The organism is Rhodoblastus sp. 17X3 (assembly GCF_030056575.1).
Taxonomy (GTDB): Bacteria; Pseudomonadota; Alphaproteobacteria; order Rhizobiales; family Beijerinckiaceae; genus Rhodoblastus.
In genome coordinates, this window is the sequence record NZ_JASHHX010000012.1 from 56743 (window position 1) to 111725 (window position 54983).

Genomic DNA, 54983 nt, shown 5'->3' on the forward strand with positions numbered 1-54983 from the left:
GGCTTCCGCAAGGCCGCCATTGTGTCGGGCGTCCTGTTGGCCATTGGCAATTACATCATGCGGCGAATGGTCAATTTCAAATTTTGAGGCGGTGTCATGCCCGATGACCTTCAAATCTGGTTGATGCTCGGCAGCGCCTTCCTGGCTGCAGCGACGGTGGCTGCGCTCGCCGGAAACGCCATCCTCACGCGTCGGCGTTTGCGCGCCCGACTCGCCGACACTACGTTGGGCGATGGCGACGCCGGAATGATCGGAGGTGGCGTTTTTCGCGAATGGAAGTCCAAACTTTCGTCGGTCGAGGACCGGTTTGTCGGATTCGACGACGCTGATCTTCGTTCCAAGGCGCGCATGGAGATTGTCCGCGCCGGTTTTTTTTCACCGGACGCGGCGAAGGCCTTCATCATAATACGCGCCGCACTGGCGATCTTGCTGCCGATCGTGGGTGCGGTCCTCATTGCGCCTTTAATTGGGAATATGACCGCCGGAAAACAATTTTTCCTCGCCTTATTCATGGCGTTTTTGGGTTATTTCGGTCCGGACTCTTATATCAAGCGACGTCAAAGGCTGTTGGTCGAAGAATATCGAAATGTGTTTCCGGATTTTCTGGATCTATTGGTCGTATGCATGGACGCGGGTTCCAGCTTGAATGCGGCTCTGGAGCGTGTTGGCCGCGACATCGCCTTCCAATCAAAGGCGCTTGCCACAAATGTCCAGCTCCTGGTCAGCGAGATGCGGTCTGGCCGTTCTCTTGTGGACGCGTTGGACTCATTCTCTCTCCGTCTCGGCCTCGACGAGGCGGCTTCGCTCAGCACGCTTATCAAGCAGTCAGCTGAGCTTGGTTCCGACATCGGCGACGCATTGCGAACCTATTCGGATGAAATGCGTGAAAAGCGGCTTTCGCGCGCGGAAGAGAGGGCAAATGCGCTGCCGGTGAAAATGGTGGTGCCGATGGGCTTTTTCATTTTTCCCGTCATTTTGATCACGGTTCTAACCCCGGTGATCATCAAAATCGCCGCGGCCCTCTACGTGTTACGGCATGGACATTGACATGTCGGCAGACGAGGACGCGAGGAAGTTAATGGGCTTGTCTCGATCCATTGGGGGATGAACTGAGAGACAATGCGCGAAATGCAAAGAAAAAAAAGGATCTACGCGACGCACTGACAGGCGCGGCAGCCTTGCTTACACCGGCCCTGATGTTTCTGGCGTTATATATTGGCGCCACGCGGAAGCCGAATATTTCACCCGACAGGTCCCACGAATTCGCGTCCGCAGTTGCGAGCCCTCAATCGAGTTCGCCAACTCCCGCAAAGCCAGCGATTGAACTTTCTGCGAGGGGAGGGGCGGCGGCGGTCGAAGCAATCAACCCGCAAGCCGACCTCCGGCCTGGTTGCGCCCCTGCTGATCCGGCGCTCGGATTGGCGATCGTCAATCGCGAAGACGTTGCTGTCTTCGCCAATCCGGGCCGGATTCCCGTGGAAACCTGGGATAAAAAACCGTTATTGCTTGATCCTCGATATGAATTCCACATCCTCGAACAAGCGGGCGACTGGGTTCGTGTCCGAATCCAACCGCCGGCTTGGCCGCCCAACGGTGTCGAACGCAGCGGCTGGATCGAACGCAAATTCATTCAACAGGTTTCAACTCTGGATGAGAAGCGCTGCCTGTTCGTCGATGTGAGTGGCTGGTCCGTAACGACGCAATTGGTCAAGGATTCGATTCACGAGGTTGCCCTGAGGATTCTGCGGGAAGACCATCGATGTGCACGCCTAAGCCGTGGCGGCTACATCGGCCAAGGGCAGAGGTTTTTCCTGACCTGCTATCCTAACGACGGTGGCCGACCTTACCATTATTGGTTCTCGATTGCGGACGATCTCACGAAGCGAAATTTCATGACTCCCGCGCTAATGAGCCCCAAGATTGCGGAGGAGCGCTGCAACACGGCGCTCCGAAAAGCAATTGCGCGTCGTGCGAAAATTGCCGGAGGCCCAGCTGACGTTCTGAACATTGCTTCGAGGAAAGTCGCGACCCGCAACGGCGTTCATTATGTCACGTTGAATTTCACAACCATTGGCCCGAACCGAGGTCCAGAAGACGCCTATTGCCTCGCGCCACCGAGCGGCGACATGGAGGTCACTCTGAATGAACAGAATTAAATCGACGCCATTCTGGCTCTCGTTGTCTGTGGCAGTTTGAGTCTGTCGACAATTGATACTCTGCTTGAGGCCGGCTGGGACATGGCATTCCCGATCCGCAGGGCGACTTCATCAAGATCGGCGACGCGCGAAACGCCAAGCTCGGCAAACTCCTGGACGCCGGCGTCGCCAAATTCACTTACACCTATGATTTTGGCGACGACTGGCGCCACACGATCCTCGTCGAGGCCGTCGGTCCGGCAGACCCGGCGCTCGACTATCCGTGCTTTATCGACGGCGCCAACCGCGCGCCGCCCGAAGATGTTGGCGGCGAACCAGGCTTCGACCACTTCCTCGGTGTCATGGCCGATCCCAACCACCCCGAACACGCCGAAGCATGCGAGTGGAATGGCGACGTCTTCAATCCGAATGACATCTCGGAAGGCGAGATCATTGTCCGCGTGGGCAAACTCGCTAAGCGCCGAGCCCTTGGGAAGGCCGCTTACGCCAGATCAAAAGGCAAGGTCAGCTAAAAAAGCGACCGGACGCTTACGCTTTTTTGGTTAGGACATATAGTTAGGTCGATCCCAAAACCCCACGCGACTCGAATGAGGTTTCGGACGGGCAGCGCGAAATCCGGCCCCCTCACTTGGACGCCTGAACGTCGATCTCGTCGATGCGCGTCCTACGTCCGAATGCTTATCTGCTATGGCGCAAACGACCATTCGTTGTTTCTACGTCAAGGCCACGGATGCTGCGGACGGAGGAAGTCAACGAAGGCGCGCAGCGGGGCCGGCATATGGCGACGGCCTGGATAGTAGAGGAACGGTCCTGAGAAACGTTGCCACCAAGGTTTGAGAACGGGCTCCAATGCGCCGTTATCGAGATAAGGACGCAGCCAATCCTCGAACAGATGAACTACGCCGCCGCCGGCGACCGCCATATCGACAGCAAGGGAGGTCGCGGCCCCTATTCGGAAGATCAGCGGACCGGTCGGATCCACCTTCACGACCTCCCCGTCGCGTTCGAACTCCCAGATGGGCGTCGCGCCACTTGCGAACCGACCTCGCAAGCATGCGTGGTCGAGCAACTCGCGCGGATGATCGGGACGCCCGCGCTGCGCGAGATAGGCCGGAGACGCGGCGGTTGCGAAGCGCTGCTCGCGCGGGCCGATGGGAATTGCGACCATGTCCTGCTCAAGCCGCTCTTCATAGCGAATCCCTGCGTCGCAACCGGCCGCCAGCATGTCGACCAGGTCATCGTCGGCGATCACTTCAAGGCGGATGTCGGGGTAGGCGGCGAGGAAGGGTGGAACGATGTGGGGCAGGATGAGGCGCGTCGTAACGACCGGCACGTTCAGTCTGAGCGTGCCTGCCGGTCTATCGCGAAAGCCATTGACGACGTCGAGCGCCGCCTCGACCTCTCCCAGGGCCGGGCCGAGCCGGTCAAGCAGACGGGCGCCGGCTTCCGTTGTCGCGACGCTGCGCGTGGTGCGGTTGAGCAGACGGACGCCAAGCCTGTTTTCGAGCCTGCGCACGGCTTCGCTGAGGCTGGATGCGCTGCTGCCGCTCGCCCGCGCCGCGTCGCGAAATCCGCCCGTACGCGCCACCGTCACGAAAGCCGTCAGATCACCAAGGTCCGCCGCCATTATTCGCTTTTCCGAACAGCCTGTTCTGATAATTTACTATTATCGTACATTCAGATTTTGTCTACATACAGTGCCGACCAGTGGCGAGGAGGCGGCATGATCGATGTCGCTTTTATCACAGGCGCCGCTTCAGGCATCTGGAAAGCAGCCACGCTTGCGCGCCCCGCGACGCCGGCGTGCGGCCTTCCCGGGACGCCGGCAAAATCCCCGTCTGAACGCGACGCCAGCGAACTCTGCGTACACTCGAAACGATCATGAAACACCCCGCGATGTTTTCTCATCTTGAACGACCGCATTTTCCGCCGCCGAGCCTGCGGCAGATCATCGCCGACCTCGACTTTGCCTATGTAGCCCACGGCTTTATCGGCTGGCTTTTCGCGGCCACGGCGCCGGTGGCCATCATTCTCGCCGTCGGCTCGAAGGGCGGCCTGTCGGAAGCGGAATTGGCGTCCTGGGTCTTCGCCGTCTTTTTCGTCAACGGCGTCATCACGATTTTCTTTTCCTGGCTCTATCGCCAGCCGATGGCCTTTTTCTGGACCATTCCCGGGACAGTTCTGGTTGGGCCAGCCTTGCAGCACCTGACATTTCCGCAAGTGCTCGGCGCCTTTTACGCCACCGGCCTCATCACTGTGGCCTTGGGCGCGACCGATTGGGTCGGGCGCGCCATGAAGCTCATACCCATGCCCGTCGTCATGGGTATGGTGGCCGGGGTATTCTTGCGCTTTGGGCTGGATCTCATCCGCGCCTTGCACTCCGATGTCGCCATCGCCGGGCCGATGGCGCTGGCCTGGCTCGGGCTCTCCGCTTCGCCACGCCTGTCGCGCGCGCTGCCGCCGATCCTCGGCGCGCTCATGGTCGGCGCTATGGCGATCCTGCTGCTGGGTCGCCTCGACCCCTCGTCGCTCGGCCCGCTGCAACTGGCGCATCCAATAATCCAGACGCCGCAATTGTCATGGGCCGCGATGGTGGAACTGACCGTGCCGCTGGCCATCACGGTATTGGTGGTGCAAAACGGGCAGGGCTACGCGGTCTTGCGCAACGCCGGCCATGAACCGCCGGTCGACTCCACCACGGTCGCCTGCGGCGTCGGCTCCCTGCTGTCGGCCCTGGCTGGCGGCGTCTCAACCTGCCTCGCCGGACCGACGAACGCCATTCTGGTTTCGTCTGGAATAGCGAAACGCCAATATACGGCGGGTATCGCGGTCGGCGTGTTTTCCGTGGTCTTCGGCCTGATGGCGCCCAGCTTCACGCGGCTGATGCTCAATGCGCCGAAAGCCTTCGTCATGACCCTGGCCGGCCTCGCCATGTTGCGCGTGCTGCAATCGGCCTTCATCGGTGCCTTCAGGGAACGTTTTGCGCTTGGCGGCTTGGTCGCCTTTCTCGTGACTACGGCGGATCTTGGCCTGTTCAATATTGGCGCTGCCTTTTGGGGGCTTGTGGCAGGATTCTTTGTCTCGCGCCTGCTGGAACCCGAGGATTTTCGCGCGACGACCTGACGCCAAGGCGCCTTGGCGAATGATCCTCGGCGATTGCGCCCGCCGGCGCGGCGCCGGTCGCGGAATGGGAAGCCCCATGTCTTCAGACAGGGGCATGGCGCCGCCGTTTTCCCCGCGCTCGTTCAATCGAATCTTTCCCTGGCGGGCGTTTCGATCGCCCGACGTAGCGCGCGTCGCCTCCACGTCGTTCTCGCTCAATAACCCGCCGAGCGGGGTCCCGGCAGCCCGCTCTTGAACCGCCGCGCCAGCGTCTGTGTGGCCTGGACGAGCAGAAGCGCATCGACGCCGACCGCGACGAATTGCGCGCCCTGGGCCAGATAGGCCGAGGCGACGGTTTCGTCCGTCGCGAGCAGGCCGGGGGCCTTACCGCACGCAAGAATCAATTTTATTGCCCGTTCCATGGCCGCGACAACTTCTGGATGTTGCGGTTGGCCGATGTGACCGAGCGAGGCCGACAAATCGGCGGCGCCGAGAAAAACGCCGTCGACGCCGTCGATCGTGGCGATGGCCTCAAGATTTTCCAGTCCTGTGCGCGTTTCGACCTGCAAGAGCAGGCAGACTTCGTCATTGGCCCGATCGAGGTAATCAGGCGTCCGCCCCCATCGCGCCGCTCGAGCGATGCCCGCGCCTACGCCGCGAAAACCCTGGGGCGGATAGCGCGTCGCGCGCACCAGCATTTCCGCCTGCTCCGGCGTATCGACCATGGGAATGAGGAGAGAGTGCGCGCCGATGTCGAGCATCTGCTTGATCAGCACGGGATCGCCGGTTGGCGGGCGAACCACGGCATGCGTCGGATAGGGCGCGACGGATTGCAATTGCGCCAGCATGGTCCGCAGATCGAGAGGCGAATGCTCTCCGTCGAGCAGGAGCCAGTCAAAGCCTGATCCCGCGCAGATTTCCGCGCTATAGGAGTCGGCCATGGCGAGCCACAGGCCGATTTGCCGATCGCCCTGCTTCAGCGCGGCCTTGAAAGGATTAGCGAGAATTTCGGCTGTCATTGTTTTTTCCTGGAAGCGGAACGACAATCATCCCATCACCGTATTGCGGCGCAAGAAATATCGTTTTTTTTAATTTTGTCGATATATTATTCTTGCCGCCCTTGCGAAACGGTGGAGGCCCGCCTGGGGACACCCGCCCGGAGAGGCGGCCTCACGGCGTTTCGCTCTCCTGCATGATGCTGCGGCTTTTCAGTCGATAGACCATTTGCGGCCGGGTAATGCCCAACAGGCGCGCCGCCGCGGCCACATTGCCCCGCGCCTTCTTCATCGCCCTTTTCAACAATATCGTTTCAAATTGGTCGATCGACACCGGCTCGGCTTCGCCGCCCTCATCATGGAGCAGGTTGTCGATCCGTGCGAAAATTCGCTCGTCTTCGCCAACGGCGGCGTTTCTGCGCGTTTGTTCCGCCGCGTCGGCGCTGACGATCCTGCCTTGCTCGTCGATCTCGAAACGCCGGTCGTCGTAACGCTCGCCGCTGGTGAAGAGTTGCGGCGTATCAATCGGTCCATCGTCGGCCGCGAGGATCACTCCGCGCTCGACGACATTTTCTAGCTCGCGAATATTACCGGGCCAACGATAGGACAGCATGGCGTCGACCGCGCGACGGGTGAAGCCGTTGATCCGCCGCTGGTGCCGGGCGTTGAATTTGGCGAGGAAATGGGTCATCAGCGGTGAAATATCCTCGTGGCGCTCGCGCAAGGGTGCGATGAGGATCGGAAAGACATTGAGGCGGAAGAACAGGTCCTCGCGAAACCGGCCCTGCCGCACCTCCTCGCGCAGGTCGACATTGGTCGCAGCCGCAACGCGCACATCGATGCTGCGTGTCTGGGTGTCGCCGAGCCTCTCCAGTTCGCCTTCCTGCAGGACGCGCAAAAGTTTGCCTTGCGCGCCAAGCGTCAGGGTCCCCACTTCATCGAGGAACAATGTTCCGCCGTCGGCCCGCTCGAAACGCCCGAGCCGGCTTTGCGTCGCGCCGGTATAGGCGCCTCGCTCGGCGCCGAAAAGCTCCGATTCGACCAGATGTTCCGGAATGGCCGCGCAATTCAGCGCTACGAAGGGCTTCTCCCGGCGTGCGCTCAACCGGTGGAGGGTGCGGGCGAAAACTTCCTTGCCGACCCCGCTCTCGCCAAGAAACAATACCGTCGCCTGGGTCGGCGCGACCCGCCGTAGCATGTGCAAGGCCGAGTTGAAGCTCGGAGACACGCCAATCGGGTTTTCCGCCTTCCCGCCCGCATCCTCGCCCCCCTGGTCGGGCGGCAGGATGGGCGCGACGAGACGCGCCGCCTCCCGGGATCCTTCCTCCGGTGTCGCCGCCACGCCTGACAGGCCCGGCATGGTCAGGCGCAGGTCGGTCTCCGCCTCGGGACCCCATTCCTCGACCGGCTTGCCGATGATGCGGCAGGCGCTGTGGCCCATGGAAAGGCATTCCACCTCGCGATAGAGGATCGGACGTCCCATGAATTCCGTCGAAAAGCCGGAGGCATAGCCAGTCTGCATCCAGCACGCTGGCTCGGCGCCGACGAGGAAGTGGCGGATATGCTCTTCGTCCTCCACCGGATTGGTCCAGAGGAATTCGCCATAATGCTCGCCGCGTTCGACGTCGAATTCGAGCTTCACGACCTGCGACAGTCCAATGCCTTCGAGGCAATGCATCTGCGGGCCGACGACGAACATGTTCTTCATCGATGTGGACGAGCGCACCTTGCGCGCCATTTGCGCATCATGCACGCCGGCGCGATAGCCCATGCGGGTGAGCAGCCCGCGCGCCGCGTCGAGGCCGAAGGTTTCAATCATCTCGCTTCGCAATGCGCCGAGCGATTTGGCGTGAACCAACAGCATGCGCTGGTCGTCCAGCCAGATCCGTCCATCCTGCATCGAAAAACGCAGCCGGCCCGTCAGGTCGGCCAGGTCGGGCAAGATAGGGGGATCGTTCATTTCCGGCGCCGCGAGCGAAGCCTCAGCCTGCGGCGCGATCACGGAGCCCCGCGGCGGCGTCATTCAGGCCTCCGCGAATCCGGTCGCACTGTCGCGATCATCGCTATTTCCACCCAAAGTCGTTTTTTTGTTGAGCGAAGGCTAACACGTAATCCGGCGGGCGGTAAGCGGCTTGCGGGTCTGCGGCTCCAACCGACGAAATGATTCATAGGGCGAAGCGGTGGCGCCGCGCCAATCGACGATTTGACGCATTTTTCGCGTCTCCTGCGCCGACGTTCAGGCAAAGGCGAAATTCGCCACCGACGCAAGCTTCGACGGCTGCATATCTCCATTATGGGGCCATCGCGGAGTTTCCCGTTATAAATCAACGACCCTTTAAAACAGGGCGCTGTTTCCACCTCATCGCCCGAAATGAAAATAATCGATATTTTCAGCTATTGTCGATCGACTGGCATGGTCCCTGCTCCTATCTGCCGCAACAGCTGCAAAGCGACGATTTGATCGACAGCAGCCGGCGCTGCAAATGGCGCCTCGCATGGGAGAGCAAAGATGACGACTCGCAGTCCATCCTGATCGTTCGACGCGCCGGCTCCGGCCGGCCCGACCGCTCAAATCGCAACATGATCTACGCGTCCATCGCAACGGAGGCCTCTCGGCTTTTCCGGTCGATGAAGTCACGCCCGCGCCAAAAAAACCGTCACGCGGCAGCGCAAGCAACGAGGAGGACACTCAATGACTATTCATGAAAATAGTGTGCAGAAACTCAACGGCATGCTCAAGGACGATCCGGCGACGCTTGATTATCGCATCGATCGCTCGGTTTTCACTGACGAGCAACTGTTCGAACTTGAAATGAAATATATTTTCGAGGGCAATTGGATCTATCTCGCGCATGAGAGCCAGATCCCCAATCCCAACGATTATTTCAGCACTTACATGGGCCGCCAGCCGGTGATGATCACCCGCGACAAGACGGGCCAGCTCAACGCCTTCCTGAACACCTGCACCCATCGCGGCGCGACGCTGTGCCGGCACAAGAAGGGCAACAAGTCCAGCTTCACCTGCCCCTTCCACGGCTGGACCTTTTCCAATAACGGCAAGCTGCTGAAGGTGAAGGACCAGAGCAAGGACGCTGGCTATCCGCCGGATTTCAACGCCGAGGGCAAGCTCAACCTGAACAAGGTCGCGCGGTTTGAAAACTATCGCGGCTTCCTGTTCGGCAGCCTCAATCCCGACGTGCCCTCGCTCGCCGACTTCCTCGGCGAGGCGGCGAAAATCATCGACATGATCGTCGATCAGGCCCCGGATGGCATCGAGGTCGTGCGCGGCGTCGGCGTCTATACATTCGACGCCAACTGGAAGCTTCAGGCCGAAAACGGCGCCGACGGCTATCACGTCACCGCCGTGCACTGGAATTATGCCGCCACCCAGGGGCGCCGCTCAACCGAGGGCAAGGTTGACACCATTCGAGCCATGAGCGCCGGCGGGTGGGCGCGCGAGGGCGGCGGTTCCTATTCGTTCAAGAACGGCCATATGCTGCTGTGGACCAACTGGGCCAATCCGGAGGACAGGCCGCTCTGGTCCATGCGCGATGAATTCGTCCAGAAATTTGGCGAGGCGTGGGCCGACTGGATGCTGCGCAAGTCGCGCAATCTCTGCCTCTATCCCAATGCCTATCTGATGGATCAGTTCTCGTCGCAGATCCGCGTCATCCGCCCGATCTCCGTCAACAAGAGCGAGACGACCATATATTGCATCGCGCCCAAGGGCGAAGCGCCGGAAGCGCGCGAACGCCGCCTGCGCCAGTACGAGGATTTCTTCAACGCCACCGGCATGGCCACGCCGGACGATCTGGAGGAATTCCGCGCCTGCCAGAACGGTTTCAACGCCCGCGCGGTGCGCTGGAGCGACATGACGCGCGGCGCAACCCATTGGGTGCCGGGCCCCGACGAAAACGCCAAGGTCATCGGCCTCCATCCCGAGCTATCCGGCGTGAAGACCGAGGACGAGGGCCTCTATGTGATTCAGCACAAATATTGGCTGCAGACCATGGAAAAGGCCTTGCGCAGCGAACAAGAAGAACGGAGCGGAAAATGAGCCTGTCCTACGAAGAAACCGTCGCCTTCCTTTACGCGGAGGCGCGCGCCCAGGCGGAAGGACGCTGGGCCGACTGGCTCGACTTCTACGCCGATGACGTGAACTTCCACGTCCCGGCCTGGGATGACGATGACGAGTTGACGACCGATCCGACCAAGGAAGTGTCGCTGATCTATTATCCGAACCGAAACGGGTTGGAGGATCGCGTCTTCCGCATTGAGACCGAGCGTTCCAGCGCCACCATTCCGGACACGCGTTATAATCGCGCCATCACCAATATCGAGGTTACGGCGCGTACGGGAAATGCGGTGGAGGTCTGCTTCTTCTGGACCACCCACGCCTTCCGTTACAATATCGTGGACGTCTATTTCGGCACGGCTACTTATTTAATCGACACCAGCGGCCCGAAGCCGAAGATCAAGAAGAAATATGTCGTTCTGAAGAACGACTATGTTCACCACGTCCTCGACGTCTATTTCATCTGAACGAACAGGGCGGGCGGCGCCTCCCAACACCCCCCCACGGCCATTGCGGCGATCTTCAAGCTCGTCGCAATGGCCCGCAAGCTCCGCAAATGTCCCGTGTTCCTGGCCGTCGCGCAACGACCGAAAGCAAACAAACAAGATCAGGAAGGAGATCGCCGAGATGGCTTACAATATCGCTCTGCAATTCGAGGACGGCGTGACGCGGATCGTGTCCTGCGAAGCCAATGAACTCGTCTCCGACGCCGCCTTTCGCGCGAGAATCAACATTCCGCTCGATTGCCGCGACGGCGCCTGCGGCACGTGTAAAGGCCATTGCGAAAGCGGCGACTATACGCTGGGTGACTATATCGAGGACGCATTGACCGAGGACGAGGCTGCTACGGGCTATGTCCTGACCTGCCAGATGCGGCCGCTGTCCGACTGCGTCGTCAAAATCCCGGTCGACTCGAGCGCGTGCAAGATCGAAATCGCCGCGCATGAGGCCAGTATTTCACGCATCGGACGCGACTCCCCCACGACGGTGACCTTTTCGCTACAGGCCGAGCAGCCCGTCGCCTTCCTGCCGGGACAATATGTCAATCTCCAGGTTCCCGGCCGTTCGGACACGCGCGCCTATTCCTTCAGCTCCGCGCCCAACCAGAGCGAACTGTCCTTCCTGATCCGCGACGTCCCCGACGGCCTGATGAGCCGTTTCATGCGCGAAACAGCGGCTGCCGGCGATCGGATGACCTTTATCGGTCCCTACGGCAGTTTCTACCTGCGCAAGCCCGAGCGGCCAATCCTGATGCTGGCCGGCGGCACGGGCCTCGCGCCTTTCCTGTCGATGTTGCTCTGGCTGAAGGACAATCCGACGTCGCAGCCAATCCGGCTCGCCTATGGCGTCAACTGCAACGCCGATCTCGTCGAACTCGAAGCGCTCGACGAGCTGAAAAAGGCGCTGCCGGATTTCTCCTATTTCACCGTGGTTGTCGACAAGGAAAGCGGCCATGAAAAACTCGGCTATGTCACCAATCACCTGACCGCCGCGGACCTCAATGGCGGCGACGTCGATATTTATGTCTGCGGTCCGCCGCCCATGGTCGAAGGCGTGCGTCACTGGTGCGAGGGACTCGGCGTGACGCCGAAGAACTTCCTTTTCGAGAAATTCTCCGCGACCCATGAGGCGGCGAAGTGAGCGCGGGGCAACGGGCGCCGCGTTTCCTCGGCAAGATCGTGATCGTCACCGGCGCGGCGCAGGGAATTGGCAAGGGCGTGGCGGAATCTGTCGCGGCCGAAGGCGGCAAGGTCGTCCTCGTCGACCGCTCGCCGCTGGTTCAGGAGACGGCGGCGGAAATCGTCGCCGCGGGCGGCGAGGCCAGCGCCTTTGAGACGGACCTCGAAACCTTCGCGGGCGCCGAAGCCATGGTTGACGAGACGCTCAGACGGCACCTGCGGGTCGACGTGCTCATTAATAATGTCGGTGGAACCATCTGGACCAAGCCTTACGAGCATTACGCCGAGGAGCAGATCGCGAGCGAAATCCGTCGCTCGCTCTTCCCGACGCTTTGGGCTTGCCGCGCCGCTCTGCCGGCCATGATCGAACAAAGGGCCGGCGTGATCGTCAATGTATCGTCCATCGCCACGCGCAGCATTTTCCGCATTCCCTATGCGGCGGCCAAGGGAGGCGTGAACGCACTCACCGCGTCGCTCGCCATGGAGCAAGCCGCGAATGGAATCCGCGTCAACGCGACGGCTCCGGGCGGGACCGAAGCGCCGTCGCGGAAGATCCCGCGCAACTTCGCCCAGCCGTCCGACGACGAAAAGGCCTGGTATCAGGCCATTGTCGATCAGACCAAGGAGTCAAGTCTCATGCGTCGCTACGGAACGATCGCCGAGCAGGTCGCGCCCATCCTATTCTTGGCCTCCGAAGAGTCATCCTACATCACGGGCTCCGTCTTGCCGGTGGGCGGCGGCGATCAAGGCTGACCGCATTCCAGCGACACGAAAGCGACCATCGAGCCGACGTGGAAAAGCAAACCGGCAACGGCTCGAAGGAAACGAAATGCAGGAAGCGGGGCTCGGGCTCGATGGCGGCGGAACGCGGCTCCCGTCGCCGCCATCGCGAAAGAACGCCGCCTGACTGCAATCGCGAACAGAATGAATAACCAACCGAAGGGGAAGTCTATGGCGCTCAAAGGAGTTTTACGGCCGGGTCACGTCGCGTTGCGCGTGCTCGACCTGGAAGCTGCGCTCAAGCATTACCGGGACGTGCTTGGCCTCGACGTGACGGCGCGCGACGAAAAGACCAAGCGCGTCTTTCTCAAGGCCTGGGACGAGCACGACCACCACAGCGTGGTTTTACGCGAGGCCGACCAGTCCGGCATGGACTATATGGGCTGGAAAGTGGATTCGTCGGCGACGCTGAAACAACTTGCCGCCGACATCGAGAAATCGGGCCTGTGCTCGGATATGAAGTGGATTCCAGCCGGCGAACATCCCCATACTGGCGAACGCTTCCGCTTCACCGTCCCGACCGGCCACGCGATGGAGCTCTTTGCCGAAAAAGACGATGTCGGCAATGACTGCGGCACGGACGGAGCAAACGTCAATCCCGATCCCTGGCCCGATGGTCTGCACGGCATTTCGCCGTCGCGGTTCGATCATTGCCTGCTTTACGGCGACGATCTCGATGGCGTGGTCAAGCTTTTCACGGAAGTGATGGGTTTTGGCGTGGCCGAGAAAGTGATGGCTGGCCCGGACAATGATTTCATGATCGGCGTCTTCCTGACCTGTTCGAACAAGGCGCATGACGTCGCCTTCATCCGCCAACCGGCGAAAGGCAAGTTTCACCACGCCTCGTTTCACTTGGACAGTTGGGAGCAGGTCTTGCGCGCCGGCGACATTCTCTCGCGCACGAAAACCTCGATCGACATCGGCCCGACCCGCCACGGCATCACCCGCGGTCAGACCATCTATTTCTTCGATCCGTCGGGCAATCGCAACGAGGTGTTTTCCGGCGGTTACATTTGGTATCCGGACAAACCGACCATCACCTGGACCGAAAACGAGCTTGGCGCCGCGATCTTTTATCACGACCGCAAGCTCAACGAGGCCTTCCTGTCGGTCGTCACCTGAGACCGGCGCGACTCTGCTCGCATTTGCCCTGGCGCCGCAACCTGCGCCGGGGTCCGAACATCACAGAGCGGCCGCAAAAGGCGCCGCGAATTTTATCGGCATCCAAAAAACATCGATAGGCGCGCAGGCGAACAACGCCAGCGGTCGCGCCATGCGACGAGACGGGGACGCGACATGACTGACATCCTGAATTTCATCAACGGCGAATACGTCAAAAACGCCAGCGGCAAGACCTACGAGAAGCGTAACCCCGTCGATAATTCATTGATCGGCATGGTGCATGAAGCCGGCAAGCCGGAAGTTGATGCAGCTGTGGCTGCAGCCAGGGCGGCGCTCAAAGGGCCGTGGGGCAAGCTGTCGGTCGTCGAGCGCTGCAACATGCTTGACGCCGTCGTCGACGAGATCAACCGTCGCTTCGACGACTTTCTCCAGGCTGAAATCGCCGACACCGGCAAGCCGGCGCGTCTCGCCTCGCATGTCGACATTCCACGCGGCGCCGCCAACTTCAAAATCTTCACCGACACGATCAAGAACGCCTCGACCGAATCCTTCGAGATGCGCACGCCCGACGGCAAGGCGGCGCGTAGCTTCGGCGTGCGCACGCCGCGGGGCGTCATCGCCATCATCTGTCCGTGGAACCTGCCGCTGCTGCTGATGACCTGGAAATGTGGACCGGCGCTTGCCTGTGGCAATACGGTCGTCGTCAAGCCGTCGGAAGCCACGCCGTCGACGGCGACGCTGCTTGGCGAAGTCATGAACAAGGTCGGCATGCCGAAGGGCGTATATAACGTCGTCAACGGCTTCGGAGTCGATTCCGCAGGCTCCTTCCTCACCGCGCATCCGGACGTCAACGGCATCACGTTCACCGGCGAGACGAAGACGGGAACCGCGATCATGAAGGCGGGCGCCGACGGCATACGTCCCGTTTCGCTCGAACTCGGCGGCAAGAACGCCGCGCTGGTCTTCGCCGATTGCGACTTTCAGGTCGCCATCGACACGGTGACGCGCTCCGTATTCGAGAATTGCGGACAGGTGTGCCTCGGCACCGAGCGCGTCTATGTGCAGCGACCGATCTTCGAAAAGTTCGTCTCAGCGCTGAAGGAGAAGGCCGAGACAATGACGCCGGGACGCCCCTTCGATCCCGCGACAAGAATTGGCCCGCTGGTGAGCAAGATCCACCAGAAGAAGGTGCTCGGCATGTACCGGAAGGCCAGGGACGAAGGCGCGACCATCGTCACCGGCGGCGGCGTCCCCGATATGCCCGACGATCTCAAGGACGGCTGCTGGGTTCAGCCGACGATCTGGACCGGGCTGCCGGAAACCGCGACCGTCGTGACCGAGGAAATCTTCGGGCCGTGCTGCCACATCCAGCCGTTCGACACGGAGGAGGAAGTGGTGAACATGGCCAATAACAACCGCTATGGCCTCGCCACCGCCGTCTTTACGCAGGACGTCAGTCGCGCCATGCGTCTCAGCACAGAGATCGAGGTTGGCCTGTGCTGGATCAATTCATGGTTCCTGCGCGACCTCCGCACGCCATTCGGGGGCTCGAAGCAATCGGGCATCGGCCGCGAGGGCGGCCTGCATTCGCTCGAATTCTACACCGAGCTACGCAATGTGATGGTCAAGTACTGATCCCGCGCGCCGGCCGCGCACAACACGCAGCTGGCTGTTGATCGGTCGCAACGGACAAAGAGACTGAGCATGGACAAGACCAAGATCGAACGCTACGGCGACGAACTCTATCAGGCGCTCATCGATCGAAAGGCGGTTGATCCGCTCACCGATCGGGAAAAGGCGATCACGATCGAGGACGCCTACCGAATCCAGTTGCGCATGATCCAGCGCCGCGTGGACGCTGGTGAGACGGTGATCGGCAAAAAGATCGGCGTGACGTCGAAAATCGTCATGGAAATGTTGAAGGTCAATCAGCCCGACTTTGGCCAGATCACCTCCGGAATGGTCTTCAACGAAGGCGATGCCCTCCGCGCCGACTCGATGATTGCGCCGAAAGCCGAGGCGGAAGTCGCCTTCGTGCTCAAGGCCGATCTGATCGGCCCCGGCATTACCGCCGCCGATGTGTTGCGGGCCACGGATTTCGTGATGCCCTGTTTCGAGATCGTCGACTCGCGCATCAAGGACTGGAAAATCAAGATTCAGGATACGGTTGCAGATAACGCCTCCTGCGGCGTTCTGACGCTCGGCGGCGTGCGCAAGAGCCCGCGCAATATCGATCTGGCCCTCGCCGGCATGGTGCTCGAAAAGAATGGAGAGATCATCTCGACAGCGACAGGCGCCGCGGTCCAGGGCTCGCCGGTCAATTCGGTCGCCTGGCTCGCCAATACGCTCGGCCGCCTCGGCATTCCACTGAAAGCGGGCGAAGTGATCCTGTCGGGATCGCAATCGCCGCTGGTCCCGGTCAAAGCCGGCGACAGTTTCGTTTGTTCCGTCGGCGGGCTCGGCTCCTGCTCCGTCCGTTTCATCTGATTCCGTAAGGGAAAAATATCGTCATGACCCTCGACACAAAAGCTATCCTCGCGCTCGCCGAGTATCTGGAAAACGCCGAACTCAAGGCGCAGGACGTAACGATGATCACTGCGGATCATCCCGGCATGGATTGGGATGACGCTTATGCCATTCAGGACGAAATCCGCCGCCGCAAAGAGGCGCGAGGCAACAAGACCGTTGGCCTGAAAGCGGGCCTTACGTCTTTCGCCAAGATGAAGCAGATGGGCGTCGAGACGCCAGTGTTTGGTTTTGTCTCCGACTATATGGCGCGCCCTGACGGCGGCGAGATCAAGCATGCCGAGCTGATTCATCCCAAGGTTGAAGCCGAGATCTGCATCGTCACCAAGGCGGCGCTGAAAGGCCCCGGCTGCAACATCGCGGCCGTCATGGCGGCGACCGATTTCGTCGTTCCCGCGGTTGAAGTGATCGACTCTCGCTACCGTGATTTCAAATTCGATCTGAAGAGCGTCATCGCCGACAACACCTCGGCTTCACGCTTCGTCATCGGCGGGCGTCCGCGCAATCTCGACGAACTCGACCTGCGCACGCTTGGCGTCGTGCTGGAGATCAACGGCGAGATCAAGTCAATGGCTGCCGGCGCGGCTGTACTCGGTCATCCGCTCGCAGCCGTGGCGATGATGGCCAATCACCTTGCCGCACGCGGTCAAGAGATCCCCGCTGGCGCCTTCATCATGACCGGCGGCGTCACTGAGGCCTTCCTCGTCAATCCGGGCGATAACGTGTCCGTGCGCTTTCAGGATCTCGGCACTGTGTCGATGCGCTTCGTCTGAACAAGCGCGCCTTCGGAATTTGGTTCGCAGGCGAAAAACGCGCGTGAATCGTGGAACAACGGGAAACATCAATGTCGCATTCCTACTTCGCGCAAGCTGAGTTCGCCCCGCCCTTGGAAGCCAATGCGATCTCGCAGCGGCTGATGCAAATGTTGCAGTCCATTGGCGGCGCGCGAACGCGTCTGCTGCTGGCTTCGGACGAGGCATTGATCTTTCTCGCGCTCGGCCAAATGGGGCTGTCGGTTTGCAAATTCGGCGTCGCGATCCAGCCGGTCGCTGGTGTAGCCATTGCCGAATTGCTGAAAATTCCAAAGGAAACGGTCCGACGCAAGGTTGCGCGTCTGGTTCAACTCGATCTCGTCACGGCGACGCCGCGCGGCCACGTGATCAAAAATTTCGATGAGTGGCGCCAACTTGCGGAGGCGGTGATCAGCTGACGTCTAGGCGGCCAACGCAGGCTCCGCAAAGCAAAACTTTGCTTCAAAAGGCCTTCGCCGAATTTTTCGCTAGATTCCTCAATCAGCGCTATTGGCGGCAATAATGTAACACAATAATTTAAAAATGTAATATCGCCCCAATATGGGACCGTAGACCCATTAAAAAAATTTACATTCTTGTAGAATAAGTACTTATTCAATTTGACGTGAAACAAATCAGAATATTGCGCGCTGCCATGTTGCTGTCGCGTAGTAGCTTATTGCCAAAGCAGCGTCGAAAAAAAAGCAAAGCGGAAGCATAGATAAAACTTAACCGCTCATGCCGATTGAAAATTACGTGGAGGATAGGATGAAATTGAGGAAGCCGCTCATTGCCGTGGCGGTTATCGCCGCGCCGTTTTTTACCGTGCATGGCGCCGCTCGCGCTGACGACATAACGAAGCTTCGGCAGCAAGCCGCCGACTTGAAGAAGCACAACAAGTCGCTGGAAAAGCGATTGGATCAATTGGAGCGCCAGAGCGCGGCCAAACGGGCGGCGCAAGTCCCGGCGTCCGATTCCTTTCTTGCCTCGGCGACCAAGGGGCCGGTCGAAGCAATTGCCGGCGACGGTCCGATCACCTGGCATGGGATTACCCTGTTCGGCACGATCGACGCCGGCGCGGGCTGGCAGAGCCATGGCCTGCCGGCAAACCCGAATATCTATGCGGCGGCCACGCTGATTGGGCCGAACAATAACCGCGCCTATTTTGGTCCTGTGCCGAACGGCCTGCAGCAAAGCGTGATCGGGCTCAAAGGCGAGGAGGAAATCCTCCCCGGCCTCGCCGGCGTGTTCTACGCCGGCGCCGGTATTGTGCCGACGTCCGGGCAATTGGCGAACGCGCCCGGCTCGCTCATCAACCAAAATGGTTTGAGCCGCTATGTTTACTCAAATTACGCCGACGGTTCGCGCGGGGGACAGGCTTTCAACGACGGGCTTTACGCCGGTCTATCGTCCAAGACTTTTGGCACGCTGACTTTCGGTCGCCATCGCAACTTCGGCGGGGATACGATGATCGCCTATGATCCGGCTGGCGGATCTTATGCATTCTCGGTGATCGGCATTTCGGGCGCCGCCGCGGGCGGCGGCGACACCGAGAATGTTCGCTGGGACAACTCACTGAAATACAAGGTCTCTTACGGTCCGGTTCACTTTGGCGCCATGTATAAATTCGCCGATGGATCGGGCGGAAGCAATGTCGGCAACGCCAATACGCCCACCATCCTCTATACTCCCCATAACGACGCTTACCAGTTCATTCTGGGCGGCGACTATCAGGGCTTGTCGGTGGACGCCATTGCTGGCCACTATAACCAGGCCATCAGCGCGCGCATTCTGTCCGCAGCCCAGCTCGCGGGCACAAGCACCTTCATCAGCACTGAGAATGCCGTTAAGACCACAACGGGCAACATTAACGCCAATACTCTGGCCGGGGTGGTTACCGACAACACAAACTTGTTGATTGCGGCGAAATACACCTGGAACCAGTTCAAATTCTTCGGCGGCTATGAACACGTGCTCATGCAGAACCCGCATGATTCTCTCGGCATCGGAGCGCAGGTTCAGGGCGGATACGCTCTGAGCTCGGTCAACAATCACTCGGTAGGTTCCGACAAGAGTGTCAATTACTTTTGGACGGGCGTGAAATATGCCTATAACCCCAACCTGGATCTCACGGTGTCGTACTATCACGTCCTGCAAAACGCCTATGTTGGCCCGGCGCCCGGCTCCGCAAAAGTCGTCGCCGCGTGCAGCAACACCTCCGCGGCCAATTGTTCGGGCACACTCGACGCGGCTTCATTCTATGGCGACTACCACTTCAACAAGCACTTCGACGTTTATGCGGGTGTGTTTTGGTCGAGCGTGAGCAATGGCCTCGCAAGCGGCTATCTGTATCACGTCGAATGGGCGCCCTCGTTCGGCGCGCGTTACACGTTCTGACTTTAGGTTCCCGCCGCTTATTGTCCGATGGACAGGGCAATAAGCGCGCTCCTAGTTCAATAGCGGTGGGGCCAGAGTCGAGAAGTGGCTCCCCGCTGTCCAGAATCGGATTGCGAAGGCGAGATCGTCGGCGATGGTCGAGGGCTGGCCGACCGCCACCGTCGCCGTCATGCCCGCCGCCAGCATGAGGTTCGGCGGCGGTGCGTCGATAGTGATGTGCACGGGAATGCGCCGCGCCAGGCGCACTCAAATAAATAGGGACTCACATTGGCCAGCGCCGCGTTCGAACCTTCCGCGTTGTGATTTGCGACGCCACGGTTGACGCTCTCGACATGGCCTGTGAATCGTTTGTCGGGATAATCTATCAGGACGAATTGAGCCGCGTCTCCGGACCTGACTCCGGCGCGTTGTGTCTCATCGAAAATGCCCGCCACCCAGCAGGAATCGCTATCGACGATCGCCGGGGACGTCGTCAGCGGGGGCGGGTCAATACTGCCCACCAGCTAAAGAATTACAAAATAACGGATCCCTTGATAATTTGCGTCAGCTTGGCAGTAAAAGTCGTTTCTGTGAAGATGGGGCTGATGCGTTTTTTATATGTGCGCGCTGGGCGCCGATTGCCATACGTAGGACGTTTCTGTTCGCAATCCGTAGCGGCTCTGGAAGTCGCTACCATTACAAATCTCATCGCTCCGATCAGGCTGCCCTCGAAGCTCGCATCAAGGAAATCTGCGCGACGCGTGCGATACAGCTACCTGACGAATGCATGTCGTGTTTCGCGCGAGGGAAATAATGTCGGTTCCGACGGCGCGCCGCTATGAAGCCGAGTTCAAGATCTTGTCGCGGCGGCGCGATCTTGATCCACGTCAGCGACTGGCTGATTGCGATACGCGATCATGAAGCGATCAAGAGGCGTCGTTCTCGTGACAAGAGCCAATCGTTTCTATTCTTTCGCGCTGCTTCTTCCGCTCGCTGGCTATTCGGTGGCGACGACGCAAGCCGCCGGGCCATGGCGGGCGAACGAGGGAAACACGCGCGGCTGGATGCTCATGTCGCCGGAGGAGAGAATCGCGCATCAGGCGACGATCAGATCCTTCGCTAATTACGACGATTGCCACGCTTACCAAGTCGCGCACCACCGGCTGATGCAGGAACGCGCCATGCGCCTGGGGCTGACATTGCCCGATCACGGCCGCGACGCTTGCGCGCATCTGCGCCCCTCGTCCGATTCCCGAGATTGACATTGGCGGCGGACGACATGCGCGACCTGGCCAAACTGTCGGTTCCCATTCTGGTCCTGTCCTTCGTCGCGGCGCTGGTGTTCTGGGCCTATCCCGATGGGGGCGCGCCGGCCCGACAGATCGGGATCATGCTGGGATGGGCCGGTTGCGGCATGCTTCTCGCCAGCCTCGTTCTGGTCCTGCGCGAACCGCGCCTGGCGGCGCTGCTTGGCGGGCTGGAAAATATGTATGCTTGGCATCATCGGCTCGGCATGACGGCTTATATAATGCTGCTGGCGCATCCGCTGCTGCTCGCCGGCGCCTCCCTGCCGAAGGCCCCGCGGGAGGCATGGGAGCTTCTCTCTCCCTTCAGCGAAAGCTGGCCGGTCTGGACCGGATGGCTGTCCTTGCTCCTGCTCATGTCCGGGCTTGGCGCGACCTTCGCCCCTCGCTTGCGCTATCAGATTCGCCGCCCCGTCCATGCCGCGCTGGCGGTCGCAGTGCTGGCCGGGCTCGTCCATCTCGTTTTGCTGGGGATTGACGAACCGGTCACGCCGATCCTTGTGATCAGTTCCGCGCTGCTCGCCTGGCGCTTCATTCGCGAGGACTGGGGCATTGGCGCTTCTCCCTATGTCGTCCGCTCAGTTGCGCGCGTCTCCCCCAACACAGTCGAAGTCAGCCTGGCGCCTCTCGGCGAAGCGATCGCGGCGAAGCCCGGACAATTCGCCTTGATCGCCTTTCAATCGACCCGGCGGTTCAAGGGCTGCCGCGAGTTTCACCCGTTCACCGTCAGTTCGGTCGACGGCGTTTCCGGATTTCGCATAGCGGTGAAAGCGCTTGGCGATTGCACGCGCAACATCCAGGCCGTCGAACCGGGCGTCCCTGCGCGCGTTCAGGGCGCGTTCGGCGAATTTCTCGCCGAATCCACGCCGGCGCCTCAATATTGGATCGCCGGCGGCGTCGGAATCACGCCATTCCTGTCTTTGTTGCGCGCCGGCAAGGTGGACCGCTCGACCACGTTAATCTATCTCTATCGCTCGGAAACCGATGCGCTTTTCGTCGATGAACTCGGCGCGATCGCCGCAACCCAGCCGAAATTGACGTTGCTGCTCAGGGCGACGGGCGATGGACCAATTGATCCCGAAAGCGTCCTTCCCGCAGGCAAGGAAATCGGCAAGGGCGAATTCTGGCTTTGCGGGCCGCCGCCGATGACCAAAACTTTCGCTCATTTTCTTCGCACGCGCGGCGTCACCTATCGCCGGATGCATTTCGAGAATTTCGGACCCCTGTGATGCGCAAAATCTACCTCATTTCGACGGTGGTATTCTGGATTCTGGTCGGCGGTTTTTGGCTGGCCGGACTTTCGGCGCCAAAGACCCTCGCTGAAACCGAAACCCCTGTGCAGAAAGGCTACACGCTCACGGACGTCGCGGCCCATGCCACGCCCAACAACTGTTGGATGGCCATTCATGGCAAGGTCTATGACGTGACTGCCTATCTGCCGGACCATCCGTCACGGCCCGAGATCATCGAAACTTGGTGCGGCAGGGAAGCCTCGTTAGCTTACGACACCAAGACCAAGGGCCGCCGCCATTCCGAGACGGCCGACCGCTTATTGGAGGGTTATTTCATCGGCGAACTAAAGTGATGTGCACTCACCAACCGGCGCCAAAAGCAGACAGCGTGGACGCAAATGGCGGATTTGCCTCATTGCCGGAAATTATGACCGAAACACAATTCAAATAGAAGCGGCAGATCCTCGGACAGCGCCGCACAATGCGATTAGCACGCGCAAAAATTGCGATTATGCGGTGGACCTGCGCATCATCGAAGAGTTAACGGGGCCGCCGTCTCGATCCCATAAGTTCCGCCAACGCTTGCTTTTCCCGTTCGCGTTCCTGCCTTCGCTATTCCATCTGCTCTGCGACACCAGGCGCGAGCGCCCATCGTGGCGCGTTTGCCCGCTTATCGTTCAGATCGAGCCAGCCGCCGGCGACGAGGGGCGAAACAACTTTCTTGAGATCGAACAAGTCGAGCCCCGTCAATTGCGCGACGTTTCGCGTGAAATCGGAAGGCGTGAAGTCCTTTTTTCCGCTTGTCAGAATGCCCATCAAACCCATCGACGGCGCGCAAGAACGCGCCCAATGCGTGCGGATCGGTAATCGCGGCTCGATGCTTTACTTTTGGAGTGATCAGCGCGCCCTTGAGCGCCTGCCGAAGAACCGAAGCCTCAGCAACTGAAGCGAATGCCCATCATTTGGCAAAGACTGGTCAGCGCCAAGGGGCAGACCTGCCTGCGTTGCAATGCGACCGGTCGGAACGTTCAAAGCGCGGTCGCGAAGCTGGCGGAAATGCTCAGGCCGCTGAACATCGAACCATACTTCTATTTCATCGCGTATTGAATCACGGCTTCTGTGTCGGCGCGGCGGAGAACACGAGCGTCGCCCACACGTTCCAGCCCTCAGGTCGATTCTCCGCGGCGAACTCCTTGTAGCCCTTCACGTTCAGCACACCCGCGATCTTGTCAGTGACCGGGAAGAAGTAGTTGAGCTGTGGGCCGACTCCGGCGACCCGGGATTGAAACGCGCCAAGCCTGGCGCCAGCTCCTTGGTCGCCCGTGATTTGTTGGAAGACGTAGCCGACTATGCCCACGTTGAGCTGCTTGCTGAGGAACCGCGAGGCGCCCACATCAAGGTGGGCGTCGACGCCGTTCTGATATTGCGTCGAAGGATTGATGAAATTGTAGGTCACGCCCGCGACCGCCGAAAATTCGTACCCCGTCGTGGGGTTCAAATAAGTGTAGCCGGCGCCGCCGTCGATTGCGCCATGCCCGAGGCCGACAGTGACGAGCCTGGTCGCATTATAATCGCCGACCGGGATGTCGCCTTCCCCATAAATCATGAAATTATTGACGCCTTGATTCCACTTCAACGCGGCCTGCGGGATCAGGTCCCCGAACGAGGTCACGGATTGGCTGCGCTGTCCAGATATCGCATTGCCATGAGGACCAGTCAGCGTCGCGGCTACTTGCGCCCAACTTTGACCGCCCACGCCTAACAGGCTGACGGACGCCTGCCCACCCAAGACCGGCGTCGCGAAGATATAGCTCGGTCCGGCGAACACGAGGTCGCCCCGGCCTTGAAGTCCAGCCTCAAACCGCCCGCCTTGAAGGAACGCCTTTTCACCGCTCGCGCTGACCGACGGATGATAATAGAGCGCGGTGAACGCCAATCCTGGCTGGCCCGGGACTGCGGCGAAGCTTCCGAACTGCCCAGGAATCCAAAGGCTGAGGCCAGTTTCATCGGCATGACCGGAGCATGGCGCGACGAGCGACGCCCCGAACACGGCGGCAGTCATCAATGCAATCCGCTTGATAGCTATCGCCCCCTCCCGAGTTCCTGGTTTTGCGGCGCGTCCGCTGGTGTTTCCGTTGGTTCAGCGACCAAGAATTCTGTTGCGCCCTGCATGTTTTCTCGTGATGGCGCCACTTTCGCGGGCGCCGGAGCTTCCGGCAATCATGGGGACAGTCTCTCGTCGCCGAGAGTGACTGCCCCCGTGATTCGTTAGCATTGCCGGTGCATCCAGCTTGCGCGCGGATTTTCGATCTGTCGTTTCAGTTTCATACGGCGAAGCCGCCTCTCAGATTCAATCCACCGGCTTCACTGGAGGCGGCGCCCAAGCGCCGTTTGTCGCCTCGGCCTTGGGCCAGTAAAGGCGCAGATTCATTGTGAAGGAGCCGCTCTTCGGGGCGGGCAGCCAATTGGCTTCCTTGTCCTTGCCGGGGGATTCTTGCTGTATGTAAAGGTCGAGCGAACCATCGGCGTTGAAGGCCAGCTTGTCGCGGTCGCCGATCGCATAACGGTCGATAGGATTGGCGGTGAACAGCTGGCGGTCGTCATACATGGTCAATGACCAGAAACCGCGCACTGGGGGAATCTGGTCCTTGGAGAAATGCAAGACATAGCGCCTCTCACTGTTGAAGGGCTGACCATCGGCGTCGGCGAACGCAGTTGGATACAGCGCATCCTCTATAACGTTAGCGCCATATCCTCCGTAGGCGACTCCGGCCCTGTGAAGATAGTCGGTTCCGTAAGTGCCGATGGCCGTCACATTGGTTCGCCATCCATTCACGAGTACGCCGGATTTGCTCCAGGCCTCTTTGATCTGCTTGAGCGCAATGGCCGGCGCCCCGTTCAGCGCGTCCTGGACCTCCTTCGGTGCGGACGCGAGATCGAAGCTCTTGCCGGGCTCGATGCCGATACGTTTCATCCGGCCGATGATCGGATAATCATTGGCGTGCGGCGGGTTCGCCTTCATCAGTTCGGCGAACATCGCGAAGAACGTGGCCGCGTCCATTTTGTCGATCTGGTCGGGCGGCGCGCTTCTGTCCTGTTTCGGATCAACCGCGCCTTTCGGCGGTGTGTAGGGCTTGCCGTAGGCGCTCAACGGGACGGCTTTCATTCCGTCCTGAAACCTGCGCACTGCCTCGTAGTCCACCTTGCCATTGGTCTGGGTTCGACCGATCAACAGGCCCGACCCGGTCGGGCTCCGGTATTCCGTGACGCCCGCCGGAAGTTGACCCTGCCAGTTTGGACCGACGATCGCAAAGGTTTGCGCGTCATTTCCTGTGGTGCGCGTCCCCGGAACCGTGAAGACATCGCTCCAGAAGTCGAGGAACGGCAGCAGGTAATAACGACCGCCCGACTCCGGAACGCTGATGATCAGCGGCTCCTTCGAAACGTCGTATCCGAGAGAGGAATAAAGTGTGTCCGCGTTCGGCCGAACCACGATGGTGAAGGACGGGTCCGGAAACTCCCGCATATGACCGAACTGATTGATCGGCGCGCTGGTCCCGGTCGGAACCTCGACATTCTTGCCCACACGGAATGTCACTTCCGAAAGGATGAGCGGATAGGCGTAGATATAGGTTTCCCGTGCGATCTCGCGTGCTTCGTCCGTTGACGCCGCCTGCTGCGCGGCGGCGGCCGACGCTCCGAACACCATCAGCGAGCATGCCACAAGGAAATGAATTTTCCTCATTTGTCCCTCCTTTGAGCAAAGTCGATTTGCAGCGGCGGGAGCGAAACGAACTCCTCGCCGGAAGATCGCGCCTCAGTTCACCCGCTTGAAGGGCGGCGGACTCCAGGTTCCGTCGAGGACCTGGGGCTGTGGGGAATAAATGCGCAATGTCGGTTGGAATTCGTCCTTCGGCGCGGGCAGCCAGTTCGCTTCCTTGTCCGCTCCAGGCGAGTCTGCTTGGACGTAGATGTCGAGCGAGCCGTCGGCGTTGAAATTCAGTTTATCGCGATCCCCGATGGCGAACCGGTTGATCGGGTTTGGCACCTGAAAGCCTTCCTTGTCGTACATCGTGACGGACCAGAAGGCGTTGGCTGGCGGCGTCAGGCCCTTGTCGAAATGCAGCAGGTATTTGTTAGCGCCACTGAACGGCTTGCCTTCGCCATCGATGAACGCCGTGGGATAGACTGCGTCCTCAGGAAGGTTGGCGCCGAGACCCCCCAACGCGATGAGCGCGCGCCATCGATAGGCGGTTCCGTAGGTCCCCATATGCTCTCTGCCGAAATTCCAGCCGTTCTCTGGCGCCACCATGGCTTTCATCCACACTGGCATCGCGGCAAGTGTCTCCTTTGCCGCTTTGTTGATGATATCTTTAGTCCGAGGATCGAGTCTGGCGGCGTCGAAGGGCTTGCCCGGCTCGAGCCCGAGTTGGCGGAGGCGGAACAGGATCGGATAATCGTTCGGATGCGGCGGATATTTCGCCATCAGGTCCGCGAGCCGCGTCAGCATTGCAACGCCGTCGAGATTGTTCGCCTGGATCAACGGCGGCGTGGTGTTGTCGATGGACGCATCGACAGCCATGTTCTTGGGCGGCGTGTAGCCTTTGCCCCATTGCGAGAGCGGCGTCAGTTGGTAGCCGTCCTGCACTTTGTGGACGGCCTCGTAGTCTGCCGGGCCGTTGGTCTGGGTGCGACCGAGTATCCAGATCGCCGAAGTCGGCGCCACGATTTTTACGACGCCGTCTGGCAGTGTTCCCGTCCAGCCCGGAGCGACAATGGCGTAGGCGCCGGCCTTGTTGCCGGTCGTGCGCGTGCCGACGACGGAAAAGACGTCGGTCCACATATCAAGCATTGGAAGAAGGTAGTAGCGACCCTCCGCATCCGGCACAGAAAGGATGATAGGCTCGCGTGTAAGGTCGAGCCATGCGAACGAATAGAGCGTATCGAAATTGAACCGGACGACATCCTTTTCATCGGCTTTCGGATAGGTCCGCGCGTGGGCGAACTGGTTGACGGGCGCCTTCATATTGACCGTGGCGCCATCGGGCACATTGGTCGCCTGACGCATGGTTAGGTCCATGCTTACGATTGGATAGCCATAGAGATAAGCTTCACGCGCGAGAGCGTAGGTCTGTTCGGCCGTTAGCGAGGAGGATTGCGCACTTTGAGCCTGGGCGACGTCTGAAGGACCGGCGGAGAGCCCGAATACGATCAGCATCTGTCGGCAAACTGTTTTTATGGCGGAACGCATCGTCATTGCCCTCCCATAGCCGCGGACTGCTTCTCTGCGCTTGGACGCCATTTTGTCGCGGCCCAGTTGTCGAACGCCGTTCGCCTCACGCGAGGCCACGAACAAATAAAAAAGACAGCGCAATAGGCGCTAGCTTAGTCATCGCAAAAAAACGTATTTGTCCGAAATGGGACAAAGCCGGGGCTTTTTTTCATGGGACGGATCAGTCGGGCTGAAGCCGAGAGGATCATGAGCGAGCACGGCTGGCTGCCGCTCTTGCCCGAGGCGTTCCGGACTGAAGTACTGCGGCGCTCGGCTTTGATGCGCTTCGCTCCAGGCGACACGGTGTTTCGCCTCGGCGATCCGGCGGGCGGGGTTTATGGGCTTGTGACCGGCGCGTTAGCCGTAAGCCTCGCCCCTGCCGGCGCCATGCCTCGCCTGACCCTTTTGGGCGTTCCGGGCCCTTGGACCGGCGAAGGTTGTTTTCTCACACGAAAGCCGCGGAGGTGCGAACTCCAAGCCATCGTCAAAACGACGATGTTCCATCTTCCTCTCGATGCTATGGACCAGATGGCTGCTCTGAATCCGGAGGTGGCGCGGTACGTGGCTCTCATGTTGATGATGAATGTGGAATACCTGTTTCGAGTGATCCATGACCTGCAGAAGCCAGAGGCGGACCGGCGGATCGCTTCTGTGCTTCAACGCACGACTTGGATGAAGGGCTCTCAGGCTGAAAAGGAGGCTCGGGCCGCGCTCACGGACTGATTCGATCGGAAATCGTCGCAAGGGTAGGGGCGACCTCGCCCTTTGTGGTGGTCAAAGTTCCCTACGTTGATGATTTTGACCACTACCACTCCAGCCGCAAACCCTTTCAGCCTGTTTCATTCAAGCGCGCGGCTTTTGTAACCCCGGTGAAACCCAAGGCAAAACGCGAGTCTTAGTGCGCTCAAGGCGAGGTCGTAAGTTGCTGATTTTATGTGATAAATGGTGCCAAGGGGCGGAATCGAACCACCGACACTGCGATTTTCAGCGTGGCCACGGTGTCCTGGATTCCAGAACATGTAGCAGCATGTTCAAGTGCCGAGATTACTGATTTCGCATCATTATCGATCAAGAGCACTACATCCGGCAACAGGCTCGAACTTCCCAAAAAATCGCCTCTTGTGACCCCATTGGTACCCCCAGAGAAATTTCGGTGGTATCTCAGATAGATTTTCCGGATCGGGAAAGCGGTAAGTGGCTTAACGTAATAAGCTATCGGCTCATTCCGGACCTATATGATCAGGCCGGCGACAGTCTCATGTCGACCCTTTGCCGTCGATCAGCATCGTTGCGTGGGCGGCCGCAATCTTGCACAGACCTGCCGTTCCGCCGACTCGTAACCCTGATCTATGACCGCTTAGCCTTTCACCGCGCTCCTGAAGGCAGCCGAAAGCGCAGCAAGAGCATCGCGCGGGCGGCCATCCTTAACTCTCGTGTGAAGCAGAACTGGCAAGCGCGGCAAATCGGGAAGCCCGAGCTTGGAGCCCACGTCAACGGCGCCGAAAGGCAGCATGCGCGGAGCCAGCGCAGCTACGCCGAGCCCAGCCATGACGGCCGCGGCGACGGCCCTGACGCCGCCGCCGATGAAAACTTCCGTCCAGGGGACACCTGCCGCATCAAGAAGCTGGCCGGCCATGGCGCGCACGCCGCAGGGCTCGGCCATAGTGGCGACCGGCAGGGGTTCGTGCGCGAAATGCCGCCAGCTTGGCGCTGCGAACCAGCCGAATTTTTCTTCGGTCAGAACTTCCCCGTCGCCTCGCCCGGCATGCTGGCGGACGATCACCGTGTCGAGCTCCCGCCGATCGAAGCTTTGCAGCAAATCGCCCGACGATCCAATCCGGATTTCGATCGACAGCTGTGGGTCTTGCGCGTTCATGCGCGCGATGAGCGCGGGGAGCTCCGGTCCCGCAACATGATCGCTGATGCCTATGGCGAGCCTCTGCCGGGCTCCGGCAAATAGGGCAAGCGCGCGATCGTGCGCGTCCAGAAGTTCGCGGGCGCGCTGGAGGAATGCCGAACCCCGCGCCGAAAGCTGCACGTATCGGGGCGTCCGCTCGAGGAGCCGGCAGCCGAGCCTCTCTTCGAGCCGCTTGAGCTTCAAACTGACCGCCGCTTGCGTTGTCCCCATGGCCTCGGCGGCGCGCGTAAAACTGCCAAGCTCGGCGATGAGGAGGAAAGCCCGGGCGGCATCCAGATCGAGAGGGCGTTCAATCATTTAAAATTGTTATCTCTGATATTAATATCGATAGCATACCAAAATGAAAACGCGGCGTCTAATGTCAGTCCCAGAGAATTTGGAAAGGACCCGCGATGCCGCTCGTTCACATATCGCTGCGCGCCGGAAAGCCGGAAGCCTACCGGCAGGCGATTTTCGACGGCCTCTACCGCGCGATGCGCGAAACGTTCAGTGTGCCTGAAGACGATCGGTTCATGACGATAACGGAGCATGACGCCGCAAACTTTCGCTACAGCGCGTCTTACCTCGGCATCGCCCGAAGCGACGATCTCGTGCTGATCCAGATCACCGCGAACAACACCCGGACCACGGAACAGAAGAAGACCCTGTTTCGTCGGATTGCTGAGCTGCTCGGCGAAAGCCCCGGCATCCGTCCAGAGGACGTGTTCGTGAGCCTTGTCGAGGTCGCCAAAGAGAACTGGTCCCTCGGCCACGGTCTGGCGCAATACGCCTGAGGCGGCCTGATCAAGCGTCATGGCCGCCCCCTCGCAAAGGCTCGCATGCCCGCATTGGAGGCGTCAGAAATGCTTATTCACATGCGCAATCAGATAGGGATGCTCGCTGGCCGGCTGACCGGAGCCATCGTGCGCTTGCGCCATGTCAAAGCTGCAAAGATAACCAACGAGTTCCCGGGCTCTCGTTGGTGCGATCATATCGAGCGCGAGATCAACAACCAGATCATCGACGGCCACCCGTGGGGCGGAAGCCTCTGGCGGTGACCTCGATCGGCGCGATCCGGTCGCACGAAGGGCCGCTTGACCCGACGCTGACGATCGCGGCCGAAATGAACGTCGGCGCTGGGTGAGGATCCGCCGCCCCTCATCAGGCAAGCAGCAACAACTTGCCCATGGTCGTACGATTCTCCAGCGCCCGGTGCGCCTCCGCCGCCCGCTCCAGAGGAAATGCGCCGCCGATGTTCACGTCCAAGCCGCCGGCGGCGATCAGATCGAACAAATGGCGCAGATCACGCCCAAGCGCTTGCGGCGTGAGCAGAGGCGCGAAGGCGAAGCCGGTCATCGACTGATTCTTGAAGATCATCCCGAGCAGCTCCGGCGCGCCAAGGGCGAAGCTGTGAATGTTGAGCGCGCCGTAAATGACGATGCGGCCAAGCGGCGCGAGCGCGGCGAGACTATCGGCCAGCACTTTGCCGCCGACGGATTCGTAAATCACATCCGGGCCTGCGCTCCCGGTGGCGCGGCGTAATTCATCGAGCCAATCGGCTTTTGTGTAATTCACCCCGGCGTCGGCGCCGCGCTTTTTGGCGAATTCAAGCTTTTCGTGCGAACTCGCCGCCGCGACGATGGTTTTTGCACCCGCCTTGCCGGCCATTTGCACGAGCAGCGAACCGACGCCGCCGGCCGCGGCGTTGATCAGGATGTTCTTGCCCTTCGGATCCGCCTGACGGATCAGATACAAGGCGGTCAGGCCCTGAACCTGCACGGCGGCGGCGATTTCGAAAGAAATGTCGTCCGGCAGAGGAACCGCCAGAGCCGCTGGAAGAACCGCATATTCGGCATAGGCGCCGGTGATCGAGCCGGCGGCGAATAACGGCGCCGCCACGCGCTGGCCGATCGACAGGCCTGAGACGCGGGGGCCCAGCGCAGCGATTTCGCCGGCGCCTTCCGAGCCGAGCACGGCGGGAAGCTCTGGCGTCACCACATATTTGGCCTGCCGGGCGAGGGTTTCGGCGAAATTCACGCCAATGGCCCGCAACCGCACCAGAATTTCGCCTTCGCCCGGCGTCGGCGTCGTCCGTTCGATCGATTCGAGAACGTCGGGACCGCCGAAACTTTTGATCTGGATCGCACGCATGGAGAACCTCTTCAGTCCGGTTTCATCGCGCGCAATCTAGATTTATGATGTGGCCCGGAACTACGAACTCTTTCGTGCGCTACACACCGGAAGGTGAGCATGACCGATCCCATCAAGCGCCTGCCGTCCCTACCTGCCGAGCGCGCCCTGAAAGTCATCGCCGGGCGGTGGAAGCCGATCGTTCTCTACCACCTCTATGGCGGCCCGCTGCGCCTTTCCGAATTGCAGCGCTTGATGCCGGCAGCGAGCCAGAAGGTGCTGATCCAGCAATTGCGCGAAATGGAAGAGCACGGAATCGTTCGCCGCGAGGTTTTCGCCGACGTTCCGGTCCGCGTCGAATATAGCGCCACGCCGCTCGGCGTCAGTTTTCAGCCGGTATTGCTGGCTTTGTGCGAATGGGGCCGTCACCACGCGGCTGAGCTTGACGAACTCGACCGGCTGAGCGAATGCGCCATGGGACCGACCTGGGCGAAACCGCACGACGAAGCCGCCGAATAATCTGTTTTCGTAAAAGCACGAGACCGCTTGCAGCGGAGGGCGGGTCGGCGCTTGTCATTAGTGTACTGCTTGGTACAATACAAACTAGACAGTACACGAGGATGTCCCATGTCGATCAAGCCTCCTTTCACGCGCGAAACCGCGATCCAGAAGATCCGCTTGGCGGAAGATGGCTGGAACAGCCGCGATCCGCAGCGCGTGTCGCTGGTCTATACGCCTGACAGCATCTGGCGGAACCGCGCGGAATTTCCGCGCGGCCGCGAGCAGATCGTCGAATTTCTGACCCGCAAATGGTCGCGGGAGCTGGATTATCGCCTGATCAAGGAGCTTTGGGCTTTTGGCGAGGATCGGATCGCGGTGCGTTTCGCCTATGAATGGCATGACGATTCCGGCCAATGGTTTCGCTCTTACGGCAACGAGAATTGGGAATTCGACGGCGAGGGCCTGATGCAGCGGCGCTTCGCCTCGATCAACGATCTGCCGATCAAGGAAAGCGAGCGCAAGTTCTTCTGGCCGCTGGGCCGCCGACCGGATGACCATCTGGGACTTACCGACCTCGGGCTTTAAGGCGTTTTGTCACGTGGCGCGATTGGTCCACGAAAAATCCGACGTGGTGCCGATGATCGCGGAAGTGTTTCGCGAATTTGGCTATGAGGGCGCCTCGCTCGGCCGGATCACCGAGCGCACGGGGCTGGGCAAGGGCAGCCTCTATCACTTCTTCCCCGGCGGCAAGGTGGAGATGGCGCGCGAGATTCTTGCCCATGTCGATCATTGGTTCGTCGAAAATGTCTTCCGGCCGCTGGAGCGCGACGCCCCGCGCGAAGCGATCGAGGGCATGTGGGCCGCGACAGCGGATTATTTTCATTCGGGGCGGCGAATCTGTCTTGTCGGCGCTTTTGCCCTGGATGAAACACGCGAGCCTTTCGCCTCTGAAATCAGGATTTATTTCGCGCGATGGATCAAGGCGTTGCGCGGCGCAATGGCGCGCGGTGGCGTTGATGCGCGCGAAGCGCGTCTGCTCGCCGAAGCCGCGGTCGGCGGCATTCAGGGCGCGCTGGTGCTCGCGCGCGCCATGAACGATCCGAAACTCTTTACGCGGCGGCTCGTCCACATGGCGGATGAGATCGACCGCGCCCTGTCCGCAGCCAAGAGCCCGCGCTGAGCGCCCTCAGATTCCCGCATACCATTCGTAGCCGCGATCCGGCCAGAAGCCGCCCTTGCCGCGGCCAAAGCCGTCGAGCCGCTCCACCAATTCGATTCGCATCACATATTTGGCCTGCTTGTATCCTAGCTGCCGTTCGACGCGCAGCCGCGCCGGCGCGCCATGGCCGACCGAGAGCGGCGCGCCGTTGAGGCTATGAGCGAGAATGGTCTGCGGATGAAAGGCGTCGACCAGATCGATACTTTCGTAATATTGGCCGGTTCCATCGTCTGCGCGCTCGTAGAAATCCGCGCAATGGAAGACGACGAAGCGCGCCGCCGGCAGCGGGACCGCGCGCTTGAGAATTTCCGCGAGCGGCGCCCCTTGCCATTGGCCGATGGCGCTCCAGCCTTCGACGCAATCGTGCCTGGTGATTTGCGCGCGCTGCGGCAGGGCACGGAGATCGGCGAGCGACAGGGACAAGCGATTGACCACCAGTCCATCGACGGCCAGCCGCCAGCCGGCGAAATTCTCGGCGAGCAAAGCCTCATATTCCGGCGTGTCGGGCCGGTGCGTGCCATTGACCTTGAAGTCGGGCGAAATGTCCTTCGCGGAAAATTCCCGCGCCAGCGCGTTGCGGCCGAGCAGGCGCTGCGCGCCATAGGTCAGATATTGCGCGTCGCCGATCAGTTCTTCGAAGCTCGGAACATCGGCGAGGCGGCCGGAAACGGCCAGTGCGGCGGCGCCGAGGCCGATGGCGCCCAGGCCGAGAAATTTACGGCGCGGTAGAAGAATCGGGCTCACGGGGTTTCCTCCGGAAGAATTTTGAGTTTGCCGGTTATCATCGAGCGAATTTCATTGATCGGACCGGCGAGAACGACCATGAGCAGGTGGACGACGATGAACAGGACGATGAGATTGGCGGCGATGAAATGCAGCGTGCGCGCCGATTGCCGACCGCCGAACAGATCGACGAGCCACGGAAAGATCGCGTCCATGCCGGGCGACATGGTCATGCCGGTCAACGCGACCAAGGGCAGCACGATGCCGATCAGCCCAAGATAGGCGATCTTTTGCAGCGGATTGTAATGGCGTGCGGCCTCGCCTTGCGGAAATTGCAGCTTGAAATGGTGGACAATATCCCGCAGCAGCGCCTTCGGCCGCAATTGCGCGCCGTTGGGCAGCAGGTCGCGGCGCAAATGGCCGCTGGTCAGACCGAAGAGGTAATAGGCGGCGAGATTGCAGACAAAAAGCCATGCGAAGAAAAAGTGCCAGCGCCGGGCAAGCCCCAGGTCGCGCGGACCGGGTAAGGTCGCCCAATAGGGAAAGGCGCGTTCATGCCAGTCGCCATCGGCGTCCCGGACTGCGCCAAGCACGCCGGTTGTTTCGAAACGCTTGTCGCCGAAACGGATGAATCCGTGAGGCGTGTCGGCGTCGCTTGAGGTCGCGCCGATCTCAAAAGCGGCCGGGTCGCGGTCCGATCCAGATTGCCCCCAATAAAGCGCTGGATGGGCCATGAAAATATTCAGGCCACTCATCAACAGGCCGAATATGCAGATGGCATTGACCCAATGGGTGACGCGTGTGACGAGCGCGTGCCGCGCGACGAAAATCTTCTTTCGCGTTTGGGCGGCCGCCTGAAGCGGGAGAACGTCTGTCATGATGACAACCTGACAAGAATTGGAGTTGGGGCGCCCGCGCGGCGAGACGCGCATTGGGCGCCCCGAAAGGCGCCTTACTTGTCGCCCTTCATCGCATCGCCCTTCATGGCGTCGCCTTTCATCTTGTCGGCCTTCATAGCGTCGCCTTTCATGGCGTCGCCTTTCATCTTGTCGCCCTTCATGGCGTCGGCCTTCATGGCGTCGCTTTTCATGGCGTCGCCCTTCATCGCATCCTGCGCAAAAGACGGGACGGCGAAGATCGCCGCCGAGGCGAATAGAGCGCAGGCGGCGAAGCGGGTGGCGAGGGTCTTGGTGTTCATAGTCTTCTCCTGTTTCAAACGATGCGGCGGCGCCGCGTGGGTTTCCGACATCCCGGACGAGGGACTGCGACACGACAGGTCGTCGGCGCGATCTCGATCCGCGAAGGGGCGGCGCCAATGACCGGAGCTTTGTACGCCTCGGCCATTCGATGACGGATTCACTTGCGGTCGCCCTCCGTCACCTCCCCTTACGGAGGCGATATGGAATTTGTTTCGCGGAGCGGCGCTCATTTTCGCGCGGCGGGGCGCGCCGAGCTTTCTTATAACCAATTGTTTTAACGTTATTTACTGAATTATATCGCGTTCCGCAGGCCGCGCGGCGCGCGCCAAAAAAGACTTTCCCGGAATCTGAAACAATAGGGAAAGCCCCGGTTTCCTTGAAATAATCTGATGCAGTCCCCCTGCTTCGTCGCCAGCGATGTAACGCGAACCGATCGCCGTTCGTAACGACATGCAGACGCCGCGCCGCGGCGCGAGGAGTTCTCCCATGACGACGAAACAGCACTCTTTCTCGGCGCCCATTATCGGGACGTCTGGATCCAATCCGTCTTTCACCCGACGGCAGAGCCTTGCCGCCACGCTCGCCGTCGCCGCGGCTTTCGGCCTCGGCGTCGAAGGCGTCCGCGCGGCTGAAGAATCCCTTCCGGTCGAGGGTGCGATGCCGCCGCTGGCGACTGGCGGGCTTTGGATTAATTCCGCGCCGCTGACCCGCGAAGCCTTACGCGGCAAGGTCGTGCTGGTCGATTTCTGGACCTATTCCTGCATCAATTGCCAGCGCACGCTGCCTTATGTGCGTGATTGGCACGCCAAATATCGCGATCGCGGCCTCGTGGTGATTGGCGTGCACACGCCGGAGTTCGCCTATGAGAAGGACGCGGACAATGTCCGTCGCGCCGTAGCGAAATTAGGCATTTCCTATCCGGTCGCTCTCGACAACGACTATGCCAACTGGCGCGCCTACGGGAATCAATATTGGCCGGCCTTTTATTTTGTCGACGCGCAGGGCCGGATCCGTCGTCGCCATTTCGGCGAGGGCGAATATGAGCGCAACGAAGCCGCCATTCGCCAATTGCTCGCCGAAGCCCGCCAAGGCGCCGGCGCGGGCTGAACGCGGCGTCCGGTCGCGGCGAAGCCGCACGCTGATCATAACCTTATTACGATCTTTAACAGGTTATGATCAGCCCGAAGGACTCCTGCGGCGATAAGCCGCCTGTTTGGCGCGATTGCCACACATGGCCATGCTGCACCAGCGCCGCGCCTTGCCGCGCGTCGTGTCGAGGAACAGCAGAGTGCAGCCCTCGCCCTCGCATTGTTTCGTCTGAACGAAATCGGCCGTGCAGACCAATTCGGCCATCGCGGCGGCGATGGGCTGCAGAAGAGCGGCCGGCGTCGGGTTGGCGCGCCGCTCCGCCAGCAGGAAGGGTGGAGACGCCCCGGGCGCCCGAACGATCTGGCTGTAACGCGCGTCGCGGGCGAGGACGGCGTTGAGCGGGGCCAAAACGTCGAGATCTTCAGGCTTGAGGCTTTTCCGCAGGCGCGGCGTGACAAAGTCGCGAAACCATTCGCGCAAGGCGCGGGCCTGCGCCGCCACGGCGTCGATCTCGCCTGGAGCGGCGCGCCGCCGCACCGTTTCAACATCGTCCGGCGTCACAAGACGCGCGGCTTCCATCCAGCGCAAGAAAGCCTCGCCGTCTTCGAGCCAGTCCAACACGACAGCGCCGGGTGTGGCTTTCGTATTGAGGAAATCGAGTCCGGCGGCGTCGGCGACGAAAAGGGCGGGAGGCAGCGATTGTTTCACTTTGCGAAAAACTCCTTTTCGCGGCAGGCGGCGCTTTTCTGAGCATGACCGCTCCGGACGCCGTTGACAAGTTATGCTTCTGCTCATAACCCTATTGACGTAATTTAAACGGTTATTCCATTCGTTCAAGGAGCCTCCCTATGTTCCCCGTCCGCTACCAAACCATCAATGTCGACGGCCTCGACATTTTCTACCGCGAGGCCGGAGCGGCCGAAGCCCCGGTCCTGTTGCTGCTGCATGGTTTTCCCAGCGCCTCGCACATGTTCCGCGATCTGATCCCCCTACTGGCGGAAAGATTCCGGCTCATTGCTCCTGATCTTCCGGGCTTCGGCCAATCCGCCCAGCCGCCGCGCGAGGCGTTCGCCTATACATTCGACGCCCTCGCGGATGTCATGGCCCGTTTCACCGAAAAACTCGGCGTGACGCGTTACGCCGTTTACGTGTTCGATTATGGAGCGCCGGTCGGTTTGCGCCTCGCGCTGAAAAATCCCGAGCGCGTCGCCGCCATCGTGACCCAGAACGGCAACGCCTATGTCGAGGGCGTTTCCGAGGCCTTCGCTCCGATCAAGGCCTATTGGGACGCGCCGAACGCGGACAACCGCAATGCGCTGCGGGCTTTCCTCGCGCCGCAAACCACCCTGTTTCAATACACACAAGGCGCCGCCGACCCCGCGCTGGTCTCGTCCGACGGCCGCAATCTCGACGATTTCTATCTGGCCCGTCCGGGCAATGACGAGATCCAGCTCGACCTGTTCCTCGACTATCGAAGCAATGTCGTCGCCTATGAGGCGTTCCACGCCTATTTCCGCGCGCATAAGCCGCCGCTGCTTGCAGTCTGGGGCCGCAACGATCCGTTCTTCGTGCCCGCGGGCGCCGAAGCCTTCAGGCGCGACCTGCCCGATGCGGAAATCCGCTTCTACGACGCCGGCCATTTCGCTCTGGAAACCCACGCCCGGGAAATCGCCGAGGCGATCAAGATCTTCCTCGCCAAAGTCTTCGCCTGTGAAATGGGAGCCGCGGCATGACCGAAGCGCTGCATCTGATCGCCTCGCTGCGTAGCGAGAATGTCCAGTCAATTTCGATCGTCCGCGCCTTTTATGAGCGGCTCACAACCGGCGACGTGGACGGTCTCACGGCGCTGCTGGCGCCGGACCTGGAATGGACTGAATTGGAAAGCTTTCCCTATTACAGCGGCACGTGGCGGACACCGGACGAAGTGCTCGAAAAGCTGTTGGTCCCGCTCTCGCGCGACTGGGCGGATTTTTCGGTCCGGCCATCGGAATTTATCGGGGACGCCGATCGCATTGTGACCATCGGCGCCTATGCCGGCGTCCATCGCGCCACGGGCAAGGCCATGCGCGCCGCTTTCGCGCATCTCTGGCGCGTGCGTCAGGGCAAGATCGTGCGTTTCGATATGGTCGCCGATGCGTCGCCGATCCTGAGCGCCATGGCATGAGCCCGCTCACTCACGACGCGCGGTCGGAATCGGTCGCGCTGGTCACCGGCGCAAGTCGCGGCATCGGCCGCGCCGTCGCCCGCCGTCTGGCGGAGGATTTTTCCGCGGTGGTCGCCGTCGCTCGCAGCGCCGGCGACTTGGAGGAAATCGCCGCAGCCATCGAGGCGGCCGGCGCGCGCGCTTTTCCGCTGGCGCTCGACCTGCGTCAACGGGAAGCGCCGGGGCAAGTGGTTGCCCGGACGCTCGAGAAATTCGGCCGCATCGACGCCTTGGTCAATGTCGCCGGCGCCGTGCCGCAGAAGGATCTCTTCGTTCTGACAGACGAGGAATGGGAGGACGGCCTGGCGCTGAAATTCCACGGCGCGCGGCGGCTGACCTTGTGCGCCTGGGACGCGCTGAAGGCTGCGAAAGGCGCCGTTGTGCTGACCTCCGGCGCCAGCGCGCTGGCGCCAAAGGCTTCGCTGGCGGCCGTGGCCACGATCAACGCCGCCATTTCGGCGCTGGCCAAGGCGTTCTCCGAGCGCGGGATCGAGGAGGGCGTGCAGGTCAACAGCCTGCTCCCTGGCCCGGTCATGACCGACCGCCGCCGCTCCATGCTGGCCCTCTATGGTGCGGCCCATGGGCTATCGCTGGAAGCCGCCAGTCAGCGCTTTATCGATGAGGCCAGAGTCAGCCGTTATGGCGCTCCGGAGGAAATCGCCGAACTGGTCGCTTTTCTGGTGTCGCCGGCGGCGCGCTGGATGACCGGCGTCGCCGTCCGCATGGATGGCGGCGAAGCCAAAGCCGTGTGACAAGGAGACTTGCGATGACCGAAAATCCCATTGGCGGCGGCGCGATCAGCCGTCGTCGGCTGCTCACCCGTGCCGGATCCGCTGTCGCCGTCGTAGGAATAATCAGCGACGTTGCGCCGGCGGGCGCTCGCGCGGGCCGGGCGAGCGCCGTCGCCTTCGACGCCTTCACCATTTTCGATCCGCGCGCGCCGGCTGCCGCCGTCGAGGAATGCTACCCCGGCAGGGGCAAGGAGATCTTCGCAATCTGGCGCTCCCGTCAGTTCGAATATTGCTGGCTCAGGACGCTGAACAGGGATTATGCGGACTTCCGGCACGTCACGGAGGAGGCGCTGATTTTCGCCTGCAAGTCGGCGAAGGTCGAATTGGACGCCTCGGCGCGGGCCAGACTGATGGACGCGGCGTTCGCATTCAAACCCTGGCCCGACTCAGTCGCCGCATTGAGGTCCATGCGAAATGCCGGAATCCGCCTCGCTTATTTGTCAAACCTCACTCCCGAAATACTCGCAGGGCTGAGCGAAGCGGCGGGAATCGCGGACCTGTTCGAGCATCGCCTGAGCACCGATCTGGTGAAGGCCTTCAAACCCGATCCTCGCGCATATCAGATGGCGGAGACGGCGTTTGATTTGTCGAGAGACAGAATTGTCTTCGCCGCCTTTGGCGGTTGGGACGCTGCGGGAGCAAAAGCCTTTGGCCTCACCACCTTCTGGGTGAACCGTCTCGATGCGCCGCTGGAGGAACTGGGCGTGCGGCCGGATGCGATTGGAACCGACCTCGTCGAACTGGTGAAATTTGTTGGCTAGCGTCGCGACGCCAACGACAATGTGGATGGATGATCGGCGAAGCCCGCCTTCGCCGGGAGGGGAGCGAAGGCGGGCCGAAACCGGCGGCAAGGTGCGTTTCAAGTCCTGCCGCCGGATCGTTTCGCGGTCAGGCCGCGTCGGCGTCGGCGACCGCCGGGAAGTCAATTTCCGTCTTGGCGACGTTGTTGTAGAAATTGGTCAGGACGTTCAAAGCGACATGGCCGACAATGTCGAGGATCTCGGCGTCGGAAAATCCGGCGGCGCGCACAGTCGCGAGATCCGCGTCGGCGACCTTGCCGCGGGTCTCCAGGACTTGGAGGGCGAAGCGCAACGCCACGCCCGCCTTCGGATCGGACGAGGCGCCTTTGCGGTTGAGGGCGATTTCGGCCGCATCGAGATGGGCAAGATTGAGCGCAATATAACTATGCGCGGAGAGGCAATAATCGCAGCCATTGGCCTGCGCGACAGCAATCGCGATCCGTTCGCGGGTCTTGGCGTCCAATGTCTTTCTCAGCGCGCCGGACAGGCCGGTCAGGCCCTCGAGCGCGGCGGGGCTCTGCGCGACAAGGCGGAAAAGATTGGGAACGACGCCGAACTGGTTGTGAACGGCGTCGAGCATGGGTCGCGCGGCGACGGGCGCCATTTCGGGGGTCGGAATAGTAAATCTCATCTATATCCTCTCGATCTGGCGGGACTGGCTTCGGTCGCCATGAGAGAAATGTATTATAGGTCACGAAAATGAGTAGAGCCGGAAGTATAGAATCACAATTGCGAAAGGCAAGAAAATGGACCGCGTCGAGGCCATGGGCATATTTGTCGCCGTCGTGGAGACGGGCAGTTTTTCCGGCGCCAGCCGCAAGCTCGATCTGTCCCTCGCGACCGTCAGCCGCAAGGTCGCCGATCTGGAGGATCATCTGAAAACGCGGCTGTTGACCCGCTCGACTCGCAAGATCGCGGTCACGGAGGCGGGCCAGAATTTCCTGGTCGCCAGCCGGCAGATTCTGGAGCAAATCGAGGAGGCAGAGCGCGCCGCCGCAGGCGAGTTTTCAGCGCCCCGGGGCGACTTGACGCTTACGGCGCCGGTCTGTTTCGGTCGCTTGCATGTTGGGCCGGTGATCCACGACTTTCTCGCGACTTTTCCCGAGATCAACATCAAGCTCATTCTGTCCGACCGGAATCTGCATCTCATCGACGACCACGTCGATCTGGCGATCAGGATCGGCGCGCTGCCGGACAGCGCCATGATGGCGACGCGCCTGGGCAGCGTCCGCCATATCCTTTGCGGCAGTCTCGCCTATTTCGCCGGCCGTGGCGAACCGAACACGCCCGGCGACCTTGAGGGCCACGCCTGCATCACGTTCGATGCGTTGGACTCTCCGAAAAGCTGGACGTTCTGCAACGAAGGAAAATTGCTGGAGCAGCCGGTGCGAAGCCGGTACGTCGTCGACGGCGCATGGGCGGCGATCGACGCGGCGGCGGCCAATCTGGGCGTCGCGCGCGTCCTGTCCTACCAAGCGGAAGCCGCGATCCAGTCTGGCGCGGTCAAGGAAATATTGGCGGATTACGCGCCCGATCCGCTGCCAGTCAATTTCGTCTACGCAGGCCAGGGCCTGATCCCCATCAAGACCCGCTGCTTCATCGAATATGCGGCGCCGCGCATCCGCAAGTCTCTGGCGGCTGCAAAATAGAATGAGGCTCCCGATGGGGAGCCTCATCACGCGCTGGAGATATTGCGTTCAGCGTTTTCCGCAGATTTCTCCGGTATTGACGTCGATAAGATCGTCGGCGCCGGCGAAACTGCCCAGAATCTGCGCGCCATTCGCCGGAACGCAAGTCCGGGACGGCTGGGATGTAATTTCCGAATGCGCCTGCATCGCGCGAGGATTGACGTTCTTCCCGCCGGTCTTGGCGACGGCGACTTGGGCTCCAAACAACATGAAAGCGGCTAAGCCAAGGGCGACGTTGTTGGCAATGTTGCGGCTATACCAAGAAGTGTTTTTCGTATTACGGCTGAACATATTCGTCTCCTGAGTAACGGGTACAGTTACAGGATCGCCAGATCTATTGCGGATCCTCACGGGAGAATACGAACCACCACTTGAATCGTTACAGATGAACGGCTTCTGAATTGATAATGTGAATTTCGATTTCTGAAATAATGAATCTGCGTCATGAAAAAAGTTGCGCGGGATCGGAATGCCTGTTCGATGCTGGGGCGAAAAGCTTCGACGTGGCGCGCAGATTTTCGTAATGAGCAGATGCATGACACCGCGCGGACAACCGTGAATTTCCGCTCGTGACGCAGCATTGCCGATGCCGGTGCGGCCGATGTCTATAGTAAACCGGACCTTAGGCCTGCGACCGCTCACCGCCCGGCAGGGACCTTGCCGGCGCCTTCGGCGGTGGTCCGCTCTCCGCCGATAAGGGCCGACCGCGCTACAAACCGCATGTCTTTTTTGGGTCCTTGAAATTCAAACCGGGATACCGCTGAAATTTTGACGCTTTATGCCATTTCTTCGCCGCAATTGATCGAACATGGAGTTTCATATGACGAGATCAACGCCCCTGATTTTGAGAGCGTGTCGTGTCATGCATTCGGCATGAAGAAGAACCTGAGCGTCAAGCTTCTCGACAACCTCAAACCTCGCGCGGACCGACGTTATGAGGTCCGCGACACGTCCTTGCCAGGCTTCGGCATCCGTGTTGCCGTCACGGGCGGCAAGACGTGGTTCGTCATGGGGCGTGTAAGCGATAAGCAGCTTCGCCATACGATCGGGACTTATCCGATCATTTCGCTGGCCGAGGCGCGGAACGTCGCGCGAACCATTTTGCGTGACATGCAGCTCGGGACTTATGAGAAGCCCGAGGCGAAGACGAAGCCGGCGACGCTTGGCGATGTGATGAAGGACTTCATCGACATTTACGCCAAGCCGAAGAACAGGAGTTGGAAATCGCAACAAGCCACCCTGCGGAAATTTGCATCGCTGGAAGATCGCCCAATTGCTGAAATCACCCGTGCAGACGTAGTCAAGGTCTTGGATCAGGTCGCGACCAACGGCGCGCCGACCGGAGCAAATCACGCCATGGCCGTCATCAAGAAGCTTTTCGCTTGGGCGTTGGACCGCGGCGTCATCGAAAACCATCCGATCGCGGGCATGAAGGCCCCGGCGAAGTCAAGGTCGCGCGATCGGATTTTGACCGATGACGAGATCAAAGGATTGTGGGCCGCGACTGCTGACATTGGCTTTCCGTTCGGTCCGGCCTATCAGCTTCTATTGCTGACCGGTCAGCGCCGAGGCGAAGTCACCGGCATGAAATGGTCGCAACTGGACTTTGTGCGCGCCGTCTGGACCATTCCTGCCGAAATGGCGAAGAATGGACGTGCGCATGAAGTTCCACTGTCCAGCATGGCGCTGGATATCATTAAGGCCATCCCGAAATTCGTCGGGTCCGATTATGTCTTTACGACCACAGGCAGGACGCCGATTTCCGGATTCGGGCGCACCAAGGATCGGCTCGACCTCGCGATGGGGACAGGGGCAACGAGCCGCGTCCTGATTGAGAACGAGGTCGGATGAAGGGGGCAACCGCTGGACTTTCAGCCAACAATACGAAGGGCTGGCGTCCCCCGGGATTACTCGAACACCCGACCTACGGTTTAGGATTTCGATGCTCCGTGGGGGAATGGTGCCGGGTGAGGGGATCGAACCTGCGACCTTTGGTTTACAAAACCGCTGCACTACCGCTGTGCTACGCCGCCCATACCGGCATCGAACTAGCTGCACATTCGGTACTTGGTCAGACCGCGCGGCGTCTAAGCGCTTGACCCGATTCGTCTACGCCTCACCAGTCACCGAAACCCGCTAGAAGATCCGGGATTTTCCCTGACACGCCCTCGTTCCTCATCTTAATCGTCTGATCGTCCGACAAAGGAGGGACGATCATGGCGACCACGACGAAGGCCCTGACCGGCAAGCCGATTTCCGCCGCGAAGCCCGAGGTGAGTGCTCCTAAGACCGCGGACACGGTTAGGCTCAAGGCGATCTGCGCGGAGATGAAGCTCGATCCACGCCTTGCGCGCGAAAAGCTCCGAATCGCTGCGTACGAGCCGAAAAAATTCCCCGAACTGGCGAAAGCCCATAAGCCGCGCTCGGGTTGGGAATGGGTGAAGCGTTCTCAGGCTGAAAAGGAGGCGCGAGCCGCGCTCACGGCCTGATTCGATCGGAAATCGTCGCAAGGCCGGGGGGCGACCTCGCCGTTTGTGGTGGTCAAAATTCCCTACGTTCAAAATTCCCTGCGTTGATGATTTTGACGACTACCACTCCAGGCGCAAACCCTTTCTGCCTGTTTCATTCAAGCGCGCGGCTTTTGTAACCCCGGTGAAACCCAAGGCAAAACGCGAGTCTTAGTGCGCTCAAGGCGAGGTCGTAAGTTGCTGATTTTATGGGATAAATGGTGCCCAGGGGCGGAATCGAACCACCGACACTGCGATTTTCAGTCGCATGCTCTACCAACTGAGCTACCTGGGCGCTTCGACGGCGGGCCGTCGAGGTTCGGGCCTTATAGAAAGCGATTTGCGGGTTGTCCAGCCCTCAAGTGGCGAAGAGGGGCGTCCATTTCAATTTTATGTCGTGGCGCGATCATGTCCTGGCGCGGCCCGGCGCCTGCTCAGCGCGAAGATGTGAGCCGCCGGGCGTTGGCGCGGACTTTCCGGCGCGCCGGACGCGTCGCGGCGGCGGCGACGTCCATCATATGGCCGGCCACGGCGACCGGATGGTTCTGACCCGTCATCACCCTCAGGGCCACCTTGGCGCTTTCAAGGGCTCCCGCTTCCGCTCCCTGCGAGGCGGCGCGCAGTTTTTCCGCCACCATCACATGGGTCTCACGATGGGCGCGCTTGTCTCCGAAACCGGAGGCCGCGGCGGCGATGATCGGCATGCGGGCCGAAACGGTCGCGACCGTGGCGATATAGACTTCGATCAGCTCGAACCAGGTGCGGATCAGGCGACTTTGCAAAACCAACAGATCACTCATCCCGAAAACCTTCAGTGTTGCCGAAAAGTCTTGGGCGGTCCTACCCCTGCGCGCCATTGGCAGGCGCGTCGCAATTTGTTATAGCGCGGCGAGTTGAGCGGGCGCGTTTGGCGGATTGGATACTGCGAACCCGCCGCCCAGGCAACCCATCCTGGACGAGCCAAGCTGTTGCCGATCGAACTATCATGCTTGCGTCTGTCTATGATGGCAACGCGACTTCCGACCTATCCCGTGATCCGCCGCCTTTCCGGCGCGGGCGTTCAACCGGGGCGCGAGCAATGCAAGGACCCAGATGTCAAAAGAAGAATTATTGGAATTTCCCGGCGTCGTCAGCGAGTTGCTGCCGAACGCGACTTTTCGGGTGACGCTCGAAAACGATCATGAAATCATCGCCCATACGGCGGGCAAGATGCGCAAGAACCGCATCCGCGTCCTCACCGGTGATCGCGTGCTGGTTGAAATGACGCCCTATGATCTGACCAAGGGCCGGATCACCTATCGCTTCAAATAGGCCACCCTGTTCGGAAAGCCCGTGACCTCAGAGCCGAAATTCCGTTCCGCGCGCCTGGCGCTCGCCTCCGGCTCGCCGCGCCGGCTGGCTCTGCTGCAACAGATCGGGCTTGAGCCCGACGCGCTTCTGCCCTGCGATCTCGACGAATCGCCCGGGCGCAACGAATCGCCGCGCAAGCTCGCGGCGCGCCTTGCGCTGGAAAAAGCCCGCGTCGGCGCAAAGACGGCGGCTGGCCGAGCCGAGCTGCAGGGCGCCTATGTCGTCGCCGCGGACACGGTGGTCTGCGTCGGCCGGCGCATCCTGCCGAAATGCGAAACCAGCGAGGACGCCGATCTCTTCCTGCGGCTGCTCTCGGGACGGGCGCACCGCGTCTATACCGGCGTGACGGTGATCGACCCCTCGGGGCGCGAGCGGTCGCGGCTGGTCGAGGCGCGGCTGCGGTTCAAAAGGCTGTCGGGCAAGGAGATCGCCGCCTATGTCGCCTCGCGCGAATGGCATGGCAAGGCTGGCGGCTACGCCATCCAGGGTGTCGCCGGCGGCTTTGTGGTCAAGCTGGTCGGCTCCTATACCGCTGTGGTCGGGCTGCCGCTCCACGAGACCATGGCGCTGCTCGACGGGCTGGGCTTTCCGGTCTCCGAGGCCTGGACGCAGCCCGGGGTGGTCGCCTGATGGCCGAGAAGGCGACAACGCGGGCTCCAGCCTGCTCCATGTGCGGCAAGCCGGTCGATCCGGCTTACAGGCCCTTCTGCTCCAAACGCTGCGCCAATCTCGACCTGCACCGCTGGCTGAAAGGCTCCTATGTCATCGCGGGGCAGACCGAAGCCGAGGCGGCCGACGAGCCTTTGGCCGAGCGCGACGCCTCCCAGGACGATTTCTGAGCCCGGAACAAGCCGGAAGCGGAGCCGGAAGGCTTATTTTTCGCCGCTTTCCTTTGACGCGACGGGCTTCTGCGCTTATTAGGCCTCATCGAAATTCAACTGCGGCGGCGCCCGCGCCCCATCAAACCCGGAAAGCTGCAAAATGCGCGTTTATTACGATAGCGATGCCGACATCAATCTGATCAAGGGCAAGAAGGTCGCCGTGGTCGGCTACGGCTCGCAGGGCCACGCCCATGTCCTGAACCTGCGCGATTCCGGCGTGAAGGACGTCGCGGTCGCCCTGCGCGTGGGCTCCGCTACCGCCGCCAAGGCGGAAGGCGAGGGCGTCAAGGTGATGAGCGTCGCCGATGCCGCCAAGTGGGCCGACGTCCTGATGATGCTGACGCCGGACGAACTCCAGTCCGACATTTACAGCGCCGACATTGCGAACAACATCCGTCCCGGCGCGGCGCTGCTGTTCGCCCATGGCCTCAACGTCCATTTCGGCCTGATCGAACCCCGCAAGGACATCGACGTGCTGATGGTCGCGCCCAAGGGCCCCGGCCATACCGTGCGCGGCGAATATCTCAAGGGTGGCGGCGTGCCCTGCCTGATCGCCATCCATCAGGACGCCTCGGGCAACGCCCATGACATCGGCCTGTCCTACGCCTCCGCGATCGGCGGCGGCCGCTCGGGCATCATCGAGACCACCTTCAAGGAAGAATGTGAGACCGACCTGTTCGGCGAGCAGGCCGTGCTCTGCGGCGGCCTGGTCGAACTGATCCGCGCCGGTTTCGAAACCCTGGTCGAGGCCGGCTATGCGCCGGAGATGGCCTATTTCGAATGCCTGCACGAAGTGAAGCTGATCGTCGACCTCATCTATGAAGGCGGCATCGCCAACATGAACTATTCCATCTCCAACACGGCGGAATGGGGCGAATATGTCACCGGCCCGCGCGTCATCACCGCCGAGACCAAGGCTGAGATGAAGCGGGTGCTGAACGACATCCAGACCGGCAAGTTCACGTCCGAATGGATGCAGGAATATCGCGCCGGCGCCGCCCGCTTCAAGGGCATCCGTCGCGTCAACGATTCGCATCAGATCGAGGAAGTCGGCGCCCGCCTGCGCGGCATGATGCCCTGGATCGGCAAGAACAAGCTGGTCGACAAGGCCAAGAACTGAGCCGTATCGAGAGCTGAACGAAATCTGGAGCGCGCCCGCGAGGGCGCGCTTTTTCTTTGGGGCGCTTTGGATGCAGACTCGTTCGAGCGCAGTAACATTTTGTTTTTCAGATCATTCGTCCCCATGGCCCGCTTCTGAGGCTCAAGCCTGTCGCCTAAATTGGCAATTCCGGCTTTTTCGTATATTCTACAAGCACATATGCTTTGGGGATCGTTCGCAGTCGCTGCGGGCGAGCTGAAGCGGGAGTTTTTTCAGTGAAAGGAAACCAATAGTGCGGATTTTATATTTAAGCTAAAAACGATCGTTTTTTGTATCATTATTGCGGTTGAAAATTTGTGGCGACCAATAAAATTGGCAAAATAATAAATTTAATGGAATGATATGAATCTTGAAGATTTAACTCCAGAGCAACGGCTCGCCATCGTCCGGGAAATTTACGCAAAGCGCGCGCGCGGAGACAATGAGCCTGGGCTTTTTTTCTTCCACGATAACGCGACGTATCGGCTGCTTGGCTCGCGCGCCTTGATCCCCGCCGCGGGCGTGCGGGTCGGCAAGGACGAAATTCGCCAGGCCTGGCGCGCCTTCGATATTGATTTCGAAATCGTGAATTTCGTCGTCGAGGATTTCGTCGTCGACATGCCGCGCACGTCCTACATGTCGTGGCAGATGACTTTGCGCCATCGCGGCACAGGCGTCGTGGTCGAACTCGAAGGCGTCGATCGCCTCAAGTGGCGCGACTTCAAAATCATCGACTGGACACGTTATTTCGATACTGCGCTGGTCGCCGCCCTCAGGCAGGGCGAGGAAGGCGATCCCAACGCATGATCAGCCGCCATTGCCCGTGACGTTATGAGCCGCGGGCGGCGGCGTGGGCGCTTCGCCGGCTTGACCGGGCGAATCCGGCAGGCCGTTCTCGATCTTGTCGAGAATCTTCGGCAGATCTTCCTTTTCAGGGTTGAGATCGCGCGCGTGGTTCCACTGGAATTTGGCGTCGAGCTTACGCCCGACACGCCAATAGGCGTCGCCGAGATGGTCGTTGATGACCGGATCGCCCGGCTTCAGTTCGATGGCGCGCTCCAGCAGGCGTAGCGATTCATCGAAATGGCCGAGCTTGTAATGGGCCCAGCCGAGCGAGTCGACGATATAGCCGTCCTCGGGCTGCAATTCGACAGCGCGGCGCAGCATCTTAAACGCCTCGTCGAGATGCAGGCCCTGGTCGACCCAGGAATAGCCGAGATAATTCAGGACCAGCGGCTGTTCGGGGTAAAGCTCCAGCGCCTTTTGCAGATCGGGCTCGGCCTTGTCCCAAAGCTTGGCGCGCTCGTAATCGACGCCCCGGAAATAATAGATCGCCCAGCGGCTCTTCTCTGTCGGGCTGGTCAGCGCGAGGACGTGCGTATAGGCGTCGGCCGATTCGACGAATTGCTTGTGCGTGCGCAATACGTCGGCAAGAGCGGAGAAGGCGTCGACGTTCTGCGGGTTCTCGGCGACGATTTCGCGCAGGCGCTTGATCGATTCGTCGGACTTGCCCATGGCGTCGAGCAGGAGAGCGATGCGGACATCGGTGGTGACGCGCAGCGGGCTGGCGTCCGGCACCTCGTCGTAGATTTCGATCGCCGATTCATATTGCTTGATCTTGGTATAGGCCTCGCCCAGCGTATCGAGGGCGAGCGCATTATCCGGCGCCAAAGCCAGGGCCAGGCGCAGGAAGACGATCGCGGCGATCTCATCGCCCTGCCGTCCCGCGGCGGCGCCCAGGCCATAGGCGCCGAGGCCGTAGAGGACCTCGGCCGCGCCGGCGTTGACGTTCTTGACCATCGGCTCGAGCTTCTTGCCCGTGGCGAGATCAGCGAGGGCGGCCAGCACGATGGGATTGCGCGGCTGGACCTTGGCGAAGGCGAGATAGACTTCCTTCGCTTCGTCCGTCTTGCCCTGCCGCGATAGATTGCGCGCATAAGCGTCCACCAGCCGCAGCGTGGTCTGGTCGCCCGCATAGGCGGCCTTGAGCCGGGCGCCGGCCTCCTGCGTCCGTCCGGCGACGTCGAGCATCAGTCCGGCGTGGAAATCGCGAAACACGGCGAAGCTTGGGTCGCTCATGGTGTCGACGAGCGCCAGCGCCTTCTTCGTCTCGCCGGAGCCGACATAACTCCAGGCAGTGAGCAGGATGGTCGTGAGGTCGCGCTGGGCGACGGCGACGCCGGCGTTCAGCTGGTTGCGGGCGGCGGCGAAGGATTTCGCCTTGAAGTCGCGCACGGCCAGAGTCAGGCGGGCCGAGGAATTGTGGGAATCGCGCGCCACAAGCTTCTGCGCCAGCGCGAAGGCGTCCGGCATGTCGCCATTGGCGAGCGCGGCGACGAAGGCGCGCTGAATCAGCTCGCTATTATTGGGGTCGGAGCGCAAGGACTCGCGCAGGAAGGTCGAGGCCGCCAGCGTGTCATGCTCTGCCTCGGCGACGCGCGCGGAGAGATAGTTTCCGGCTGGGCTTTCGCCGACCTCGAAGGGCGCCGATATCTCGACCGCCTGTCGCGCCTGGCTGGGGAAAGGGAGAAGGCCGAATGCGATGGCGAGGCCGAGCGCGACCTTCTTGTTCACGGAAGCGGATTTGAATTGCACGAAACCGGACTTTCCCAAACGCGCGGCGAGTCGCGCGCTTTTCGATGTTGGACCCGAGGAAGATGGCGTTTTTACGCCGTCAGGGCAAGGGCGGCTCAGCCGATTTCAATATCCAGGCCAAGATCAAGCACCGGCGCGGAATGGGTGAGGGCGCCGGAGGAAATCAGGTCAATGCCGGTTTCCGCGACCTCGCGCAATCCGCCCAGATGAATGCCGCCGGACGCCTCCGCCTTCATCCGGCCGCCGATCATCGCCACGGCCTCGCGCAATTCCGCCGGGGTCATGTTGTCGAGCAGGACAGCGTCGGCGCCTTCCGATAGAACCTCGCGCAGCTGGTCGAGCGTGTCGACTTCGATCTCGATCTTGACCAGATGGCCGACAAAGGCCTTGGCCGCACGCAGGGCGGGGGCCACGCCGCCCGCGACCGCGATGTGATTGTCCTTGATGAGGACGGCGTCGTCCAGGCCGAAGCGGTGATTGACCCCGCCGCCGCAGCGCACCGCATATTTCTCGAAGGCGCGCAGGCCGGGCGTAGTTTTCCGCGTGCAGCAGATTTTGGCCTTGGTCGCCGCGACGGCCTCGGCGTAATGGGAGGTCAGGGTCGCGATTCCGCATAGCCGGCCAAGGAAGTTCAAGGCGACGCGCTCGGCGGAAAGAATGCCCCGGGCGGACCCCTCGATCCGCGCCAGCACGGCGCCGGGCGCGAAATGATCGCCGTCCTGCGCCAGAGCCTCGAAGCGCAGGGTCGGATCGACCAGTTCGAACGCCTTGCGGGCGAGGCCGAGTCCGGCCAGCACGCCGGGCTTTTTGCGCGCGGCGATGACGGCCCTTGCCTGGGCCGAGGCCGGAATGGTGGCTTGCGAGGTGATGTCGCCGGCGCGGCCGAAATCTTCCGCGAGCGCGGCGCGCACGGCTTCTTCGACCAGATGGGGATTGAGTTCGGGCAGGTTCATGCGGCCTCGGAAGCGGCGACGGTGCGGGCGAGGCGCAGGGCCTCGTCGAGCGTGATGACGGAACGATGCGCCTGGGCGGGATCGGCCGACGGGAAATCGGTGCGGAAATGGCCGCCGCGGCTTTCGCGGCGCAGATAGGCGCTGGCGGCGACGAGAAGCGCGGCCTCGGCGCGGTTGCGCAGATCGGCGGAGCCTTCGGCCAGCGCCTTGTCGCGCAGGGCGTAAAGGGCGCGCAGGGCCTCGCGCAGGCCGACAGCGTCGCGCAGCACGCCGACATGGCGGGACATGATGCGGCGCACTTCCGTCACGCTCTCCGCGTCGGCTCGCGCGGGCGTTTCGGCCGGCGTTACGGGCTGTGGGGCCTTGGGGGCAGGCAGGCCGGGCAGGGTCTCGGCGATGTCGCGCGCGACGCGGTCGGCGAAGACGACCGCCTCCAGCAGGGAGTTGGAGGCGAGGCGATTGGCGCCATGCAGGCCGGTCGAGGCGACCTCGCCCGCGGCCCACAGGCCGGGCAGGGAAGTCCGGCCCTTCGCGTCGGTCCAGATCCCGCCCATGTGATAATGTTCCGCCGGGGCGATCGGGATCGGCTGGCGGGCGGGATCGACGCCGGCTGAGCGGCAGGTCGCCGCGACATTGGGGAATTTTTCCGCGAAGGCGGCGCCGACCGCTTCCGTCGCGTCGAGAAAGGCGCCGCGCCCGGCGGCGATTTCGGCGAAAACGCCGCGCGCCACGACGTCGCGCGGGGCAAGCTCGGCGTCCTTGTGCAAGGCGGGCATGAAGCGTTTGCCGGCGCGATTGACCAGAATGGCGCCTTCGCCGCGCAATGCTTCGGTCGCCAGCGGCGCGGGGTCGCGGCCGATATCGATGGCGGTCGGATGGAACTGCACGAATTCGGCGTCGGCGATGCGCGCCCCGGCGCGCGCCGCGAAGGCCAGAGCCGCGCCATTGGCTTGCGGCGGATTGGTGGTCAGGGCGTAAAGCGCGCCGATGCCGCCGCTGGCGAGAACGGTGGCCCGGGCGGGAAAGGCGCGCAAGCGCCCTGAGGCGTCGCGGGCCAGAACCCCGGCGACGCGGCCAGACTGGAGGATCAGGTCCTCGGCGACGAGATTTTCATGGATCGTGATGGAGGGCGTGCGCCGCACGGCGGCGATCAGGGCCTGCATGATGGCGGCGCCGGCGCCGTCGCCCTTGACCCGCACGATGCGTCGCGCCGAGTGGGCGGCCTCCCGCGAGGGGGTGAGATTGCCGGCGGAATCGTGATCGAAGGGCGCGCCGATGCGCAGTAGGTCGTCGACGCGCGCCCGCGCCTCGCGGGCGACGGACAGAGCGGTTTCATCGTCGACAATGCCAGCGCCGGCGGCCTTGGTGTCGGCGGCGTGAAGCTCCGGACTGTCGCCTTCGGCCACTGCGGCGGCGATGCCGCCCTGGGCCCAGACGGACGAGGCGCCCTGGCCAATGGGCGCGGCGGCAAGAATGGCGACCGGGCGCGGCGCCAGTTTCAGGGCGCAGAACAGGCCGGCCAAACCGCCGCCGACGATCAGGATGTCGGGTTCTGACATTTCAGGCCTCCTTCTCTCCAGCGCCAAGGAGCGCCGCGCGGGAGAGCGCTCGGAAGAGCGAAAGACCCGCTTACTTCAGCTCGATCATTCGTTCGACCGAGCGGCGGGCGCGCTGGGCGAGGAGCGGGTCGATGGTCACTTCCTCGCGCATATAGACGAGGCTGTCGAGGATTTTCGGCAGCGTGATCCGCTTCATGTGCGGGCAGAGATTGCAGGGGCGCACGAAATCCACGCCGGGGTTTTCCGCCGCGACATTATCGGCCATCGAGCATTCGGTCACGAGCAGCACGCGCTTCGGCTTGCGCGTCTTGACGTAATCGATCATGGCCGCGGTCGAGCCGGAGAAGTCGCAGACGTCCACGACTTCCGGCGGGCATTCCGGATGCGCGATCAGCTCGATCGAGGGGTCGTCCGCGCGATAGCGCAGCAGCTCCTCGGCGGTGAAGCGCTCGTGCACCTCGCAGGCGCCGCGCCAGGCGATGATCTTCACCTTGGTCTGGCGCGCGACATTGGCCGCGAGGAAGCGGTCGGGAACCATGATGACCGTGTCGGTTCCAAGGCTCTCGACGACCTTCACGGCGTTGGATGAGGTGCAGCAGATGTCCACTTCCGCTTTCACGTCGGCGGAGGTGTTGACATAGGCGACGACAGGAACGCCCGGATATTTGCGGCGCAGGGCGCGCACGTCCGCTCCGGTGATGGAGGCGGCGAGCGAACAGCCGGCGCGCGAATCCGGGATCAGCACGGTCTTGTCCGGGCTGAGCAGCTTCGAGGTCTCGGCCATGAAATGCACGCCGCCCTGCACGATGATGTCGGCGTCGGACTGGCCGGCGAGGCGGGCGAGCTGGAGCGAGTCGCCGACCACGTCGGCGACGCAATTATAGATCTCCGGCGTCTGGTAATTATGGGCCAGGATGACGGCGTTGCGCTGCTTCTTCAGCTCGTTGATCGCCTTCACATAGGGGGCGTGGAAGGGCCATTCGATCGGCGGGATGATCGACTTGACCTTTTCATAGAGATGCGCGGTCTCGCGGGCCACTTCCGGCGTCCAGGCGAGATTGGGCATCGGAAGGACGCCATGGCGCAGGGCGGCCGGACCCGGCTGGGCCGAAGGCTGCTCGGACATCTGGGCCGCCGAACGACGCAAAGACGAAAGAACCTGCATGACGCTCACCCCCTGTTATGCTCAACGTGAGCATAACTACAACCGATAAAAAGGCCGTCGGAACGGCTCTTCAGGATGCTCTCCTGTTCACACTTCCTACATATACTCATTGTGAGTATAAAGGCAAGGCCGGTCGGTCGCGAATCTTTCAGCCTTTGCGACCCCGCCAAAACGTCCCGGCGGACCAATCCGTCAACCTTTTCCATATAGGCTTCGCCGTCTCGTTTTGGGATGACGGCATGACGGATTCGGCTGTTTTTCATGATTCCGCCGCGCAGGATGCGCCGGTGCGGCGGAATTTGCTGCTGCGCCGCCTGATCCTGCCCGCGCTCGCCTCCGCGCCGGCGCTCGACTGGCCGCTTGCGTTTCTGGCCGGCCTTGGGATTTTCGCCCTTCTGCTGCCTTCCATCGCGAGCCTGATGGCCGATCCGGACATGCTCTGGCATATCCGCACCGGGCAGGACATTCTCGCCTCGGGCCGTTTCCCGACCGTCGATACCTATTCCTGGACCATGGCCGGTCAGCCCTGGATCGCCAAGGAATGGCTGTCGCAGGTTCTTTATGCGCTGGCTTTCCAGCTCGCGGGCTGGTCCGGCGCGGCGCTGCTCGCCCTTTGCGCCGCCAGCGCGGCCTATGCGATCATCTTCGCCAATATCGAGCGCCGTGCCGGCGCGCTCTTCGCGCTCGCCGCGATCGTCGCCATCGCGCTGGCGGGCAATTTTCACCTGCTCGCGCGCCCGCACGTGCTGGCGTGGCCCGTCGTGGCCCTGTTTGCCGCGCAATTGCTGGACGCCGCCGAGCAGGGCCGCGCGCCGCGTTTGCGCGCCGCGCTTTTGATGACGCTCTGGGCCAATCTGCACGGCTCCTTCCTGTTCGGCTTCATTCTGACGCCCTTTTTCGCCTGGGAGGCCCTGGCGCGCACGGAAGGCTCGCGTATGCGGCTTGCCCTGCGCTGGCTGGCCTTCGCCTTGGCTTGCGGTCTGGCGGCGTTGATCCATCCCTATGGCTGGGGCGTGATCGCCGCCGCGCGCGGCGTCCTCGAACTCGGCCCGGCGATGAGCCTGATCGTCGAATGGCGCCCGCAGAATTTCGCGGGCTTCGGCCATTTCGAATTCATCCTGCTGCTCGGAATCGGCGCCGCGCTGCTCAGCGGCTTGCGCTTGCCCGCGCCCCGCGTCGCCCTTC

59 protein-coding genes, 1 tRNA gene and 1 pseudogene (2 of these 61 only partly in view) are annotated in these 54983 nt (G+C 61.4%); 39 read left to right on the top strand and 22 right to left on the bottom strand.

The genetic code is table 11. From position 1 onward, the window contains the following. The 4 genes from QM467_RS12380 to QM467_RS19915 form a co-directional block, all read left to right on the top strand. Positions 1-87 carry the 3' end of a type II secretion system F family protein gene (locus QM467_RS12380; RefSeq protein ID WP_283366639.1) on the top strand. The gene continues 867 nt to the left of window position 1, outside the view, so the window shows 87 of its 954 coding nt (coding positions 868-954); its start codon lies off the left edge, out of view; its stop codon occupies positions 85-87. Between the two features lie 9 nt (positions 88-96). Next, positions 97-1047 carry a type II secretion system F family protein gene (locus QM467_RS12385; RefSeq protein ID WP_283366640.1) on the top strand — a complete coding sequence of 317 codons (951 nt, stop codon included), beginning with the start codon at positions 97-99 and terminating at the stop codon, positions 1045-1047. Positions 1048-1097: 50 nt separating this feature from the next. Beyond that, on the top strand, positions 1098-2156 hold the full coding sequence (locus tag QM467_RS12390; RefSeq protein ID WP_283366641.1) for a hypothetical protein: 1059 nt from the start codon (positions 1098-1100) through the stop codon (positions 2154-2156). A gap of 152 nt (positions 2157-2308) precedes the next feature. Next, a complete protein-coding gene (locus QM467_RS19915; protein ID WP_446737773.1) occupies positions 2309-2668 on the top strand; it encodes a plasmid pRiA4b ORF-3 family protein in 360 nt (119 codons plus the stop codon). 206 nt (positions 2669-2874) lie between these two features. On the opposite strand, the gene QM467_RS12400 is transcribed toward QM467_RS19915, so the two are convergent. Continuing rightward, positions 2875-3783, bottom strand: coding sequence for a LysR substrate-binding domain-containing protein (locus QM467_RS12400; protein ID WP_283366643.1), 909 nt, complete (start codon positions 3781-3783; stop codon positions 2875-2877). A 254-nt stretch (positions 3784-4037) separates the two neighbouring features. On the opposite strand from QM467_RS12400, the gene QM467_RS12405 reads away from it, so the two are divergent. Then, positions 4038-5279, top strand: coding sequence for a benzoate/H(+) symporter BenE family transporter (locus tag QM467_RS12405; RefSeq protein WP_342395126.1), 1242 nt, complete (start codon positions 4038-4040; stop codon positions 5277-5279). Between the two features lie 194 nt (positions 5280-5473). Here QM467_RS12405 and hpaI read toward each other — a convergent pair whose 3' ends face one another. Together hpaI and QM467_RS12415 are read right to left on the bottom strand one after the other, a co-directional pair. Then, positions 5474-6277, bottom strand: a complete 804-nt coding sequence (hpaI, locus tag QM467_RS12410) for a 4-hydroxy-2-oxoheptanedioate aldolase (protein WP_283366644.1) — start codon at positions 6275-6277, stop codon at positions 5474-5476. Between the two features lie 151 nt (positions 6278-6428). After that, positions 6429-8276: a sigma-54-dependent Fis family transcriptional regulator gene (locus QM467_RS12415; RefSeq protein ID WP_283366645.1), complete on the bottom strand. Its 1848-nt coding sequence runs from the start codon at positions 8274-8276 to the stop codon at positions 6429-6431. Between the two features lie 669 nt (positions 8277-8945). Between QM467_RS12415 and benA the strand changes: the two genes are divergently transcribed. From benA to QM467_RS12465, 10 genes are all read left to right on the top strand, one after another. Continuing rightward, positions 8946-10310, top strand: coding sequence for a benzoate 1,2-dioxygenase large subunit (benA, locus tag QM467_RS12420; protein ID WP_283366646.1), 1365 nt, complete (start codon positions 8946-8948; stop codon positions 10308-10310). Beyond that, entirely contained in the window at positions 10307-10795 is a 489-nt protein-coding gene (locus QM467_RS12425) for an aromatic-ring-hydroxylating dioxygenase subunit beta (protein ID WP_283366647.1), read from the top strand. The genes benA and QM467_RS12425 overlap by 4 nt, the downstream gene beginning before the upstream one ends. A 160-nt stretch (positions 10796-10955) precedes the next feature. Next, the gene (gene benC, locus QM467_RS12430) at positions 10956-11969 is read left to right on the top strand and encodes a benzoate 1,2-dioxygenase electron transfer component BenC (protein WP_283366648.1); all 1014 of its coding nucleotides are present in this window, start codon (positions 10956-10958) and stop codon (positions 11967-11969) included. After that, positions 11966-12760, top strand: a complete 795-nt coding sequence (locus QM467_RS12435; RefSeq protein WP_283366649.1) for a 1,6-dihydroxycyclohexa-2,4-diene-1-carboxylate dehydrogenase — start codon at positions 11966-11968, stop codon at positions 12758-12760. Before benC ends, QM467_RS12435 begins: the two co-directional genes overlap by 4 nt. 198 nt (positions 12761-12958) lie before the next feature. Next, entirely contained in the window at positions 12959-13909 is a 951-nt protein-coding gene (locus QM467_RS12440) for a catechol 2,3-dioxygenase (protein ID WP_283366650.1), read from the top strand. 174 nt (positions 13910-14083) lie between these two features. Further along, the gene (locus QM467_RS12445; RefSeq protein ID WP_283366651.1) at positions 14084-15544 is read left to right on the top strand and encodes a 2-hydroxymuconic semialdehyde dehydrogenase; all 1461 of its coding nucleotides are present in this window, start codon (positions 14084-14086) and stop codon (positions 15542-15544) included. Between the two features lie 69 nt (positions 15545-15613). Continuing rightward, positions 15614-16396 carry a 2-oxopent-4-enoate hydratase gene (gene dmpE, locus QM467_RS12450; protein ID WP_283366652.1) on the top strand — a complete coding sequence of 261 codons (783 nt, stop codon included), beginning with the start codon at positions 15614-15616 and terminating at the stop codon, positions 16394-16396. A gap of 23 nt (positions 16397-16419) precedes the next feature. Continuing rightward, positions 16420-17208 carry a 2-oxo-3-hexenedioate decarboxylase gene (dmpH, locus tag QM467_RS12455; RefSeq protein ID WP_283366653.1) on the top strand — a complete coding sequence of 263 codons (789 nt, stop codon included), beginning with the start codon at positions 16420-16422 and terminating at the stop codon, positions 17206-17208. A 71-nt stretch (positions 17209-17279) separates the two neighbouring features. Beyond that, on the top strand, positions 17280-17645 hold the full coding sequence (locus QM467_RS12460; protein WP_283366654.1) for a hypothetical protein: 366 nt from the start codon (positions 17280-17282) through the stop codon (positions 17643-17645). Between the two features lie 349 nt (positions 17646-17994). Next, entirely contained in the window at positions 17995-19623 is a 1629-nt protein-coding gene (locus QM467_RS12465) for a porin (RefSeq protein WP_283366655.1), read from the top strand. A 51-nt stretch (positions 19624-19674) separates the two neighbouring features. Here the strand turns inward: QM467_RS12465 and QM467_RS12470 are convergent, their stop codons facing one another. Further along, positions 19675-19845 carry a hypothetical protein gene (locus QM467_RS12470; RefSeq protein WP_283366656.1) on the bottom strand — a complete coding sequence of 57 codons (171 nt, stop codon included), beginning with the start codon at positions 19843-19845 and terminating at the stop codon, positions 19675-19677. A gap of 674 nt (positions 19846-20519) precedes the next feature. Between QM467_RS12470 and QM467_RS12475 the strand changes: the two genes are divergently transcribed. The 3 genes from QM467_RS12475 to QM467_RS12485 are packed head-to-tail and all read left to right on the top strand — an operon-like array spanning position 20520 to position 22491. Next, positions 20520-20864 (top strand): hypothetical protein, encoded by a 345-nt coding sequence (locus QM467_RS12475; protein ID WP_283366657.1) that lies wholly within the window; start codon positions 20520-20522, stop codon positions 20862-20864. A 17-nt stretch (positions 20865-20881) separates the two neighbouring features. Then, positions 20882-22135 carry a ferredoxin reductase family protein gene (locus QM467_RS12480; protein WP_283366658.1) on the top strand — a complete coding sequence of 418 codons (1254 nt, stop codon included), beginning with the start codon at positions 20882-20884 and terminating at the stop codon, positions 22133-22135. Further along, positions 22135-22491: a cytochrome b5 domain-containing protein gene (locus tag QM467_RS12485; protein ID WP_283366659.1), complete on the top strand. Its 357-nt coding sequence runs from the start codon at positions 22135-22137 to the stop codon at positions 22489-22491. The genes QM467_RS12480 and QM467_RS12485 overlap by 1 nt, the downstream gene beginning before the upstream one ends. Positions 22492-22750: 259 nt before the next feature. On the opposite strand, the gene QM467_RS12490 is transcribed toward QM467_RS12485, so the two are convergent. Continuing rightward, positions 22751-22954: a hypothetical protein gene (locus tag QM467_RS12490; RefSeq protein ID WP_283366660.1), complete on the bottom strand. Its 204-nt coding sequence runs from the start codon at positions 22952-22954 to the stop codon at positions 22751-22753. Positions 22955-23089: 135 nt separating this feature from the next. Here QM467_RS12490 and QM467_RS19920 point away from each other — a divergent pair, with 135 nt between their 5' ends. Further along, positions 23090-23245, top strand: a complete 156-nt coding sequence (locus QM467_RS19920) for a DUF2703 domain-containing protein (protein ID WP_446737771.1) — start codon at positions 23090-23092, stop codon at positions 23243-23245. A gap of 1 nt (position 23246) precedes the next feature. Here QM467_RS19920 and QM467_RS12495 read toward each other — a convergent pair whose 3' ends face one another. From QM467_RS12495 to QM467_RS12505, 3 genes are all read right to left on the bottom strand, one after another. Further along, complete coding sequence (locus QM467_RS12495) at positions 23247-24200, bottom strand: SphA family protein (RefSeq protein ID WP_283366661.1); 954 nt, start codon at positions 24198-24200, stop codon at positions 23247-23249. A 288-nt stretch (positions 24201-24488) separates the two neighbouring features. Next, a complete protein-coding gene (locus QM467_RS12500) occupies positions 24489-25883 on the bottom strand; it encodes a DUF1254 domain-containing protein (protein WP_283366662.1) in 1395 nt (464 codons plus the stop codon). Between the two features lie 72 nt (positions 25884-25955). Then, complete coding sequence (locus QM467_RS12505) at positions 25956-27395, bottom strand: DUF1254 domain-containing protein (protein ID WP_283366663.1); 1440 nt, start codon at positions 27393-27395, stop codon at positions 25956-25958. A 222-nt stretch (positions 27396-27617) separates the two neighbouring features. Here QM467_RS12505 and QM467_RS12510 point away from each other — a divergent pair, with 222 nt between their 5' ends. Further along, a complete protein-coding gene (locus QM467_RS12510; protein ID WP_283366664.1) occupies positions 27618-28133 on the top strand; it encodes a Crp/Fnr family transcriptional regulator in 516 nt (171 codons plus the stop codon). 634 nt (positions 28134-28767) lie between these two features. Here the strand turns inward: QM467_RS12510 and QM467_RS12515 are convergent. Continuing rightward, positions 28768-29625 carry a LysR family transcriptional regulator gene (locus QM467_RS12515; protein ID WP_283366665.1) on the bottom strand — a complete coding sequence of 286 codons (858 nt, stop codon included), beginning with the start codon at positions 29623-29625 and terminating at the stop codon, positions 28768-28770. Positions 29626-29720: 95 nt separating this feature from the next. On the opposite strand from QM467_RS12515, the gene QM467_RS12520 reads away from it, so the two are divergent. Next, complete coding sequence (locus QM467_RS12520; protein ID WP_283366666.1) at positions 29721-30101, top strand: tautomerase family protein; 381 nt, start codon at positions 29721-29723, stop codon at positions 30099-30101. Between the two features lie 69 nt (positions 30102-30170). Further along, positions 30171-30365: a hypothetical protein gene (locus QM467_RS12525; protein ID WP_283366667.1), complete on the top strand. Its 195-nt coding sequence runs from the start codon at positions 30171-30173 to the stop codon at positions 30363-30365. 103 nt (positions 30366-30468) lie between these two features. On the opposite strand, the gene QM467_RS12530 is transcribed toward QM467_RS12525, so the two are convergent. Further along, complete coding sequence (locus QM467_RS12530; RefSeq protein ID WP_283366668.1) at positions 30469-31458, bottom strand: quinone oxidoreductase family protein; 990 nt, start codon at positions 31456-31458, stop codon at positions 30469-30471. 99 nt (positions 31459-31557) lie between these two features. Here QM467_RS12530 and QM467_RS12535 point away from each other — a divergent pair, with 99 nt between their 5' ends. The 3 genes from QM467_RS12535 to QM467_RS12545 all read left to right on the top strand — a co-directional run bounded on the left by QM467_RS12535 (position 31558) and on the right by QM467_RS12545 (position 33118). Next, positions 31558-31956: a winged helix-turn-helix transcriptional regulator gene (locus tag QM467_RS12535; protein ID WP_283366669.1), complete on the top strand. Its 399-nt coding sequence runs from the start codon at positions 31558-31560 to the stop codon at positions 31954-31956. 108 nt (positions 31957-32064) lie between these two features. Beyond that, positions 32065-32523, top strand: coding sequence for a nuclear transport factor 2 family protein (locus tag QM467_RS12540; RefSeq protein WP_283366670.1), 459 nt, complete (start codon positions 32065-32067; stop codon positions 32521-32523). 52 nt (positions 32524-32575) lie between these two features. Beyond that, entirely contained in the window at positions 32576-33118 is a 543-nt protein-coding gene (locus QM467_RS12545) for a TetR/AcrR family transcriptional regulator (protein WP_283366709.1), read from the top strand. A 6-nt stretch (positions 33119-33124) separates the two neighbouring features. Here the strand turns inward: QM467_RS12545 and QM467_RS12550 are convergent, their stop codons facing one another. The 3 genes from QM467_RS12550 to QM467_RS12560 all read right to left on the bottom strand — a co-directional run bounded on the left by QM467_RS12550 (position 33125) and on the right by QM467_RS12560 (position 35078). Further along, positions 33125-33901 carry a molybdopterin-binding protein gene (locus QM467_RS12550; protein ID WP_283366671.1) on the bottom strand — a complete coding sequence of 259 codons (777 nt, stop codon included), beginning with the start codon at positions 33899-33901 and terminating at the stop codon, positions 33125-33127. Then, positions 33898-34758, bottom strand: coding sequence for a cytochrome b/b6 domain-containing protein (locus QM467_RS12555; RefSeq protein ID WP_283366672.1), 861 nt, complete (start codon positions 34756-34758; stop codon positions 33898-33900). The genes QM467_RS12550 and QM467_RS12555 overlap by 4 nt, the downstream gene beginning before the upstream one ends. 74 nt (positions 34759-34832) lie before the next feature. Continuing rightward, complete coding sequence (locus QM467_RS12560) at positions 34833-35078, bottom strand: pentapeptide MXKDX repeat protein (protein WP_283366673.1); 246 nt, start codon at positions 35076-35078, stop codon at positions 34833-34835. 622 nt (positions 35079-35700) lie between these two features. On the opposite strand from QM467_RS12560, the pseudogene QM467_RS12565 reads away from it, so the two are divergent. Beyond that, positions 35701-36186 (top strand): annotated as a pseudogene (locus QM467_RS12565) (thioredoxin family protein); the annotation flags it as partial. Between the two features lie 69 nt (positions 36187-36255). Here the strand turns inward: QM467_RS12565 and QM467_RS12570 are convergent. Further along, positions 36256-36876: a CGNR zinc finger domain-containing protein gene (locus QM467_RS12570; RefSeq protein WP_283366674.1), complete on the bottom strand. Its 621-nt coding sequence runs from the start codon at positions 36874-36876 to the stop codon at positions 36256-36258. A 140-nt stretch (positions 36877-37016) separates the two neighbouring features. Between QM467_RS12570 and QM467_RS12575 the strand changes: the two genes are divergently transcribed. From QM467_RS12575 to QM467_RS12590, 4 genes are read left to right on the top strand one after another with little or no spacing between them, the layout of a single operon-like run. Further along, positions 37017-37901 (top strand): alpha/beta fold hydrolase, encoded by an 885-nt coding sequence (locus QM467_RS12575; protein WP_283366675.1) that lies wholly within the window; start codon positions 37017-37019, stop codon positions 37899-37901. Further along, the gene (locus tag QM467_RS12580; protein ID WP_283366676.1) at positions 37898-38332 is read left to right on the top strand and encodes a nuclear transport factor 2 family protein; all 435 of its coding nucleotides are present in this window, start codon (positions 37898-37900) and stop codon (positions 38330-38332) included. The genes QM467_RS12575 and QM467_RS12580 overlap by 4 nt, the downstream gene beginning before the upstream one ends. Then, positions 38329-39123, top strand: a complete 795-nt coding sequence (locus QM467_RS12585) for an SDR family NAD(P)-dependent oxidoreductase (protein ID WP_283366677.1) — start codon at positions 38329-38331, stop codon at positions 39121-39123. Before QM467_RS12580 ends, QM467_RS12585 begins: the two co-directional genes overlap by 4 nt. A gap of 14 nt (positions 39124-39137) precedes the next feature. After that, positions 39138-39923 carry a haloacid dehalogenase type II gene (locus tag QM467_RS12590; protein ID WP_283366678.1) on the top strand — a complete coding sequence of 262 codons (786 nt, stop codon included), beginning with the start codon at positions 39138-39140 and terminating at the stop codon, positions 39921-39923. A gap of 127 nt (positions 39924-40050) precedes the next feature. On the opposite strand, the gene QM467_RS12595 is transcribed toward QM467_RS12590, so the two are convergent. Beyond that, positions 40051-40593, bottom strand: coding sequence for a carboxymuconolactone decarboxylase family protein (locus QM467_RS12595; protein WP_283366679.1), 543 nt, complete (start codon positions 40591-40593; stop codon positions 40051-40053). 115 nt (positions 40594-40708) lie between these two features. Here QM467_RS12595 and QM467_RS12600 point away from each other — a divergent pair, with 115 nt between their 5' ends. After that, positions 40709-41611, top strand: a complete 903-nt coding sequence (locus tag QM467_RS12600) for a LysR family transcriptional regulator (RefSeq protein WP_283366680.1) — start codon at positions 40709-40711, stop codon at positions 41609-41611. Positions 41612-41659: 48 nt separating this feature from the next. On the opposite strand, the gene QM467_RS12605 is transcribed toward QM467_RS12600, so the two are convergent. After that, on the bottom strand, positions 41660-42187 hold the full coding sequence (locus QM467_RS12605) for a hypothetical protein (protein ID WP_283366681.1): 528 nt from the start codon (positions 42185-42187) through the stop codon (positions 41660-41662). 231 nt (positions 42188-42418) lie between these two features. On the opposite strand from QM467_RS12605, the gene QM467_RS12610 reads away from it, so the two are divergent. Then, the gene (locus QM467_RS12610; RefSeq protein WP_283366682.1) at positions 42419-43501 is read left to right on the top strand and encodes a tyrosine-type recombinase/integrase; all 1083 of its coding nucleotides are present in this window, start codon (positions 42419-42421) and stop codon (positions 43499-43501) included. Between the two features lie 365 nt (positions 43502-43866). Beyond that, positions 43867-44139 carry a hypothetical protein gene (locus tag QM467_RS12615; RefSeq protein WP_283366683.1) on the top strand — a complete coding sequence of 91 codons (273 nt, stop codon included), beginning with the start codon at positions 43867-43869 and terminating at the stop codon, positions 44137-44139. A gap of 237 nt (positions 44140-44376) precedes the next feature. Here QM467_RS12615 and QM467_RS12620 read toward each other — a convergent pair. Then, positions 44377-44452, bottom strand: a tRNA-Phe gene (locus QM467_RS12620). 139 nt (positions 44453-44591) lie between these two features. Next, entirely contained in the window at positions 44592-44957 is a 366-nt protein-coding gene (locus tag QM467_RS12625) for a hypothetical protein (protein ID WP_283366684.1), read from the bottom strand. A gap of 292 nt (positions 44958-45249) precedes the next feature. On the opposite strand from QM467_RS12625, the gene infA reads away from it, so the two are divergent. From infA to QM467_RS12650, 5 genes are all read left to right on the top strand, one after another. Next, complete coding sequence (gene infA, locus QM467_RS12630) at positions 45250-45468, top strand: translation initiation factor IF-1 (RefSeq protein WP_243068646.1); 219 nt, start codon at positions 45250-45252, stop codon at positions 45466-45468. A gap of 21 nt (positions 45469-45489) precedes the next feature. After that, complete coding sequence (locus QM467_RS12635; RefSeq protein WP_283366685.1) at positions 45490-46137, top strand: Maf family nucleotide pyrophosphatase; 648 nt, start codon at positions 45490-45492, stop codon at positions 46135-46137. Beyond that, the gene (locus QM467_RS12640; RefSeq protein ID WP_283366686.1) at positions 46137-46346 is read left to right on the top strand and encodes a DNA gyrase inhibitor YacG; all 210 of its coding nucleotides are present in this window, start codon (positions 46137-46139) and stop codon (positions 46344-46346) included. Before QM467_RS12635 ends, QM467_RS12640 begins: the two co-directional genes overlap by 1 nt. 142 nt (positions 46347-46488) lie before the next feature. Further along, entirely contained in the window at positions 46489-47508 is a 1020-nt protein-coding gene (ilvC, locus tag QM467_RS12645; protein ID WP_283366687.1) for a ketol-acid reductoisomerase, read from the top strand. A gap of 381 nt (positions 47509-47889) precedes the next feature. Continuing rightward, the gene (locus QM467_RS12650) at positions 47890-48333 is read left to right on the top strand and encodes a nuclear transport factor 2 family protein (RefSeq protein WP_283366688.1); all 444 of its coding nucleotides are present in this window, start codon (positions 47890-47892) and stop codon (positions 48331-48333) included. Here QM467_RS12650 and QM467_RS12655 read toward each other — a convergent pair whose 3' ends face one another. The 4 genes from QM467_RS12655 to nadA all read right to left on the bottom strand — a co-directional run bounded on the left by QM467_RS12655 (position 48334) and on the right by nadA (position 53759). Beyond that, complete coding sequence (locus tag QM467_RS12655; protein ID WP_283366689.1) at positions 48334-50121, bottom strand: tetratricopeptide repeat protein; 1788 nt, start codon at positions 50119-50121, stop codon at positions 48334-48336. Positions 50122-50216: 95 nt separating this feature from the next. After that, positions 50217-51074: a carboxylating nicotinate-nucleotide diphosphorylase gene (gene nadC / locus QM467_RS12660; RefSeq protein ID WP_283366690.1), complete on the bottom strand. Its 858-nt coding sequence runs from the start codon at positions 51072-51074 to the stop codon at positions 50217-50219. Then, a complete protein-coding gene (locus QM467_RS12665; protein WP_283366691.1) occupies positions 51071-52633 on the bottom strand; it encodes an L-aspartate oxidase in 1563 nt (520 codons plus the stop codon). Before QM467_RS12665 ends, nadC begins: the two co-directional genes overlap by 4 nt. Positions 52634-52703: 70 nt before the next feature. After that, positions 52704-53759: a quinolinate synthase NadA gene (nadA, locus tag QM467_RS12670; RefSeq protein ID WP_283366692.1), complete on the bottom strand. Its 1056-nt coding sequence runs from the start codon at positions 53757-53759 to the stop codon at positions 52704-52706. A 278-nt stretch (positions 53760-54037) separates the two neighbouring features. Here nadA and QM467_RS12675 point away from each other — a divergent pair, with 278 nt between their 5' ends. Further along, a protein-coding gene (locus tag QM467_RS12675) for a hypothetical protein (protein WP_283366693.1) crosses the window boundary here: on the top strand, positions 54038-54983 show its 5' portion. 548 nt of this gene lie beyond the right edge of the window; 946 of the gene's 1494 nt are visible here — the first part of the coding sequence; the start codon lies at positions 54038-54040; its stop codon lies beyond the right edge, outside the window.

Excerpts from the sequence above, each read along its gene's own strand:
- QM467_RS19920 (WP_446737771.1), top strand. The coding sequence starts at position 23,090 with ATGCCCATCATTTGGCAAAGACTGGTCAGCGCCAAGGGGCAGACCTGC.
- QM467_RS12400 (WP_283366643.1), bottom strand. The coding sequence starts at position 3,783 with ATGGCGGCGGACCTTGGTGATCTGACGGCTTTCGTGACGGTGGCGCGT.
- hpaI (WP_283366644.1), bottom strand. The coding sequence starts at position 6,277 with ATGACAGCCGAAATTCTCGCTAATCCTTTCAAGGCCGCGCTGAAGCAG.
- QM467_RS12425 (WP_283366647.1), top strand. The coding sequence starts at position 10,307 with ATGAGCCTGTCCTACGAAGAAACCGTCGCCTTCCTTTACGCGGAGGCG.
- dmpH (WP_283366653.1), top strand. The coding sequence starts at position 16,420 with ATGACCCTCGACACAAAAGCTATCCTCGCGCTCGCCGAGTATCTGGAA.
- QM467_RS12415 (WP_283366645.1), bottom strand. The coding sequence starts at position 8,276 with ATGACGCCGCCGCGGGGCTCCGTGATCGCGCCGCAGGCTGAGGCTTCG.
- QM467_RS12605 (WP_283366681.1), bottom strand. The coding sequence starts at position 42,187 with ATGCATCTGCTCATTACGAAAATCTGCGCGCCACGTCGAAGCTTTTCG.
- QM467_RS12560 (WP_283366673.1), bottom strand. The coding sequence starts at position 35,078 with ATGAACACCAAGACCCTCGCCACCCGCTTCGCCGCCTGCGCTCTATTC.
- QM467_RS12600 (WP_283366680.1), top strand. The coding sequence starts at position 40,709 with ATGGACCGCGTCGAGGCCATGGGCATATTTGTCGCCGTCGTGGAGACG.
- QM467_RS12520 (WP_283366666.1), top strand. The coding sequence starts at position 29,721 with ATGCCGCTCGTTCACATATCGCTGCGCGCCGGAAAGCCGGAAGCCTAC.
- QM467_RS12575 (WP_283366675.1), top strand. The coding sequence starts at position 37,017 with ATGTTCCCCGTCCGCTACCAAACCATCAATGTCGACGGCCTCGACATT.
- infA (WP_243068646.1), top strand. The coding sequence starts at position 45,250 with ATGTCAAAAGAAGAATTATTGGAATTTCCCGGCGTCGTCAGCGAGTTG.
- QM467_RS12580 (WP_283366676.1), top strand. The coding sequence starts at position 37,898 with ATGACCGAAGCGCTGCATCTGATCGCCTCGCTGCGTAGCGAGAATGTC.
- QM467_RS12625 (WP_283366684.1), bottom strand. The coding sequence starts at position 44,957 with ATGAGTGATCTGTTGGTTTTGCAAAGTCGCCTGATCCGCACCTGGTTC.
- QM467_RS12640 (WP_283366686.1), top strand. The coding sequence starts at position 46,137 with ATGGCCGAGAAGGCGACAACGCGGGCTCCAGCCTGCTCCATGTGCGGC.
- dmpE (WP_283366652.1), top strand. The coding sequence starts at position 15,614 with ATGGACAAGACCAAGATCGAACGCTACGGCGACGAACTCTATCAGGCG.
- QM467_RS12555 (WP_283366672.1), bottom strand. The coding sequence starts at position 34,758 with ATGACAGACGTTCTCCCGCTTCAGGCGGCCGCCCAAACGCGAAAGAAG.
- QM467_RS12525 (WP_283366667.1), top strand. The coding sequence starts at position 30,171 with ATGCTTATTCACATGCGCAATCAGATAGGGATGCTCGCTGGCCGGCTG.
- QM467_RS12650 (WP_283366688.1), top strand. The coding sequence starts at position 47,890 with ATGAATCTTGAAGATTTAACTCCAGAGCAACGGCTCGCCATCGTCCGG.
- QM467_RS12490 (WP_283366660.1), bottom strand. The coding sequence starts at position 22,954 with ATGGGCATTCTGACAAGCGGAAAAAAGGACTTCACGCCTTCCGATTTC.
- QM467_RS12405 (WP_342395126.1), top strand. The coding sequence starts at position 4,038 with ATGAAACACCCCGCGATGTTTTCTCATCTTGAACGACCGCATTTTCCG.
- QM467_RS12530 (WP_283366668.1), bottom strand. The coding sequence starts at position 31,458 with ATGCGTGCGATCCAGATCAAAAGTTTCGGCGGTCCCGACGTTCTCGAA.
- QM467_RS12595 (WP_283366679.1), bottom strand. The coding sequence starts at position 40,593 with ATGAGATTTACTATTCCGACCCCCGAAATGGCGCCCGTCGCCGCGCGA.
- QM467_RS12510 (WP_283366664.1), top strand. The coding sequence starts at position 27,618 with ATGAGCGAGCACGGCTGGCTGCCGCTCTTGCCCGAGGCGTTCCGGACT.
- QM467_RS12385 (WP_283366640.1), top strand. The coding sequence starts at position 97 with ATGCCCGATGACCTTCAAATCTGGTTGATGCTCGGCAGCGCCTTCCTG.
- ilvC (WP_283366687.1), top strand. The coding sequence starts at position 46,489 with ATGCGCGTTTATTACGATAGCGATGCCGACATCAATCTGATCAAGGGC.
- QM467_RS12460 (WP_283366654.1), top strand. The coding sequence starts at position 17,280 with ATGTCGCATTCCTACTTCGCGCAAGCTGAGTTCGCCCCGCCCTTGGAA.
- nadC (WP_283366690.1), bottom strand. The coding sequence starts at position 51,074 with ATGAACCTGCCCGAACTCAATCCCCATCTGGTCGAAGAAGCCGTGCGC.
- QM467_RS12545 (WP_283366709.1), top strand. The coding sequence starts at position 32,576 with ATGATCGCGGAAGTGTTTCGCGAATTTGGCTATGAGGGCGCCTCGCTC.
- nadA (WP_283366692.1), bottom strand. The coding sequence starts at position 53,759 with ATGTCCGAGCAGCCTTCGGCCCAGCCGGGTCCGGCCGCCCTGCGCCAT.
- QM467_RS12465 (WP_283366655.1), top strand. The coding sequence starts at position 17,995 with ATGAAATTGAGGAAGCCGCTCATTGCCGTGGCGGTTATCGCCGCGCCG.
- QM467_RS12535 (WP_283366669.1), top strand. The coding sequence starts at position 31,558 with ATGACCGATCCCATCAAGCGCCTGCCGTCCCTACCTGCCGAGCGCGCC.
- QM467_RS12475 (WP_283366657.1), top strand. The coding sequence starts at position 20,520 with ATGAAGCGATCAAGAGGCGTCGTTCTCGTGACAAGAGCCAATCGTTTC.
- QM467_RS12540 (WP_283366670.1), top strand. The coding sequence starts at position 32,065 with ATGTCGATCAAGCCTCCTTTCACGCGCGAAACCGCGATCCAGAAGATC.
- benC (WP_283366648.1), top strand. The coding sequence starts at position 10,956 with ATGGCTTACAATATCGCTCTGCAATTCGAGGACGGCGTGACGCGGATC.
- QM467_RS12585 (WP_283366677.1), top strand. The coding sequence starts at position 38,329 with ATGAGCCCGCTCACTCACGACGCGCGGTCGGAATCGGTCGCGCTGGTC.
- QM467_RS12590 (WP_283366678.1), top strand. The coding sequence starts at position 39,138 with ATGACCGAAAATCCCATTGGCGGCGGCGCGATCAGCCGTCGTCGGCTG.
- QM467_RS12505 (WP_283366663.1), bottom strand. The coding sequence starts at position 27,395 with ATGACGATGCGTTCCGCCATAAAAACAGTTTGCCGACAGATGCTGATC.
- QM467_RS12480 (WP_283366658.1), top strand. The coding sequence starts at position 20,882 with ATGCGCGACCTGGCCAAACTGTCGGTTCCCATTCTGGTCCTGTCCTTC.
- QM467_RS12440 (WP_283366650.1), top strand. The coding sequence starts at position 12,959 with ATGGCGCTCAAAGGAGTTTTACGGCCGGGTCACGTCGCGTTGCGCGTG.
- QM467_RS12445 (WP_283366651.1), top strand. The coding sequence starts at position 14,084 with ATGACTGACATCCTGAATTTCATCAACGGCGAATACGTCAAAAACGCC.
- QM467_RS12495 (WP_283366661.1), bottom strand. The coding sequence starts at position 24,200 with ATGACTGCCGCCGTGTTCGGGGCGTCGCTCGTCGCGCCATGCTCCGGT.
- QM467_RS12615 (WP_283366683.1), top strand. The coding sequence starts at position 43,867 with ATGGCGACCACGACGAAGGCCCTGACCGGCAAGCCGATTTCCGCCGCG.
- QM467_RS12665 (WP_283366691.1), bottom strand. The coding sequence starts at position 52,633 with ATGTCAGAACCCGACATCCTGATCGTCGGCGGCGGTTTGGCCGGCCTG.
- benA (WP_283366646.1), top strand. The coding sequence starts at position 8,946 with ATGACTATTCATGAAAATAGTGTGCAGAAACTCAACGGCATGCTCAAG.
- QM467_RS12515 (WP_283366665.1), bottom strand. The coding sequence starts at position 29,625 with ATGATTGAACGCCCTCTCGATCTGGATGCCGCCCGGGCTTTCCTCCTC.
- QM467_RS12500 (WP_283366662.1), bottom strand. The coding sequence starts at position 25,883 with ATGAGGAAAATTCATTTCCTTGTGGCATGCTCGCTGATGGTGTTCGGA.
- QM467_RS12485 (WP_283366659.1), top strand. The coding sequence starts at position 22,135 with ATGCGCAAAATCTACCTCATTTCGACGGTGGTATTCTGGATTCTGGTC.